The 56,407-nt window shown below is 47.2% G+C and carries 67 protein-coding genes and 2 other annotated features (1 of these 69 cut by a window edge); of the genes, 2 read left to right on the plus strand and 65 right to left on the minus strand.

Annotated features, from left to right (window positions below; all coding sequences use genetic code 11):
• The first annotated feature begins 366 nt into the window (after positions 1-366).
• Positions 367-1,224 (plus strand): HAD family hydrolase, encoded by an 858-nt coding sequence (locus Q9M42_RS14770; protein ID WP_322527228.1) that lies wholly within the window; start codon positions 367-369, stop codon positions 1,222-1,224.
• A 48-nt stretch (positions 1,225-1,272) separates the two neighbouring features.
• On the opposite strand, the gene Q9M42_RS14775 is transcribed toward Q9M42_RS14770, so the two are convergent.
• Positions 1,273-2,325 (minus strand): P-loop NTPase, encoded by a 1,053-nt coding sequence (locus tag Q9M42_RS14775; protein WP_322527229.1) that lies wholly within the window; start codon positions 2,323-2,325, stop codon positions 1,273-1,275.
• Positions 2,326-2,730: 405 nt separating this feature from the next.
• Between Q9M42_RS14775 and Q9M42_RS14780 the strand changes: the two genes are divergently transcribed.
• On the plus strand, positions 2,731-3,300 hold the full coding sequence (locus Q9M42_RS14780; RefSeq protein ID WP_322527230.1) for a YdeI/OmpD-associated family protein: 570 nt from the start codon (positions 2,731-2,733) through the stop codon (positions 3,298-3,300).
• Positions 3,301-3,481: 181 nt separating this feature from the next.
• Here the strand turns inward: Q9M42_RS14780 and rpsI are convergent, their stop codons facing one another.
• The 64 genes from rpsI to Q9M42_RS15100 all read right to left on the minus strand — a co-directional run.
• Complete coding sequence (gene rpsI / locus Q9M42_RS14785) at positions 3,482-3,874, minus strand: 30S ribosomal protein S9 (RefSeq protein WP_091616686.1); 393 nt, start codon at positions 3,872-3,874, stop codon at positions 3,482-3,484.
• A 20-nt stretch (positions 3,875-3,894) separates the two neighbouring features.
• The gene (gene rplM / locus Q9M42_RS14790; protein WP_322527231.1) at positions 3,895-4,332 is read right to left on the minus strand and encodes a 50S ribosomal protein L13; all 438 of its coding nucleotides are present in this window, start codon (positions 4,330-4,332) and stop codon (positions 3,895-3,897) included.
• 242 nt (positions 4,333-4,574) lie between these two features.
• Positions 4,575-5,312: a tRNA pseudouridine(38-40) synthase TruA gene (gene truA / locus Q9M42_RS14795; RefSeq protein ID WP_322527232.1), complete on the minus strand. Its 738-nt coding sequence runs from the start codon at positions 5,310-5,312 to the stop codon at positions 4,575-4,577.
• A gap of 19 nt (positions 5,313-5,331) precedes the next feature.
• Positions 5,332-6,129: an energy-coupling factor transporter transmembrane component T family protein gene (locus Q9M42_RS14800; protein WP_322527233.1), complete on the minus strand. Its 798-nt coding sequence runs from the start codon at positions 6,127-6,129 to the stop codon at positions 5,332-5,334.
• Positions 6,122-6,997 carry an energy-coupling factor transporter ATPase gene (locus Q9M42_RS14805; protein ID WP_322527234.1) on the minus strand — a complete coding sequence of 292 codons (876 nt, stop codon included), beginning with the start codon at positions 6,995-6,997 and terminating at the stop codon, positions 6,122-6,124. Before Q9M42_RS14805 ends, Q9M42_RS14800 begins: the two co-directional genes overlap by 8 nt.
• 4 nt (positions 6,998-7,001) lie before the next feature.
• Positions 7,002-7,805: an energy-coupling factor transporter ATPase gene (locus Q9M42_RS14810; RefSeq protein ID WP_322527235.1), complete on the minus strand. Its 804-nt coding sequence runs from the start codon at positions 7,803-7,805 to the stop codon at positions 7,002-7,004.
• 137 nt (positions 7,806-7,942) lie between these two features.
• On the minus strand, positions 7,943-8,302 hold the full coding sequence (rplQ, locus tag Q9M42_RS14815; protein WP_022794495.1) for a 50S ribosomal protein L17: 360 nt from the start codon (positions 8,300-8,302) through the stop codon (positions 7,943-7,945).
• Positions 8,303-8,338: 36 nt separating this feature from the next.
• Positions 8,339-9,283 (minus strand): DNA-directed RNA polymerase subunit alpha, encoded by a 945-nt coding sequence (locus Q9M42_RS14820; protein ID WP_298788682.1) that lies wholly within the window; start codon positions 9,281-9,283, stop codon positions 8,339-8,341.
• A gap of 130 nt (positions 9,284-9,413) precedes the next feature.
• The gene (gene rpsK, locus Q9M42_RS14825) at positions 9,414-9,809 is read right to left on the minus strand and encodes a 30S ribosomal protein S11 (protein WP_022794492.1); all 396 of its coding nucleotides are present in this window, start codon (positions 9,807-9,809) and stop codon (positions 9,414-9,416) included.
• Between the two features lie 26 nt (positions 9,810-9,835).
• Entirely contained in the window at positions 9,836-10,204 is a 369-nt protein-coding gene (gene rpsM, locus Q9M42_RS14830; protein WP_022794491.1) for a 30S ribosomal protein S13, read from the minus strand.
• A gap of 18 nt (positions 10,205-10,222) precedes the next feature.
• A complete protein-coding gene (gene rpmJ, locus Q9M42_RS14835; protein WP_084687350.1) occupies positions 10,223-10,336 on the minus strand; it encodes a 50S ribosomal protein L36 in 114 nt (37 codons plus the stop codon).
• Positions 10,337-10,406: 70 nt separating this feature from the next.
• A complete protein-coding gene (gene infA / locus Q9M42_RS14840; RefSeq protein ID WP_022794490.1) occupies positions 10,407-10,625 on the minus strand; it encodes a translation initiation factor IF-1 in 219 nt (72 codons plus the stop codon).
• A gap of 3 nt (positions 10,626-10,628) precedes the next feature.
• Entirely contained in the window at positions 10,629-10,937 is a 309-nt protein-coding gene (locus Q9M42_RS14845) for a KOW domain-containing RNA-binding protein (RefSeq protein WP_022794489.1), read from the minus strand.
• Between the two features lie 251 nt (positions 10,938-11,188).
• Entirely contained in the window at positions 11,189-11,842 is a 654-nt protein-coding gene (locus Q9M42_RS14850) for an adenylate kinase (RefSeq protein WP_322527236.1), read from the minus strand.
• Positions 11,843-11,912: 70 nt separating this feature from the next.
• Positions 11,913-13,205 carry a preprotein translocase subunit SecY gene (gene secY, locus Q9M42_RS14855; protein ID WP_322527237.1) on the minus strand — a complete coding sequence of 431 codons (1,293 nt, stop codon included), beginning with the start codon at positions 13,203-13,205 and terminating at the stop codon, positions 11,913-11,915.
• The gene (rplO, locus tag Q9M42_RS14860; RefSeq protein ID WP_322527238.1) at positions 13,205-13,645 is read right to left on the minus strand and encodes a 50S ribosomal protein L15; all 441 of its coding nucleotides are present in this window, start codon (positions 13,643-13,645) and stop codon (positions 13,205-13,207) included. Before rplO ends, secY begins: the two co-directional genes overlap by 1 nt.
• Positions 13,646-13,680: 35 nt before the next feature.
• The gene (rpmD, locus tag Q9M42_RS14865; RefSeq protein WP_022794485.1) at positions 13,681-13,866 is read right to left on the minus strand and encodes a 50S ribosomal protein L30; all 186 of its coding nucleotides are present in this window, start codon (positions 13,864-13,866) and stop codon (positions 13,681-13,683) included.
• Between the two features lie 13 nt (positions 13,867-13,879).
• Positions 13,880-14,380 (minus strand): 30S ribosomal protein S5, encoded by a 501-nt coding sequence (rpsE, locus tag Q9M42_RS14870; protein ID WP_022794484.1) that lies wholly within the window; start codon positions 14,378-14,380, stop codon positions 13,880-13,882.
• A gap of 20 nt (positions 14,381-14,400) precedes the next feature.
• Positions 14,401-14,760: a 50S ribosomal protein L18 gene (gene rplR, locus Q9M42_RS14875; protein WP_298788702.1), complete on the minus strand. Its 360-nt coding sequence runs from the start codon at positions 14,758-14,760 to the stop codon at positions 14,401-14,403.
• A 45-nt stretch (positions 14,761-14,805) separates the two neighbouring features.
• Positions 14,806-15,342, minus strand: coding sequence for a 50S ribosomal protein L6 (gene rplF / locus Q9M42_RS14880; RefSeq protein WP_322527239.1), 537 nt, complete (start codon positions 15,340-15,342; stop codon positions 14,806-14,808).
• Positions 15,343-15,374: 32 nt separating this feature from the next.
• Positions 15,375-15,773, minus strand: a complete 399-nt coding sequence (rpsH, locus tag Q9M42_RS14885) for a 30S ribosomal protein S8 (RefSeq protein WP_079475117.1) — start codon at positions 15,771-15,773, stop codon at positions 15,375-15,377.
• Between the two features lie 64 nt (positions 15,774-15,837).
• Positions 15,838-16,377, minus strand: a complete 540-nt coding sequence (rplE, locus tag Q9M42_RS14890; protein ID WP_022794480.1) for a 50S ribosomal protein L5 — start codon at positions 16,375-16,377, stop codon at positions 15,838-15,840.
• A 31-nt stretch (positions 16,378-16,408) separates the two neighbouring features.
• Complete coding sequence (gene rplX, locus Q9M42_RS14895; RefSeq protein ID WP_079475115.1) at positions 16,409-16,732, minus strand: 50S ribosomal protein L24; 324 nt, start codon at positions 16,730-16,732, stop codon at positions 16,409-16,411.
• A gap of 47 nt (positions 16,733-16,779) precedes the next feature.
• Positions 16,780-17,148 (minus strand): 50S ribosomal protein L14, encoded by a 369-nt coding sequence (gene rplN / locus Q9M42_RS14900; RefSeq protein ID WP_079475114.1) that lies wholly within the window; start codon positions 17,146-17,148, stop codon positions 16,780-16,782.
• 32 nt (positions 17,149-17,180) lie between these two features.
• Positions 17,181-17,447: a 30S ribosomal protein S17 gene (rpsQ, locus tag Q9M42_RS14905; RefSeq protein ID WP_322527240.1), complete on the minus strand. Its 267-nt coding sequence runs from the start codon at positions 17,445-17,447 to the stop codon at positions 17,181-17,183.
• A 23-nt stretch (positions 17,448-17,470) separates the two neighbouring features.
• Entirely contained in the window at positions 17,471-17,674 is a 204-nt protein-coding gene (gene rpmC / locus Q9M42_RS14910) for a 50S ribosomal protein L29 (protein ID WP_091616711.1), read from the minus strand.
• A complete protein-coding gene (rplP, locus tag Q9M42_RS14915; RefSeq protein WP_022794475.1) occupies positions 17,664-18,098 on the minus strand; it encodes a 50S ribosomal protein L16 in 435 nt (144 codons plus the stop codon). Before rplP ends, rpmC begins: the two co-directional genes overlap by 11 nt.
• 1 nt (position 18,099) lies before the next feature.
• Entirely contained in the window at positions 18,100-18,759 is a 660-nt protein-coding gene (gene rpsC, locus Q9M42_RS14920) for a 30S ribosomal protein S3 (protein ID WP_322527241.1), read from the minus strand.
• A gap of 3 nt (positions 18,760-18,762) precedes the next feature.
• A complete protein-coding gene (gene rplV, locus Q9M42_RS14925; protein ID WP_022794473.1) occupies positions 18,763-19,104 on the minus strand; it encodes a 50S ribosomal protein L22 in 342 nt (113 codons plus the stop codon).
• A gap of 23 nt (positions 19,105-19,127) precedes the next feature.
• Positions 19,128-19,406, minus strand: a complete 279-nt coding sequence (rpsS, locus tag Q9M42_RS14930; protein WP_022794472.1) for a 30S ribosomal protein S19 — start codon at positions 19,404-19,406, stop codon at positions 19,128-19,130.
• A 60-nt stretch (positions 19,407-19,466) separates the two neighbouring features.
• The gene (gene rplB / locus Q9M42_RS14935) at positions 19,467-20,306 is read right to left on the minus strand and encodes a 50S ribosomal protein L2 (protein WP_022794471.1); all 840 of its coding nucleotides are present in this window, start codon (positions 20,304-20,306) and stop codon (positions 19,467-19,469) included.
• A 32-nt stretch (positions 20,307-20,338) separates the two neighbouring features.
• Positions 20,339-20,626, minus strand: a complete 288-nt coding sequence (gene rplW / locus Q9M42_RS14940; RefSeq protein WP_022794470.1) for a 50S ribosomal protein L23 — start codon at positions 20,624-20,626, stop codon at positions 20,339-20,341.
• Entirely contained in the window at positions 20,626-21,249 is a 624-nt protein-coding gene (rplD, locus tag Q9M42_RS14945) for a 50S ribosomal protein L4 (RefSeq protein ID WP_022794469.1), read from the minus strand. The genes rplW and rplD overlap by 1 nt, the downstream gene beginning before the upstream one ends.
• A gap of 18 nt (positions 21,250-21,267) precedes the next feature.
• On the minus strand, positions 21,268-21,909 hold the full coding sequence (gene rplC / locus Q9M42_RS14950; protein WP_022794468.1) for a 50S ribosomal protein L3: 642 nt from the start codon (positions 21,907-21,909) through the stop codon (positions 21,268-21,270).
• 43 nt (positions 21,910-21,952) lie between these two features.
• The gene (gene rpsJ / locus Q9M42_RS14955) at positions 21,953-22,264 is read right to left on the minus strand and encodes a 30S ribosomal protein S10 (RefSeq protein WP_027847395.1); all 312 of its coding nucleotides are present in this window, start codon (positions 22,262-22,264) and stop codon (positions 21,953-21,955) included.
• A 321-nt stretch (positions 22,265-22,585) separates the two neighbouring features.
• Entirely contained in the window at positions 22,586-23,776 is a 1,191-nt protein-coding gene (gene tuf / locus Q9M42_RS14960) for an elongation factor Tu (RefSeq protein ID WP_022794466.1), read from the minus strand.
• Positions 23,777-23,906: 130 nt separating this feature from the next.
• Positions 23,907-25,985, minus strand: coding sequence for an elongation factor G (fusA, locus tag Q9M42_RS14965; protein WP_322527242.1), 2,079 nt, complete (start codon positions 25,983-25,985; stop codon positions 23,907-23,909).
• 51 nt (positions 25,986-26,036) lie between these two features.
• Positions 26,037-26,507 carry a 30S ribosomal protein S7 gene (gene rpsG / locus Q9M42_RS14970; RefSeq protein WP_022794464.1) on the minus strand — a complete coding sequence of 157 codons (471 nt, stop codon included), beginning with the start codon at positions 26,505-26,507 and terminating at the stop codon, positions 26,037-26,039.
• A gap of 39 nt (positions 26,508-26,546) precedes the next feature.
• The gene (rpsL, locus tag Q9M42_RS14975) at positions 26,547-26,966 is read right to left on the minus strand and encodes a 30S ribosomal protein S12 (RefSeq protein ID WP_022794463.1); all 420 of its coding nucleotides are present in this window, start codon (positions 26,964-26,966) and stop codon (positions 26,547-26,549) included.
• 117 nt (positions 26,967-27,083) lie between these two features.
• Positions 27,084-27,335, minus strand: a complete 252-nt coding sequence (locus tag Q9M42_RS14980; protein ID WP_091616724.1) for a 50S ribosomal protein L7ae-like protein — start codon at positions 27,333-27,335, stop codon at positions 27,084-27,086.
• Positions 27,336-27,412: 77 nt separating this feature from the next.
• Positions 27,413-31,030, minus strand: coding sequence for a DNA-directed RNA polymerase subunit beta' (rpoC, locus tag Q9M42_RS14985; protein ID WP_322527243.1), 3,618 nt, complete (start codon positions 31,028-31,030; stop codon positions 27,413-27,415).
• A 122-nt stretch (positions 31,031-31,152) separates the two neighbouring features.
• Positions 31,153-34,692 (minus strand): DNA-directed RNA polymerase subunit beta, encoded by a 3,540-nt coding sequence (gene rpoB, locus Q9M42_RS14990; protein ID WP_322527244.1) that lies wholly within the window; start codon positions 34,690-34,692, stop codon positions 31,153-31,155.
• Between the two features lie 573 nt (positions 34,693-35,265).
• Positions 35,266-35,862 carry a class I SAM-dependent methyltransferase gene (locus Q9M42_RS14995; protein WP_322527245.1) on the minus strand — a complete coding sequence of 199 codons (597 nt, stop codon included), beginning with the start codon at positions 35,860-35,862 and terminating at the stop codon, positions 35,266-35,268.
• 105 nt (positions 35,863-35,967) lie between these two features.
• On the minus strand, positions 35,968-36,330 hold the full coding sequence (rplL, locus tag Q9M42_RS15000; RefSeq protein WP_319630636.1) for a 50S ribosomal protein L7/L12: 363 nt from the start codon (positions 36,328-36,330) through the stop codon (positions 35,968-35,970).
• Between the two features lie 52 nt (positions 36,331-36,382).
• Positions 36,383-36,889 (minus strand): 50S ribosomal protein L10, encoded by a 507-nt coding sequence (gene rplJ, locus Q9M42_RS15005; protein ID WP_322527246.1) that lies wholly within the window; start codon positions 36,887-36,889, stop codon positions 36,383-36,385.
• Positions 36,890-36,932: 43 nt separating this feature from the next.
• Positions 36,933-37,086 (minus strand) — a sequence feature (ribosomal protein L10 leader region).
• 100 nt (positions 37,087-37,186) lie between these two features.
• Complete coding sequence (gene rplA / locus Q9M42_RS15010) at positions 37,187-37,885, minus strand: 50S ribosomal protein L1 (protein WP_322527247.1); 699 nt, start codon at positions 37,883-37,885, stop codon at positions 37,187-37,189.
• Positions 37,886-38,005: 120 nt separating this feature from the next.
• Entirely contained in the window at positions 38,006-38,431 is a 426-nt protein-coding gene (rplK, locus tag Q9M42_RS15015; RefSeq protein ID WP_022794455.1) for a 50S ribosomal protein L11, read from the minus strand.
• Positions 38,432-38,610: 179 nt separating this feature from the next.
• Positions 38,611-39,144 (minus strand): transcription termination/antitermination protein NusG, encoded by a 534-nt coding sequence (gene nusG, locus Q9M42_RS15020; RefSeq protein WP_022794454.1) that lies wholly within the window; start codon positions 39,142-39,144, stop codon positions 38,611-38,613.
• 55 nt (positions 39,145-39,199) lie between these two features.
• Complete coding sequence (gene secE, locus Q9M42_RS15025; protein ID WP_322527248.1) at positions 39,200-39,397, minus strand: preprotein translocase subunit SecE; 198 nt, start codon at positions 39,395-39,397, stop codon at positions 39,200-39,202.
• A gap of 296 nt (positions 39,398-39,693) precedes the next feature.
• Positions 39,694-41,223, minus strand: coding sequence for a glycerol kinase GlpK (gene glpK / locus Q9M42_RS15030; protein WP_322527249.1), 1,530 nt, complete (start codon positions 41,221-41,223; stop codon positions 39,694-39,696).
• 33 nt (positions 41,224-41,256) lie between these two features.
• The gene (locus Q9M42_RS15035; protein WP_322527250.1) at positions 41,257-42,084 is read right to left on the minus strand and encodes an MIP/aquaporin family protein; all 828 of its coding nucleotides are present in this window, start codon (positions 42,082-42,084) and stop codon (positions 41,257-41,259) included.
• 350 nt (positions 42,085-42,434) lie between these two features.
• On the minus strand, positions 42,435-43,103 hold the full coding sequence (gene sigH, locus Q9M42_RS15040; protein WP_319630635.1) for an RNA polymerase sporulation sigma factor SigH: 669 nt from the start codon (positions 43,101-43,103) through the stop codon (positions 42,435-42,437).
• A gap of 61 nt (positions 43,104-43,164) precedes the next feature.
• Positions 43,165-43,677, minus strand: a complete 513-nt coding sequence (locus tag Q9M42_RS15045) for an NYN domain-containing protein (protein WP_322527251.1) — start codon at positions 43,675-43,677, stop codon at positions 43,165-43,167.
• Entirely contained in the window at positions 43,674-44,426 is a 753-nt protein-coding gene (rlmB, locus tag Q9M42_RS15050) for a 23S rRNA (guanosine(2251)-2'-O)-methyltransferase RlmB (protein WP_322527252.1), read from the minus strand. The genes Q9M42_RS15045 and rlmB overlap by 4 nt, the downstream gene beginning before the upstream one ends.
• The gene (locus Q9M42_RS15055) at positions 44,423-44,839 is read right to left on the minus strand and encodes a Mini-ribonuclease 3 (RefSeq protein ID WP_322527253.1); all 417 of its coding nucleotides are present in this window, start codon (positions 44,837-44,839) and stop codon (positions 44,423-44,425) included. The genes rlmB and Q9M42_RS15055 overlap by 4 nt, the downstream gene beginning before the upstream one ends.
• 1 nt (position 44,840) lies before the next feature.
• A complete protein-coding gene (cysS, locus tag Q9M42_RS15060) occupies positions 44,841-46,235 on the minus strand; it encodes a cysteine--tRNA ligase (protein ID WP_322527254.1) in 1,395 nt (464 codons plus the stop codon).
• Entirely contained in the window at positions 46,235-46,909 is a 675-nt protein-coding gene (gene epsC / locus Q9M42_RS15065; RefSeq protein WP_322527255.1) for a serine O-acetyltransferase EpsC, read from the minus strand. Before epsC ends, cysS begins: the two co-directional genes overlap by 1 nt.
• 89 nt (positions 46,910-46,998) lie before the next feature.
• Positions 46,999-47,214 (minus strand) — a binding site (T-box leader).
• A gap of 9 nt (positions 47,215-47,223) precedes the next feature.
• Positions 47,224-48,684: a glutamate--tRNA ligase gene (gltX, locus tag Q9M42_RS15070; protein WP_322527256.1), complete on the minus strand. Its 1,461-nt coding sequence runs from the start codon at positions 48,682-48,684 to the stop codon at positions 47,224-47,226.
• A gap of 55 nt (positions 48,685-48,739) precedes the next feature.
• Positions 48,740-49,219 carry a 2-C-methyl-D-erythritol 2,4-cyclodiphosphate synthase gene (ispF, locus tag Q9M42_RS15075; RefSeq protein WP_322527257.1) on the minus strand — a complete coding sequence of 160 codons (480 nt, stop codon included), beginning with the start codon at positions 49,217-49,219 and terminating at the stop codon, positions 48,740-48,742.
• Positions 49,219-49,914 (minus strand): 2-C-methyl-D-erythritol 4-phosphate cytidylyltransferase, encoded by a 696-nt coding sequence (gene ispD / locus Q9M42_RS15080; protein WP_322527258.1) that lies wholly within the window; start codon positions 49,912-49,914, stop codon positions 49,219-49,221. The genes ispF and ispD overlap by 1 nt, the downstream gene beginning before the upstream one ends.
• Positions 49,915-50,154: 240 nt before the next feature.
• Positions 50,155-51,276, minus strand: a complete 1,122-nt coding sequence (locus Q9M42_RS15085; protein ID WP_322527259.1) for a PIN/TRAM domain-containing protein — start codon at positions 51,274-51,276, stop codon at positions 50,155-50,157.
• 183 nt (positions 51,277-51,459) lie between these two features.
• Positions 51,460-52,848, minus strand: coding sequence for a DNA repair protein RadA (gene radA, locus Q9M42_RS15090; RefSeq protein WP_322527260.1), 1,389 nt, complete (start codon positions 52,846-52,848; stop codon positions 51,460-51,462).
• Between the two features lie 132 nt (positions 52,849-52,980).
• Entirely contained in the window at positions 52,981-55,437 is a 2,457-nt protein-coding gene (gene clpC / locus Q9M42_RS15095; protein ID WP_322527261.1) for an ATP-dependent protease ATP-binding subunit ClpC, read from the minus strand.
• 30 nt (positions 55,438-55,467) lie between these two features.
• On the minus strand, positions 55,468-56,407 hold the 3' portion of the coding sequence (locus Q9M42_RS15100; RefSeq protein ID WP_322527262.1) for a protein arginine kinase. 125 nt of this gene lie beyond the right edge of the window; 940 of the gene's 1,065 nt are visible here — the last part of the coding sequence; the start codon falls outside the window, past its right edge — the gene reads right to left on this strand; it ends in the stop codon at positions 55,468-55,470.

Genomic DNA, 56,407 nt, shown 5'->3' on the forward strand with positions numbered 1-56,407 from the left:
GTTGCTTTTGATTGGGGCTCTGGCTTGTCTTTCCTTTTCAAAGAACGATCTGCCGCTCAAAGCGACAATTACTATCATACCAAGTAGGCAAATGAAAGTCAACAACTTTTTGTGAAATTTATTATTTCAGGTTGTTGTTTTTTCGTCTCTCTCTGAAGCGCATGTATAAATATATCACCGTGGCTCTAAGCGGTCAACAATTTTTTATAATTTCTTTTTAAAAAATGCAGAAATAAATTACCGCATAATTAGCCATTGCTCCCACAGGTCTCTACATAGGCCTTTCCTTTTCATTCTGATTACTAATTGCTTTAGATTTTATGCTATTCTAGGGGTAGGTAATGGAAGAAAGGAGAGAATTGACCGTTGGCCGATATCCACTGGAATGATAAAGAGTTATTGATTTTTGATTTGGATGGCACTCTATATGAGGATACTGAACACTTTGATTATTACGCTGAACGGCTGGCTGCTTTTATTGCAGAAAAAGACAGGCCTGCGTTTTTCTCCGAATACGAAGCTGTTCAAAACGGCGAGCGTGATCTGCAGATAGGTACAGCATATGATGCAGAAAACGACCGGATTCTTTATCTCGACCCGGTCACCACCCAACCAGTAAGAGTCGTCAGTTGGAGCGGGAAAGAAATGGAGCCTTCTGTGTGGGCCGAAGAGTATAAGAACCTTTCTTTTGACTTTGACAAAAAAATAGCTATCGGGGACGGGTGGTGGACTCCGCATGCTACTGCCAGACATTTCGGGGTTTCGAAAGAGGAAGCCTACGCCGCTTACGTGGAAACAAAAACATATATGTCATCTGAAGCTTTCCAGCTTTCCCAGACCCCTTCGCTTCGGTCCGGCCTTCAATGGCTTCAATCTAATGGAAAGCAGATGGTGTTAGTCACCAATAGCGACGATGAAGATGCAGAGTCCATTTTACAGCAATTAAACCTTCACGACCTGCTTCCTCCCTATACCAGGATTACTTCCGCCAACAAACCCGCAGAAACGAAGGATCATTACGAACAATTACTGGAGGAGTACCGGGTGAACCCTCAGGAAACGATGGTCATCGGGGATAACTTAATGAATGACGTGATGCCCGGCGTTCTGCTCGGGATTGAAGGCATTCATATCGGCCCTTTAACTCATTCTCCCTCTAAATATATTTATACCGTCCCGTCTCTCCAGCAGCCGATGGAAGAACTCATTCAATACAATAAATAGCAGGAAGCCGCCTGCAGATATCTGCAGGCGGCTTCCTTTTGTTGAATGCTACTCAGTCGGTACTTTATTCATAATCGTTGATGCCAATTCATCATAAAGCTCACCGATCGGGTGTTCCGGCTGATAAACAGATGGAGCGAACACGCTGTCATCTTCAAGCGGCTGACCCAACGGAATGCGGCTGAGAATGCCAACCTTTAACTCGTCAGCCAGACGGTCTGCTCCGCCCTCACCGAAGACATATTCTTTCTCACCGCTCCGGCTTTCATAATAAGCCATGTTTTCAATAATCCCCAACACACGGTGATTGGTTTTAATCGCCATTGCTCCGGCACGGGCTGCGACAAATGCCGCCGTCGGATGCGGCGTAGTGACGATAATTTCCTGACTTTCCGGCAGAGTAGTGTGAACATCGAGTGCCACGTCCCCTGTTCCCGGCGGAAGATCCAACAGCAGGTAATCAAGGTCGCCCCACTCCACTTCGTTAAAGAAGTTGTTCAGCATTTTCCCGAGCATTGGGCCTCTCCATACTACCGGCGCGTTATCCTCCACAAAAAATCCCATCGAAATGACTTTAACGCCGAAACGCTCTACCGGATAGATCCGTTCATCCTGTACCTTCGGCCGCTCTTCAATGCCCATCATGTCCGGTACACTGAAGCCGTAAATGTCTGCGTCGATAATACCCACTTTTTTTCCGGCACGGGCCAGTGCCACAGCTGTATTTACTGTAACCGTGGATTTACCAACTCCGCCTTTACCGCTTGCAATGGTAATAAACTGAGTTTTGTTATCCTCGGATAAAATTTTCGGCCCTTCTTCCCCTTTTAACCCTCCGGCTTTTTCTACTTCTTCGGGTTCAAGAGTTTCGAAGCGGAGTCCTACTGAGTCGGCCCCGGCCTCTTTAATCGTATCCACTACCTGCTGCTGCATCTGCATTTGTTCAGGAGTACCAGTCTTTGCCAATGCTATTTTTAAACGCACTTTGCTGTCATCTTTGACACTGATACTGCGGATACCGCCGGTTTCAACAATCGGCTTGCCCAGATCAGGATCTTCTATGGACTTAAGTGCTTCGCGCACCTGTTCTTCTGTAATCACATTGCACACCTTCCTTCTCTAGACTATAGCTGTAACTATTGGAACCATTCCTTATCTAGCATACCGTTTTTAAGAAGCAGATTTCAAACGTTTACAACTAAAACCTGCCGTTTTTCTCTCTACACAAGCAAATGAGGTAAATAAAAGGTCGAAAAAATATACTTTCTTGCTAGTGCTTTATAGGTAAGTGTCCCGGGAGACCGTATAATTGAAGCACTTAGCTATACTATAACTTACAGCATCAATTGATTGCCCTCGTGGAAATCAACGGTATATTTTTAAACACTCCGTTCAACTTACTGTAAAAACGGTTATTAGTTAAATACAACATCAACTTTCTTTTTGTTTTCAGCTCATATCTGTAACGTTATCTTCAGTACTAAATATAGAAAGGATATGCTCAAAATGGAAATTGAAAATCTAATTACAGCGAAGACAAGACAGGAATTAAGAGAGTGGCTCGAAGAGAACTCAAATACAGAAAAGTATTGTTGGGTTTTAATAAGCAGGACCGAAAAACCAGGTGTCGTTCAGTATCTGGATGTAGTTGAGGAAGCATTATGTTTTGGCTGGATTGATGGTATAAGTAAAAAATTATCAAATATGGAGCTGGCTCAAAGGCTTTCCCCACGAAAGAAAAAAAGTAATTGGACTGAATTAAATAAAGAAAGGGTGCGAAGATTAGAAAAGTTAGGTTTGATGAAAGAAGAGGGATTGAAAGCCCTCCCTGATATGAGGCCTGAATCTTTTACCATTGATAAAGATATTGAACTGCGTCTAAAAGAAGATTACCAATTGTATCAGAATTTCATTAACTTCCCGGATCTATATAAAAGGGTTCGAATTGATACAATACAAAGCTATAGAAATGAACCTGATATTTTTAATAAAAGATTGGAAAAATTCATTGAAAACACAAGAAAAAATAAAATGTATGGTCAATGGAACGACAAAGGTCGTTTAAGCAACTATTGAGAAAAGGAAATATTAATGGAATTTAGAACGTTCATTAAAAAAATTACTGCTTAAATTTAATATCAAAAAAAGCACCAGCCATGTGATATGCTGATGCTTTAAATTCTTCATAATATTGATTATTGATTTGATCCAACCTGCACCAAAAACCTTTGTGAAAGCTGGCATACCAATAATTTTATTAACGCTTCGAGAACTGTGGTGCACGACGTGCTGATTTGAGACCGTATTTTTTACGTTCTTTCATACGTGCATCACGAGTCAGGTAGCCTTCAGATTTCAGTGTAGGACGGAAATCCGGGTCTACTTTCAAGAGAGCGCGCGCTACTCCGTGACGAATAGCACCAGCCTGGCCGGTGAAACCGCCGCCTCTTACAGTTACTTTAATGTCATAAGAACCTTCCGTGCCTGTAGCAGCGAGTGGCTGCTTTACAACAAGCTTCAAAGTTTCAAGGTTGAAATACTCGTCGAGTTCACGGTCGTTTACAGTGATTTTTCCATCGCCTGGCTCAAGAAAAACTCTAGCCGATGAGTTTTTCCGGCGTCCAGTACCGTAATATTGTACTTGTGCCAAATGTAGTCCCTCCTTTTATTTTAACCGCGCAGCTGCAGTTCTTCTGGTTGTTGTGCGTGGTGTTTGTGCTCTGGGCCTTCGTATACGAATAACTTCTTGCCTTGTTCGCGGCCAAGAGTATTTTTCGGAAGCATGCCTTTAATAGCAATTTCGAGCATTTTTTCTGGTTTCTCACGGCGCATGTCATCTGCGCGTGTAGATCTCAGTCCGCCCGGATAACCGCTGTGACGGTGATAATACTTTTGAGAAAGTTTTTTCCCGGTCAAGTGGATTTTTTCTGCATTAACAATAATCACGTTATCCCCAACGTCGATGTGTGGGGTGTATTGTGGCTTTGTTTTACCGCGAAGGATTGCAGCGACTTCACTGGCAAGACGTCCGAGTGTCTGGCCTTGTGCGTCTACTACGTACCATTTGCGTTTTACGTCGCCTGGCTTAGCCATGTATGTCGTACGCATAGTTGTTTCCCTCCTAAATCAATTCTCTGCCGATTATATCATCGATCACTTGTCTTATTTACGCTCATCATTCCGTATCCCGGGGCAGTGGGACGTGAAATGCCAAATAACATCGTATAATAACAGGGACCAAATGTCAATGTTAAAACACCAGGAAACGTTGTTTTTTTATAATCAATTTTCTTCGAAGCCGGGTACGTTTTCAGCTGACCTTATAGGCTGTTAACGCAAGGCTTTTGCTGTCAGTAATTCACCTTCCAAAGGTACAGCCCGTGGCCGGGAGCTGTATTACCTGCAGCTGCCCGCTCTTTCGCTTCAATAATGGATTTCATTTCTTCAGGGGGACGGTTTCCCTTCCCTATTTCCAGAAGCGTTCCTACAGCAATACGAATCATATTATACAAAAAGCCTGATCCGCGGAACGTAAACCACAGCTCTTCCCCATCGAGCGCAGCATCTGCTTTGTATACTGTGCGGGTTTTTTCCTTCACGTCGGTATTGGCGGCGCAAAAGGAGGAAAAGTCGTGCTCCCCTTCGATGTGACGCACTGCCTTCTGAACAGCTTCAACGTTCGTAGGATATGGGTAATAAAAGGCATAGTTCCGGCGGAACACATCCCGTTCCTTACGCAGCAGCACACAGTACCGGTATTCTTTTTCCACCGCATCAAAACGTGCGTGAAAATTCTCATCGGCATACGCGGAGTGCCACACGTGGATATCTTTTGGCAGAAAGGATTCGAGGGCCTTTCCCCATTTGTGCTCCGGCAGCTGCAGCGGGGAATCAAAATGAAAGACCTGGCCTTTTGCATGCACACCGGAATCTGTCCTCCCCGAAGCATGAATTGGTACGTGCACCCCTTTATGCATCTTCTGAAGCGCTTCTTCGATTTCTCTCTGGACAGTCCGGCGTCCCGGCTGCACCTGCCAGCCTTCAAAAAACGTACCATCATACGCCACTGTTGCTTTCACTCTTGGCACTGGACTCTCCCCCTTTCGTTTACTGGCGTAAAAACAATAAAATGACTCCAAACGCCGCGATCAGAACACAGCATAAAGTATCTCTCCAGCCCCAAACGAGCAGACGAAGCTTTGTCCGGCCTTCTCCTCCGTTATAGCCGCGGGCCTCCATAGCATAGGCCAGATCCTCCGCCCGGCGGAAGGCACGTACAAATAACGGCACCAGTAGGGATACGAACGCCTGCATCCTGTCCCTCATAGAACCTTTGTTAAAATCAGCGCCGCGGGCCGTCTGGGCTTTAATAATTTTTTCCGTTTCCTGCAGCAGCGTTGGAATGAACCGGATCGCAATCGACATCATCATCGCCACATCGTAGGCGGGAAACTTAAAGCGCTCGAGCGGGGAAAACATTTGCTCCAATGCGTCTGTAAGGTCAATCGGACTCGTTGTCAGCGTTAAGAGCGATGTAAAGTATACGAGCAGAAGCAAACGAAGCGAAATAAAAAGCCCCTGGCGGATTCCTTCCTCATAAAACGAAAATATACCGAGCGAAAAAAGGATATCGCCTTCTCTTGTAAAAAAAGCGTGCAGAAAAAATGTTAATATCACTAAAATAAATACCGGAAACATGCCTTTACGGATATACCGAAACGGGACTCCGGAAAGAAAATAAATGGCTATCGCCGCCACTCCGAAAAGCGCGTATCCGTTCCAGCTGTTCACGAGAAAAATGACGATGATCAAAAATAATACAGCGGCAATCTTTGCCCGGGGGTCCATATGATGAAGAAAGGAGCGCCCCGGCAGGTACTGGCCGATTATGACATTTTCAAACATGCGGCACCTCCCCGTTCTGAACCGCCTGCTCCCAGTAGTCGGCAGCTTCTGCCGGAGAAAGCTTATAATGCGGGAAGCGGATGCCGCTCTCCCGTTCAATCTGCTGAAGCACCTGCACCTGCTCCGGGATGTCCAAATCCATTTCCCGCAGCTTTTCCCGCTGGGCATAAATCGCTTCCGGCTCTCCCTGCATTCTGATCTCTGCATCGTCCATCACATACATGTACTCAGCAAATGCAGCCGCCTCCTCCATTTGATGCGTAATCATAATCGTAGTTGGCTGATACACACGCTGCCAGTTCATAAACAGCTCCAATATTTCTTTTTGCCCCTGGGGGTCGAGCCCAGCGGTCGGTTCGTCCAGGATAAGAATATCCGGATTGGTGGCAAGCACCCCAGCTATTGCTACCCGCCGCATCTGCCCCCCGCTCAGCTCGAACGGCGAGCGCTCCAGCAGTGTTTCACTGAGTCCCACTTGCTGAAGCAATTCGGGAAGCTTCTTTTGTATCTCTGCTACATCCATTCCCTTGTTTTTCGGCCCAAACAATAAATCTTTTTCGACAGTTTCCTCAAACAGCTGGTGCTCGGGATACTGAAACACCATCCCTACATGACTCCGCACCGTTTTGACCATTTTTCGTTTTGTCCTGGCCTCCAGCCGGTGACCTCCTACCGTTACCACGCCGGCGGAAGGCTTCAGCAGTCCGTTGATGTGCTGTACAAGTGTCGATTTCCCGGAACCGGTACGCCCAATGACCGCTGTTACGGAAGAAGAGCGAAAGATGGCATCTATATTTTTGAGTGCCAATGTTTCAAACGGCGTTTTTTTCATATATACATGGCTTACGTTTTGAAAATTCACATCCATGCAGCTACTCTCCTTCAACCATAGTACGAAGCGTCCGTATCTCGATTCTCCGCTTCTTTGCTTCCCGGTAAAGCTGATATTTATACGGAAGGGGCATCCCTTCTGCCTCCATCCACTCCAGTTGATCGGGAATGCTGGCCGTTGTTACATCTTTTTCGATTCGTCCTGCTTTCATAAACCAGATGCGGTCGGACATGAAGGCTTCTTCGAGGTAATGGGTAATCGATACGATGGTGATACCCGATTCCCGGCACAGCCGGTTCATTGTTTCCAGAATTTCTTTTCGGCCATTTGGATCAAGCATCGAGGTGGATTCATCAAACACCATCACCTGCGGACGCAAAGCAAGAATTCCGGCTATCGCTGCCCGCTGCTTCTGACCTCCGGACAGGCGGTGCGGCTCCATATGTAAAATATGCTCGATATTTACCCAGCGGCTGACTTCATCAATACGTTCAAGCATCACTTCGCGCGGAATTCCGGCGTTTTCCATACCAAAAGCGATATCGTCACGAACCGTCGGCGCTACGAATTGATGCTCCGGGTTTTGAAAAACCATGCCCACTTCCCGCCGGATCATTTGCAGAGCCTTTTCATCTTTTGTTTGTTTACCCAGCACAAGAACGGACCCTACGGTCGGCTGGGACAGGCCGTTAAAGAGACGGGAGAGTGTCGATTTCCCGGAACCATTGGCTCCTATAATCGAAAGCCATTCCCCCTTATGGATCTTTTTATTTAATCCTTTCAGCACCTTTTCGTCGCTTTCCTCGTATTGATACTCAAGATTCCGGAGTTCAATAATCGCCATGCCCTCTCCCCTCCCTTTAATGTTCGATTTTTGCATAGAAAAAAAGCAAGACGCAGTCTTTACAGACATCGTCCTGCCTCTTTTACATATAACCTTCATTTGCAAATGAAAGAAATGTATAAACGAGGACTTCCCGTTTATACAAGTTCGATGATAGCCATTTCAGCAGCGTCCCCACGGCGCGGTCCGAGTTTCAGTACGCGCGTGTATCCGCCTTGACGGTCTTCGTAACGAGGACCGATTTCAGAGAACAGCTTCTGAACAGCATCCTGGCCTTCTTCATTAGCTGTTTCCTTGCGAACAAATGCAGCTGCCTGACGGCGGGCGTGCAAATCTCCACGTTTTCCAAGAGTAATAATTTTTTCTGCGATCGGCTGTACTTCCTTCGCTTTTGCGTGAGTTGTTTCAATCCGGCCGTTAATAATAAGGTCGGTAGTCAAATCACGAAAGAGCGCTTTTCTTGCCGAAGTGTCGCGTCCAAGCTTTGAGTATGGCATTACAATTCCCTCCTTTGATCAAACAAATATTTATGATTAGTCCTCTTCGCGCAAGCCGAGGCCGAGTTCACCGAGTTTTTCCTGAACTTCTTCCAGCGATTTGCGTCCGAGGTTGCGGACTTTCATCATATCTTCTTCTGACTTCTGCGTCAGTTCCTGCACAGTATTGATGCCTGCGCGTTTCAGGCAGTTATAAGAACGGACCGAAAGATCAAGCTCTTCAATTGTCATTTCAAGCACTTTTTCTTTTTGGTCTTCCTCTTTTTCCACCATAATCTCCGCATTCTGTGCCTGATCGGTGAGGCCGATAAAGATATTCAAGTGTTCATTCATGATTTTTGCACCAAGGGAGACTGCCTCTTCGGGACGGATGCTTCCGTCTGTCCAGACATCCAACGTTAACTTGTCGTAGTTGGTAATCTGTCCGACACGGGTATTTTCCACCTGGTAATTTACTCGCTCGACCGGCGTGTAAATAGAATCAATAGGAATGACACCGATTGGAAGGTCGTCGCTGTTGTTTCCGTCAGCCGGGACATAGCCGCGTCCGCGATGAGCGGTAAGGCGCATATGCAGGTTGGCATTTTTTGATAAAGTAGCGATGTGAAGATCCGGATTCAGAATTTCCACGTCACTGTCGTGCGTGATATCCCGTGCAGATATTGTACCTTCTCCCTGCACATCCACTTCAAGTACTTTTTCATCATCAGAATACACCTTTAACGCGAGCTTTTTCAAATTCAAAATAATGGTTGTTACGTCTTCAAGTACGCCTTCAATCGTAGAAAACTCGTGAAGAACCCCATCAATTTGAACCGTAGAAACCGCTGCTCCCGGTAACGAGGATAAAAGAATACGACGCAGGGAATTCCCCAGGGTAGTACCATAACCACGTTCCAATGGTTCAACAACAAATTTGCCAAACTTGGCATCTTCGCTCACTTCGACCGCTTCAATGTTAGGCTTTTCAATTTCGATCATTTGTTTGCGTACCCTCCTTCAAACGTCGTACATCCGGCAGCCGGTGCCGGAAAGTAAGGAAAACAGGAAAGCGAAATGCAAAAGCACTCTTCAAGCCTGCATCCTTTGCAATAGTCATGTTCGCTTTCAGTTATGCACGTGGACGTTTTGGCGGGCGGCACCCGTTATGAGGTACTGGCGTAACATCACGAATGACCGTAACTTCTACACCGGTCGCCTGAAGGGAACGAATTGCAGCTTCACGTCCAGCTCCTGGACCTTTCACTGTAACTTCTACGCTTTTCAATCCATGTTCCATTGCAGCTTTTGTTGCTGTTTCTGCAGTCATTTGAGCTGCGAAAGGAGTGGATTTACGGGAACCTTTGAAACCAAGAACTCCAGCGCTTGCCCATGCAAGTGTGTTTCCCTGGACGTCCGTAATGTTTACAATCGTGTTGTTAAACGTCGAGCGGATATGAGCCACACCCGATTCTATATTCTTGCGCTGACGGCGTTTACGTGGTGCGTTCGACTTTGCTTTTGCCATAATAGGTAACCTCCTTTATAAATAAATTATTTACGTTTGTTTGCTACGGTACGACGCGGACCTTTACGGGTACGGGAATTGTTCTTCGTGTTTTGTCCGCGAAGCGGCAGTCCACGACGATGACGGATTCCACGATAGCTTCCGATCTCCATCAAACGTTTGATGTCGAGGGAAGTTTCACGGCGAAGATCCCCTTCTACCGTATGGTTGTTATCAATAGCCGTACGGATACGGGCGAGCTCGTCTTCTGTTAAATCACGCACACGGGTGTTCTGGTCAACGTCAGCTTCGTTCAGAACCTGAACTGCAAGCGATTTGCCGATGCCGTATACGTAAGTGAGTGAAATAGCAATACGCTTATCACGCGGAATATCTACTCCTGCAACACGTGCCATGCGGGCACCTCCTTTTTATTATCCTTGTCTTTGTTTATGCTTCGGGTTCGAGCAGATTACCATTACCGAACCTTTACGGCGAATAACTTTACAATTGTCACAAATCTTTTTAACGGAAGCTCTTACTTTCATTTTCCATTTACCTCCTTCACTGCATGCATGCCATGCATTGGTAAGAGTGCTCAAGAATGAACTTGCGGGTCTATTTGTAGCGGTACGTAATACGTCCGCGGGAAAGATCGTACGGTGAAATTTCTACAGTTACTTTATCACCAGGAAGAATCCGGATAAAGTGCATACGGATCTTACCGGAAACATGCGCTAAAATTTTGTGTCCATTTTCAAGCTCAACACGAAACATAGCGTTTGGAAGAGGCTCAACCACCGTACCTTCCATTTCAATAACATCATCTTTAGCCATGAATTAATTCTCCTTTTCAAATAAGGCTTCTTGTTCAAAAAAGGTGTAAAGAGCGTGCCGGATTTTCGCGTTAGTCACTCGGCCGGTTTCTATTAAACTCGACTGTACTTCCGGCGAAATATACGAAAGCAATTCTACGTGGGACGTGTTTTTCTTCTTTCCCCGATCGAACTTTCGTCTTTCCCCGTCCGCCAGCATCAGAAACTTATCATCCAGCACATCGATTACTACCGCGTACTGACCAGCTTCGCGCCCCCGGGTCACTCGAACGATTTGTCCCAGATCGGGTCGCCTTGACTCCGAATCTTTCATGCATGCATCCTCTTTTCCTTAGGCTTCGTTAGGATTTAGCAACCTGAAACCGTAATAAACGGCCCAGGTTGCCCAACCATCGGAGAGGGTGTATACGTGTTTGCTCTAGGCAAATTCAGTGTACCCCTAAAATGATGGTATTGCATCATGTTCCCGGGTCGTATCCGATGGACTCCACATTACTTATGAAACGATTCTGCCACATCGCACTTCCCGTATTATAACGAGTTCCCGACCCGTTTTACAAACAATCATGCACGAAGGTCTTTCAAGAGTGCTTCAATGTCATGAAATACTTTATCTATATCCTGATCTCCATCGATGTTACGGAGATATCCTTTTTCTTCATAGAAATCAATCAGCGGCTGCTGCTGTTCAATGTTTACTTCCAAACGGCGCTTAACCGTTTCCGGTTTATCATCATCGCGCTGAACGAGTTCACTTCCGTCTACATCATCAATGCCTTCCTGCTCCGGCGGATTGTAAATCACGTGATACGTTCTGCCTGAGGAAGGTGAAACGCGACGGCCGGTAAGACGTTCTTCAAGTTTTTCTTTTGGAACATCGATGTTCAGTACGTAATCAAGCTGCCTGCCCATATCCGCCAGCATTTTTTCCAGTGCACCGGCCTGGGCCGGAGTTCTAGGAAAACCATCGAGCAAAAATCCGTTTCGGCAGTCTTCTTTCTGCAAACGTTCTTCAACAATACCGTTTGTGACTTCGTCTGGAACTAAATCACCAGCATCCATATAAGACTTTGCCTGTCTGCCAAGCTCGGTCTCTTCTTTAATGGCTGTGCGGAACATATCCCCAGTAGAAATGTGGGGAATATTGTATTCTTCACTAATTGTTGCAGCCTGCGTGCCTTTTCCAGCACCCGGCAGCCCCATCAATATCAGATTCATGCTATCTCCTCCAACGACTATTTTACCCGAAGGGAAGCGGCATAGGCGAGCTTCATCTTCGAGGCCAATTCTATTTAATGAAACCGCGATAGTTCCGTTTAACTAACTGGCTTTCTACTTGCTTCATCGTTTCTAAAGCAACCCCTACGACGATTAGAAGGCCTGTACCGCCAATTTGAATCGACTGTGGGAGACCCATCTGTGTGATGAAAAAGACTGGAATGATGGCAACCACGGTTAAAAACAGGGCTCCGACGAATGTAAGCCTGTAGAGCGTCCGCCGGATGTACTTTTCAGTGGCAAACCCTGGGCGTATGCCGGGAATATAGCCACCCTGCTTTTTCAGGTTCTCCGTCATTTGTTCGGGATTCACCTGCACAAAGGCATAAAAGTACGTAAACGCAATGATTAAAGCTGCATATACGACCATTCCTATAGGCTGCGTATAATCAAAGTTATTTACAATCCAGTTGGCAATCGCATTCTCTTCCCCAATAAAGCTCGCTGCTGTTGGCGGAAAAATAAATAACGCCAAAGCAAAAATTACCGGAATAACCCCTGCAGCGTTTACTTTTAAAGGAAGGTGTGTCGACTGGCCGCCAACCGGGCTCCGTCCAACAGTTCGTTTTGCGTATTGAATAGGAATTTTGCGCAGCGCCTGCTGTACAAAAATGACGCCTACAATAATAGCAAGAACTGCTACTGCCAGAAGCGCTATAGTGATAATGCCTATATATAACTCTCCGCCAGCATCCTCGATCTGCGTCGCATAAATTTGGTTGATTCCATTAGGAATACCCGCCGCAATACCGGCAAAGATCAGGATAGAGATACCGTTCCCCACACCTTTTGCAGTGATTTGCTCACCAAGCCACATTAAAAAAGCCGTGCCGGCTGTCATTATCAACGCAATAAATATATACTTTGCAGCATTTGGGTCCGGAATAAGCCCTGGAAAATAGTTGTTAAATCCAACAGACATTCCAAGTCCCTGAACAAACGCAAGAACAATAGTAAAATAACGGGTGAACTGATTCAGTTTCCGTCTTCCTGTTTCCCCCTGCTTTGCCCATTCCGAAAATTTAGGCACAACATCCATACGAAGCAATTGTACCACAATTGAAGCGGTAATGTATGGCATGACGCCCATCGCAAATATGGAATACTGCGACAGCGCCCCGCCTCCAAACGTGTTTAAAAAGCCAAATGCACTTGCTTCATCAGAGAAATTTAGCACCTGGCGGTTTGTTCCAGGCACCGGAATAAAACTTCCGATCCGAAATATAATCAACATGGCTAAGGTGAACAACACCTTGTTCCGAATATCACTCACACGAAACATGTTGATAATCGTGCGGAACATTAGACCACCTCGGTTTTTCCGCCTGCTGCCTCAATTGCTTGCACTGCTGAAGCAGAGAACTTGTTCGCGTGCACCTGAAGCTCTTTCTCCAACTTGCCGTTGCCTAAAATTTTCACGCCATCTTTATACTTGCTGATTACGCCTTTTTCAAGCAACGCTTCTGGAGTTACTGTTGTACCATTATCGAAGCTGTTGAGCGTTTCCACATTAACAATAGCGTACTCTTTACGATTAATATTCGTAAAGCCGCGTTTTGGCAAACGCTTGAAGATAGGGTTCTGCCCACCTTCAAAACCTGGACGTACACCACCGCCGGAACGGGCGTTCTGCCCTTTTTGTCCGCGACCGGAAGTTTTGCCGTTGCCGGAAGCCGGTCCGCGGCCTACACGATTACGCTGTTTGTTTTGGCCTTTTGTAGGCTGAAGTTCGTGGAGTTTCATGTTGCCACCTCCCTGTCATTTAGGAATGAAATTTATTAGTTCAGTTCTTTTACCGTCAGCAGGTGAGCTACTTTGTTCACCATACCGCGGATTGCAGGATTGTCTTCTTTTACTACCGTACGATTGATTTTATGCAAACCAAGTGTACGAACAGTAACACGTTGTTCCTCCGGGCGTCCGATCATGCTGCGGGTAAGGGTGATTTCCAATTGTTTGGCCATTTGCTTTCCCCCCTTATCCTAACAATTCTTCGACGCTCTTACCACGCAATTTAGCTACTTCTTCAGCTGTTTTCAAAGAAGTTAATCCGTTGATAGTAGCGCGAACCATGTTAATAGGATTGTTGGAACCGAGAGATTTCGACAGAATGTCCTGTACGCCGCCAAGCTCTAAGATGGCACGTACCGGTCCTCCAGCGATTACCCCAGTACCTTCAGATGCAGGCTTCAATAGAACGTTGCCTGCGCCGAAGTGACCAGTGATTTCGTGTGGAATAGTTGTTCCTACGATCGGAATCTGTACAAGGTCCTTTTTAGCGTTTTCTACCGCTTTACGGATTGCTTCTGGTACCTCAATAGCTTTTCCCTGGCCAAAGCCGACGTGGCCGTTACGGTCTCCAACTACTACGAGTGCTGCAAAGCGGAAGTTACGTCCACCTTTTACAACTTTTGCGACACGGTTGATGGTTACAACACGTTCTTCAAGCTCCAGTTTATTCGGATCAATACTTTGCATTCTTGTCCCTCCCTTACTTTTTAGAATTTTAGTCCGTTCTCGCGGGCTGCTTCAGCGAGTTCTTGAACACGGCCGTGATAAACAAATCCACCCCGGTCAAAAACGACTGTGTCATAGCCTTTTTCGGTAGCACGCTTGGCGAGAGTTTCCCCGATTTTGCGGGCAGCCTCTTTATTGCCGCCATTTTCGATTCCGGAATTTTTCTCCATTGTCGATGCTGCTGCCAGAGTCACTCCTGCTTCGTCGTCAATCAGCTGCGCATAGATATGCTTTGCAGAACGGAAAACGTTCAGACGAGGACGTTCTGGTGTGCCGCTGATTTTACGGCGGATACTCATATGGCGTTTCTTACGTTTTTCATAACTTGTTGCTTGAGCCATCGTACAGTTCCTCCTTTCGTGCTTGTTGCGATGTTAATTAACCGATTATTTACCCGTTTTACCTTCTTTACGGCGAACTTCTTCCCCTTCGTAGCGGATTCCTTTGCCTTTGTAAGGTTCAGGAAGACGCACAGAGCGAATGTTGGAAGCTACTGCCCCCACGCGTTCTTTATCAATACCGCGCACGGTCACTTTCGTATTAGAAGGTACTTCAATATCGATTCCTTCCTCGGAAACAAATTCTACCGGGTGGGAGTAACCAACGTTTAACACTAACTTCTCGCCAGTCTTCTGCGCACGATAACCTACGCCGACGAGCTCGAGGTTCTTTTCGAACCCTTTTGTTACACCTTCTACCATGTTGTTTACAAGGCTTCGGGTCGTACCATGAAGCGAGCGGTACGTTTTATTGTCAGAAGGGCGTTCAAAAGTCACTTCCGACTCTCCAATGTTCACAGTAATAACCGGGTGAAGATCACGGCTCAATTCACCTTTTGGTCCTTTAACTGTAACTGTATTTCCGTCTTTAGCGATTGTTACGCCTTCTGGAATTTCGATTGGTTTCAGGCCAATACGAGACATATTGCACACCTCCGTTCTTTATAACGATTTTATTACCAAACGTACGCGAGTACTTCGCCGCCAACGTTTTGTTTTCTTGCTTCTTTATCAGACATAACACCTTTAGATGTAGAAATTACTGCGATACCAAGTCCGCCCAGCACTTTAGGAACCTCGTTGGATCCTGCATAAACACGGAGACCTGGTTTACTGATACGTTTGATACCGGAAATAACTTTCTTATTTTCCGTACCTGTTTTTAAGAATAAGCGGATCATTCCCTGTTTTTTATCATCGACATATTCAACATCGCGGATGAAACCTTCCAGCTTGAGGATTTCAGCGATTTCTTTTTTGAGGTTCGATGCAGGAAATTCTACTTTCTCGTGGTTCACCATGTTTGCGTTGCGGATACGAGTAAGCATATCAGCAATCGGATCTGTCATGACCATTTGAATACCTCCCTCCCAGTTACGGGGTCGTGCGCCGGCGCCTGCCGGCGTTTACGTGAATAATTTATTTTTGAAATGGCATGCCCATTTGATCGAGCAGCTCGTAAGATTCTTCATCAGTGGAAGCAGTAGTAACGATAACGATATCCATTCCGCGTACTTTTTCTACCTGATCGTAGGAAATTTCCGGGAAGATCAATTGTTCGCGTACACCAAGCGTGTAGTTGCCACGGCCGTCAAATGCTTTGTTTGACACACCGCGGAAGTCACGGACACGTGGAAGCGTGACGTGGATTAATTTCTCCAGGAAGTCATACATACGTGCTCCGCGCAAAGTTACCTTTGCACCGATTGGCATACCTTCACGAAGTTTAAATCCTGCAATAGAACGTTTTGCTTTTGTAATCAAAGGCTTCTGCCCGCTGATTGCTTCCAGCTCTTCTACTGCTTTATCCAATGAGCGAGGATTTTGTACTGCTTCCCCGACACCCATGTTAATAACAATTTTATCAACCTTCGGTACTCCCATTACGGAAGAGTAGTCGAATTTCTCATGTAGACTCGGTACGATTGATGTTTGATACTTTTCTTTTAAAGCGTTCATTCGTGTGACCTCCTCTCGTCCTTTGTCTTACTTAGTTCAGGGCTTCACCTGATTTTTTGGCGACACGTACTTTTTTGCCGTTTTCCACTTTGTGACCAACACGTGTTGGTTCGCCGGATTTCGGATCAAGCGGCATAACGTTTGATACGTGAATGGCAGCTTCTTGGTTTAAGATACCGCCTTGTGGATTTTCCTGGGAAGGCTTCGCATGTTTTTTCACGATGTTAACACCTTCGACGATTACACGTTCCTGTGCAGGCATTGCTTTAAGGATAACGCCTTCTTTGCCTTTATCCTTGCCGCTGATTACTTTTACTTTTTCACCCTGTTTAACATGAAGCTTATTTTGGGCCATTTTCGCACCTCCTTAACGGGACATCACGACTTCGCATGATATTTGTATTACAGAACTTCCGGTGCAAGGGAGATAATTTTCATATACTGCTCATCACGAAGCTCTCTTGCTACTGGGCCAAAGATACGTGTTCCACGTGGTCCTTTGTCCGTACGTACGATTACAGCTGCGTTTTCGTCAAAGCGAATGTAAGAACCGTCTGGACGGCGGACGCCGCTGCGGGAACGTACAATAACTGCCTGGACAATCTCGCCTTTTTTGACAACGCCCCCTGGTGTTGCTTGTTTGACAGAGCATGTAATCATATCACCGATATTAGCAGTTTTACGGCCGGAACCGCCCAAAACTTTTATGCACTGTACTTCGCGGGCACCAGAGTTATCCGCTACTCTTAAGCGTGATTCTTGTTGGATCATAGGTCACGGTACCTCCTTTCTTTAAAAACGATTTAAAGAATAACTGATTCTTCTATTACTTTCACGAGACGAAAACGCTTGTCCTTCGACAACGGGCGGGTTTCCATGATCTGGACGATGTCGCCAACTTTTGCAGTGTTTTCTTCATCGTGGGCTTTAAACTTTTTGGAGTCTCTGACACGTTTGCCGTACAACGGGTCTTTTTTATAAGTTTCAACAACAACAGCAATCGTTTTATCCATTTTATCGGATGTCACGCGGCCGTTATAAACCTTACGTTTGTTACGTTCTTCAGCCATATTGGTTTAACCTCCTTTTCCTTTTAGCCTTTGTTCATCCCGAGTTCACGTTCACGCAACACGGTTTTGGCACGTGCAATATCTTTTCTTACAGTACGGATGCGGGCGGGATTTTCCAACTGACCAGTCGCTAATTGAAAACGAAGGTTAAAAAGTTCTTCTTTCAGGCTTTTTGTTTGGTCTTCGATTTCTACTGTGGTTAGATCTCTCAATTCATTAGCTCTCATTTGCCTCACCACCCACTTCTTCGCGTTTCACAAATTTCGTTTTGATCGGTAACTTGTGAGCTGCAAGTCTCAAAGCCTCACGGGCAATTTCTTCGTTAACCCCGGCAATTTCAAACATGATCTTTCCTGGTTTTACAACAGCTACCCAGCCTTCAGGAGAACCTTTACCGGAACCCATGCGGACTTCAAGGGGCTTCGCTGTGTATGGCTTGTCCGGGAAGATTTTGATCCAGACTTTACCGCCACGTTTCATATAACGAGTCATAGCGATACGTGCAGATTCGATCTGGCGGTTCGTGATCCAGGAAGCTTCCACTGCCTGCAGCCCATACTCGCCAAAAGTGATTTCTTTGCCGCCTTTTGCACGGCCTCTCATTTTGCCACGGTGTTCGCGACGATACTTTACGCGTTTTGGCAATAACATATTATTTGCCTCCTTCCTCTTTGTTCGTTCCTTTCGTTGGAAGGACTTCTCCGCGATAAATCCAGATTTTTACACCCAGTTTACCGTACGTTGTATCTGCTTCTGCAGTGCCGTAATCAATATCTGCACGCAACGTATGGAGAGGTACTGTTCCTTCACTGTATCTTTCAGAGCGGGCGATGTCTGCGCCGCCTAAGCGTCCGTTCACTTCTGTCCGGATCCCTTTTGCTCCTGCGCGCATCGTACGCTGAATAGACTGTTTCATTGCACGACGGAAAGAAATACGATTTTCAAGCTGGCGGGCAATGTTTGCCGCTACGAGACGGGCATCCATGTCTGCCTGCTTTATTTCTGCAATGTTAATGTGCACCCGCTTGTTCGTCAGGTTGTTCAAGTCTTTACGAAGTGCTTCCACTTCCGAACCACCGCGACCGATAACCATTCCTGGTTTCGCAGTATGGATCGTAATATTCACACGGTTTGCCGCACGTTCGATTTCCACAGTAGAAATAGAAGCGTCAACGAGCTTCGTTTCGATGTGACGGCGCACTCTGTAGTCTTCATGAAGCAAAGTCGCGTATTCTTTTTCCGAATACCATTTCGATTCCCAATCACGGATGACTCCAACACGAAGTCCGATAGGATTAACTTTTTGTCCCACGCGTTATCCCTCCTTTTTTTCTTCGACGATTACAGTAATGTGACTCGTACGTTTGTTAATGCGGCTTGCGCGCCCCATTGCCCGTGGGCGGAAACGTTTGAGTGTTACTCCCTCGTCTACGAATGCTTGGCTGATGTAAAGATTTTCTGGTTCCATCTCATAGTTGTGCTCTGCGTTGGCGATAGCAGAGTTGATAACTTTCTCAACAATCGGAGACGCCGATTTTGGCGTGTTCTTAAGGATGGCAATAGCTTCTCCGACGGATCTTCCCCGGACTAGGTCTATCACAAGACGAGCCTTGCGGGGGGCGATACGGATCTGCTTTGCTACTGCTTTTGCTTCCATGTTTCTTTACCTCCCCTCAGGTCTTATCTTTTCGTTTTTCTATCGTCATTTTTATGGCCTTTAAACGTTCTAGTTGGTGCGAATTCACCAAGCTTATGGCCTACCATATCTTCAGATACATAAACAGGTACGTGCTTGCGTCCGTCGTACACTGCAATCGTGTGGCCGACAAATTCCGGGAATACTGTGGAACGGCGTGACCAGGTACGAATAACTTCTTTATTGTTCGAATCGTTTAGTCTCTCGATTTTATTCATCAAGTGCAAGTCGACGAAAGGTCCTTTTTTTAAACTACGACCCATGAGAGAACCTCCTTTCGCGATTAACCTGCGATTCCGGAGAACCGCAGCTTCATATTTTTATTATTTTTTCTTACGGCGACGGCCCCGCACGATATATTTATTGGAATCTTTATTGCGTTTTCTCGTTTTATAGCCAACTGCAGGCTGACCCCAAGGGGATACAGGTGCAACGCGTCCGATTGGCGCACGGCCTTCACCACCACCGTGTGGGTGATCGCTAGGGTTCATTGCGGAACCACGAACGTGTGGACGTTTGTTTAACCAACGGGAACGTCCGGCTTTACCGATGTTCACCAGTTCATGCTCTACGTTTCCAACCTGACCGACAGTTGCACGGCAGGAAGCGAGGATCAGACGGGTTTCACCGGAACGAAGACGCACGAGTACGTACTTGCCTTCTTTACCGAGAACCTGGGCTTCTGCGCCAGCGGAACGAACGAGCTGTCCGCCGCGGCCCGGCTTCAATTCGATATTATGAATAACAGTACCTACCGGAATATCACGAAGATCCAATGCGTTACCAAGTTTGATATCTGCACTCGAACCAGCCATGATTTCCTGACCAATTTTCAACCCTTTTGGAGCAAGGATGTACCGTTTTTCTCCATCAACGTAGTTGATAAGCGCGATATTTGCTGAACGGTTTGGGTCATACTCGATCTCAGCAACTTTACCTGGTACGTCGTTTTTATTACGTTTAAAGTCAATAACACGGTATTGACGTTTATGCCCGCCGCCCTGATGACGACTGGTCATGCGACCCTGGTTATTACGACCGCCTTTTTTGTGAAGCGGTTCAAGCAGCGAACGTTCTGGTGTTTCTGAAGTGACTTCGCTGTGCTTGTTTACCGACATGTGACGGCGGCCGTTTGTGGTCGGTTTATACTTTTGGATAGCCATGCTCATTACCCTCCTTCGTATCTATTTGTTAATTAAGCACCTTCGAAGAATTCAATATCTTCGCTATCTGCTGTAAGCGTCACGATCGCTTTTTTACGGTTGGGTTTGTACCCTTCATGACGGCCAAAACGACGGAATTTACCTTTTTTGTTCATTGTATTTACTTTCTCTACCTGAACATCAAAGATTTCTTCAACCGCGTTTTTGATTTGGAATTTATTAGCTTTCACGTCTACTTCAAACGTGTATTTCTTTTCGTCCATCAAGTCAGCGGAGCGTTCTGTAATAACGGGTTTTTTAATTAGGTCACGTGCTTCCATTATGCGAACACCTCCTCTACTTTCTTCACGGCGTCCTGTGTCATAACCAATTTGTCATGTTTCACAACGTCGAGGACGTTTACACTGCTTGCCGTGAGGAATGTTACGTTAGGAAGATTGCGTGCAGACAGACCGACGGTTTCATCGTCGTTGCCGGTAACAATCAATACCTTCGTATCAATGGAAAGAGAAGAAAGTACTTTAACCATCTCTTTCGTTTTTGGAGCATCAAACTTCAGCTCATCAAGCACGACAAGATCATTTTCCTGTGCTTTGCTTGCAAGTGCTGATTTGATAGCCAGACGGCGAACTTTTTTCGGAAGCTTGTAGCCGTAAGACCTTGGAGTCGGACCGAACACGATACCACCTTTCACCCATTGCGGGGAACGGATGGAACCTTGACGGGCTCGGCCTGTGCCTTTTTGGCGCCATGGCTTGCGTCCGCCACCGCGGCGTTCGGAACGGTTTTTCACTTTGTGCGTTCCTTGTCGTAACGATGCTTGCTGCATGATTACTGCGTCATACAGAACGTGCTCATTTGGTTCAATACCGAAGACAGTGTCTGCTAATTCGATATCTCCTACGCGGGAACCGGTTTGGTTTAGTAAATCTACTGTTGGCATCTTGCGCCCTCCTTTCTATTATGCTTTTTCAGTGTTTGCTTTCACAGCGTTCTGTACTGTTACATAGCTGCGTTTCGCACCAGGAACATTGCCTTTAACTAAAAGCACGTTGCGCTCGGTATCTACTTTAACAATCTCCAGGTTTTGTACTGTAACCGTGTTGTTACCCATACGTCCAGGGAGCTTTTTGCCTTTCAATACGTGGTTAGGGTCGATAACGCCCATCGCACCAGGGGCACGGTGAAAACGGGAGCCGTGCGTCATTGGTCCGCGGGATTGGTTATGGCGCTTGATGGCACCCTGGAACCCTTTCCCTTTGGATTTTCCAGTAACGTCTACGATATCTCCTTCTGCAAATGTTGCTACACTGACCTCTTGACCAACCTCGTAATCCTCAGGGTTTGTCCCGCGGATTTCTCTAACGAAGCGCTTGGGGGTCGTGTTTGCTTTCTCAGCATGTCCTTTTTCCGGTTTGATTACGCGTGCTTCTTTTTTGTCGTGGAAACCTAGCTGAATAGCTTCGTATCCATCAGACTCAGTAGTTTTCTTTTGAAGCACAACGTTTGGTTCTGCTTCAATGACCGTAACTGGAAGCAGTTCGCCGTTTTCTTTAAACAGTTGCGTCATGCCGAGTTTTTTACCCAAGATTCCTTTGGCCATGAGTCACACCTCCTAATAAATTTTGATTTTCATATATTTGTTATTATAATTTGATTTCGATGTCTACACCCGATGGTAGATCTAAGCGCATAAGCGAATCTACCGTTTGCGGCGTTGGCGTTAAAATGTCGATTAAACGTTTATGTGTACGCATTTCAAATTGCTCACGAGCATCTTTAAATTTATGCGTAGCACGAAGAATTGTATAAACAGATTTCTCTGTTGGCAATGGAATTGGTCCAGAAACACCTGCACCAGAACGTTTTGCCGTGTCTACAATCTTTTCAGCGGATTGATCCAACACTCTGTGATCATACGCTTTTAAACGAATACGAATTTTTTCATTAGCTGCCATTAAAAGCCCTCCTTCTCGTCCGATTTTACAGACATACTCCGCGAAAATTTCCTCACACCTGGTCATGGCAATGGACCCGGGTGTGTCAGCAACCTTCCGCATCATCGCCTGACCGTGGGTGGATATAGAAGTATTTCTATGTCTCCCATGGTCACACTTCATCTATTATAGTGATCGTTCGCCTTTTACGCAAGGGTTTTTTCAAAAAAATCTCGATATGCCTCCCCCTTTTTCTTTTTTATCTTTAAGAGCCCTAATTAATATGGAAGGAATAAAAAAACCTCTAATGCTTTTCAGCATTAGAGGAGAATAATCGGGTGATTATTTTTGGATAGTGGAAACAACGCCGGCGCCAACTGTACGGCCGCCTTCACGAATAGAGAACTTAGTTCCTTCTTCGATAGCGATTGGGTTGATGAGCTCAACTGTCATTTCTACGTTGTCGCCAGGCATTACCATTTCAACGCCTTCAGGCAGCTGGATGATACCAGTTACGTCCGTAGTACGGAAGTAGAACTGTGGGCGGTAGTTAGAGAAGAATGGAGTATGACGTCCACCTTCGTCTTTGGAAAGTACATAAACTTCTGCTTTAAAGTTAGTGTGTGGAGTAATCGAACCTGGCTTTGCAAGAACTTGGCCACGTTTGATGTCATCACGGGACACACCACGGAGAAGCGCGCCAATGTTGTCGCCAGCTTCTGCATAGTCAAGAAGCTTACGGAACATTTCCACACCAGTAACCGTGGATTTGCGGGAGTCTTCATCGATACCGATGATTTCAATTTCGTCCCCAACGTTAAGAACGCCACGTTCAACACGGCCAGTCGCAACTGTACCACGGCCTGTGATAGAGAATACGTCCTCTACAGGCATCATGAACGGCTTGTCTTTGTCACGGTCTGGAGTTGGAATGTAGTTGTCTACAGCTTCCATCAGTTCAAGGATTTTGTTTTCATACTCTTCGTCGCCTTCGAGGGCTTTCAGAGCAGAACCGCTGATGATTGGTACATCGTCACCAGGGAAGTCGTATTCGGACAAGAGGTCACGAACTTCCATTTCTACGAGTTCGAGAAGCTCTTCGTCGTCTACCATGTCAACTTTGTTCAAGAAAACAACGATGGATGGTACACCAACCTGACGGGAAAGCAGGATGTGCTCACGAGTCTGAGGCATTGGGCCGTCAGCTGCGGACACAACGAGAATCGCTCCGTCCATTTGAGCTGCACCAGTGATCATGTTTTTAACATAGTCAGCGTGACCTGGGCAGTCAACGTGTGCATAGTGACGGGAATCAGTTTCGTACTCTACGTGTGCAGTAGAGATTGTGATTCCACGCTCACGCTCTTCAGGTGCACCGTCGATTGCGTCATAAGCCATAGCCGTTCCGCGGGAATATTTTTTGTGAAGTACCGTTGTGATCGCAGCAGTCAAAGTTGTTTTACCATGGTCAACGTGACCGATAGTACCAATGTTCGCATGCGTTTTCGAACGGTCGAATTTTTCTTTTGCCATTATAATTGTCCTCCCTTTATTTCAGGTAATTAATGTTATATAGCAGCCAGGCGGGCGCTGCTATCAGTAAACGCCCTACCTTAGCTTACAATAAATCGGTCATGCATACAATCATCAAGCTGCCGGATTTTTACTGTCCTGTTGCCTGCTTGATAACATCTTCAGAAACACTTTTTGGCACTTCTTCGTAATGATCGAAGAACATGGAATACGTTCCGCGGCCCTGCGTATTGGAACGAAGAGTCGTGGCGTAACCAAACATCTCAGCAAGCGGTACAAATGACCGGATAACCTGAGAGTTGCCACGTGCTTCCATGCCGTCTACACGGCCACGGCGGGATGTTACATCACCCATGACGTCGCCCATGTATTCTTCTGGAACCACGATATCTACTTTCATTAACGGCTCAAGCAGTACCGGCTTACATTTTTGCTTTGCTTCACGCAGAGCCATGGAAGCCGCAACTTTAAATGCCATCTCGTTAGAGTCGACATCGTGATAGGAACCGTCAAAAAGAGTAGCTTTTACATCGATGACCGGATAACCGGCGAGCATACCGCTTTGAAGGGACTCTTCAATACCGGACTGCACGGAAGGTACATACTCACGAGGTACCACACCGCCGACGATTTTGTTTACAAATTCAAAGCCGGCGCCTTCTTCGTTTGGCTCAAACTTCACCCAAACGTGTCCATACTGGCCGCGTCCACCGGACTGACGTACGAATTTACCTTCGCAGTTAGCTTCCTGGCGGATTGTTTCACGATAGGATACCTGAGGGGCACCTACAGTCGCTTCTACTTTGAATTCCCGTTTCAAACGGTCAACGATAATATCAAGGTGAAGCTCGCCCATACCTTTGATGATCGTTTGTCCGGTTTCTTCGTCTGTTTCTGTCTGGAAGGTTGGATCCTCTTCTGCAAGCTTTCCGAGAGCGATACTCATTTTGTCATGGTCCGCTTTCGACTTCGGCTCTACAGAAAGGGAAATAACCGGTTCAGGGAAGTCCATCGATTCAAGCACGATGTTGTCTTTTTCTGCCACAAGTGTGTCACCGGTGCTCGTATCTTTCAAACCGACACCCGCTGCAATATCCCCGGCATATACCGTTGAAATTTCTTCACGGGAGTTTGCGTGCATTTGAAGAATACGGCCGACGCGCTCACGTTTGTCTTTCGTGGAGTTTTTGACGTACGACCCAGAACTGAGTGTACCAGAATACACACGGAAGAAGGTCAACTTACCGACATAAGGGTCTGTGGCCACTTTAAAGGCCAGTGCAGAGAACTTCCCGTTGTCGTCTGCCGGGCGCTCTTCCTCTTCTTCCGAATCCGGATATTTACCTTTAATAGCAGGAACATCCAATGGAGATGGAAGATAGTCGAGAACAGCGTCGATCATAAGCTGAACGCCTTTGTTTTTAAAGGCAGAGCCACAAAGTACTGGATAAAACTCAACGTTCAGCGTTCCTTTACGGATCGCCAGTTTGAGTTCTTCATTTGTGATTTCTTCTTCTTCAAGGTATTTCATCATAAGATCTTCATCAAGTTCCGATACAGCTTCTACCAGCTTCTGGCGGTATTCCTGCGCCTGTGCCTGATACTCTTCCGGAATTTCACGTGCTTCCGCACGGGTTCCGAGATCATCAAGGTAGTAGTAAGCCTGCATTTCGATAAGATCAATAATTCCTTCAAAATCATCCTCAGCACCAATCGGAAGCTGAATTGCCTGAGCATTCGCGCCAAGACGCTCTGTCAGTGTGCTTAAGGAATAAACAAAATCCGCGCCTACCTTGTCCATTTTGTTAACAAAAACAATACGTGGAACATGATAGGTAGTTGCCTGGCGCCATACAGTTTCTGTCTGCGGCTCCACGCCGGACTGCGCATCCAATACAGCAACAGCTCCGTCAAGCACACGCAGGGAACGCTCTACCTCTACGGTAAAGTCTACGTGGCCAGGAGTGTCAATGATATTGATACGGTGGTTTTTCCATTGGGCTGTCGTCGCAGCGGAGGTGATAGTAATACCACGCTCTTGTTCCTGCGACATCCAGTCCATTTGAGAAGCACCTTCATGGGTTTCACCAATTTTATGGATACGACCCGTGTAATAAAGGATACGCTCTGTTGCTGTCGTTTTACCAGCATCAATATGAGCCATGATTCCAATATTACGGGTTTTTTCCAAGGAGAATTCACGTGCCATGGACTTTCTTTCTCCTTCCATTCATCAAAGTAGTATTTTCCGCGGTAGTGCTTACCAGCGGTAGTGAGCAAACGCTTTGTTTGCTTCAGCCATACGATGAGTATCTTCACGACGCTTAACAGCAGATCCTGTGTTGTTGGAAGCATCAAGAATTTCATTTGCAAGACGCTCTTCCATGGTTTTTTCTCCACGAAGACGAGCGTAGCTTACGATCCAACGAAGCGCCAGAGTCGTACGACGGTCTGGTTTAACTTCGATTGGCACCTGATAGTTAGCTCCCCCTACACGGCGGGCTTTTACTTCCAATACAGGCATAACGTTTTTCATAGCCTGATCAAAAACTTCCATCGGCTCCTGACCGGAACGCTCCTGCACGAGGTTAAATGCTCTGTATAGGATATTTTGCGCCTTTCCTTTTTTACCATCATTCATTACACGGTTGATCATACGTGTAACAAGCTTGGAGTTATAAATAGGATCAGGCAGAACATCACGGCGTGGTGCTGGTCCTTTACGAGACATAAATCCTCCTCCTTTCTCTATATTATGAACAAACCGTTATTATTTCTTTTTCTTTCCACGTTTGGTTCCGTATTTGGAACGGCTTTGCATACGGTTTTGTACACCGGCAGTATCAAGGGCGCCACGAACAACGTGATAACGCACACCAGGAAGGTCCTTCACACGGCCTCCACGGATCAATACTACGCTGTGCTCCTGGAGATTGTGACCAATACCAGGGATGTATGCTGTAACCTCGATTTGGTTAGTTAGGCGCACACGTGCGTACTTACGAAGAGCCGAGTTTGGTTTCTTCGGAGTAAGGGTGCCTACACGAGTACATACACCACGTTTTTGCGGAGCATTTTGATCTGTTGGGACTTTACGCAAGCTATTGTAACCTCGGTTCAATGCCGGAGAGTCAGTCTTTTTAGTCTTCATCTGACGGCCTTTACGAACCAGCTGATTAATAGTTGGCATAGTTGTTTTCCTCCTTTCCGACTAAGTTATTTCAAGACCACCGTTCCAGGTGGTTCATTGATAAGCAAAATGAAAGTTTTTGCCGATGAGATCCGAAATCCCACCAGCAAAAACTCGTTATTGCTTTTTTAAAGCGATCGTAGCCGCTCCTACATCAATTCCGCAAGCTTTCCCAAGTTTTTTCATCGAATCGACAAACTGGATGGAAACACTGCTTTCATTTGCTGCGTTAAGAATACGCTGCTGAATTTCTGCAGCGGCATCCTCTGCCACAATGATTTCGGAAGCTGTGCCATGTTCAATCGCTTTAAGCGTTTGTTTAGTTCCAATTAAAACTTCGTCAGCCTGTGTTACTTTTTCATAAGACATCATTCATCCTCCAAAGCACAGGAGCTTAACGCACCTTAGATAGCATATCACCGCGTTTTTGCGATGTCAACACTATTTCATTCCGACGAATATACTTCTTCGCCCGTTTCCTGCATTTCCTGAACGGCTTCTTCCGGGAGAACCTGTTCGAGGCTGCGGTAACGCTGCATGCCTGTACCAGCCGGAACCAGTTTCCCGATAATAACGTTCTCTTTCAGACCTAACAGCTCGTCGCGCTTGCCGCGAATGGCTGCGTCCGTAAGAATTCTTGTCGTTTCCTGGAACGAAGCGGCCGAAAGGAAGGAATCCGTTTCAAGCGATGCTTTCGTAATACCAAGAATGACCGGCTGGCCGACGGCTGGCTGATGGTGTTTTTGAAGTGCTTCACGGTTTGCTTTTTCAAACGCATGCACTTCCACCAGACTGCCAGGGAGAGCATCTGTATTACCGGAATCAGTAATCCGGATTTTACGGAACATCTGGCGGACCATTACTTCAATGTGCTTGTCGCCAATTTCAACGCCCTGCATGCTGTATACCTTTTGAACTTCTTTCAGAAGATACTGCTGTACCTGGTCGAGTCCAGTTACTTTCAACAGTTCTTTCGGATCGATCGAACCTTCAGTAAGAGCCTGGCCGACTTCTACCCGATCTCCCACTCCTACCCGGAGACGGGCACCATAAGGAGTTGTATAGGAGCGGCTTTCAAGCGCGCCCTGCACCGTAACTTCTTTTTTATCCGTCAGATCTTTCACATCGACAATTTCGCCGGAGAGTTCAGAAATAACAGCCTGGCCTTTCGGATTACGGGCTTCCACAAGCTCCTGGATACGAGGGAGACCCTGGGTAATGTCATCCCCGGCTACGCCGCCTGTGTGGAACGTACGCATTGTAAGCTGCGTACCCGGTTCACCGATAGATTGGGCAGCGATGATTCCTACTGCTTCACCCACTTCAACGTCGGCTCCTGTAGCAAGGTTACGGCCGTAGCATTTTTTGCAGACGCCGTGATGCGTATCGCACGTAAAGACAGAGCGGATAACGACTTTTTCGACGCCGGCTTCTTCAATAATACGGGCCGAATCTTCATTCAGTAGCTCGCCTTTTTGAGCCAGTACTTCGTCCGTTTCAGGATGACGCACCGTTTCAAAGGCTACACGGCCGATGAGGCGGTCCTGAAGCTTTTCAATGATTTCGTTACCTTCACGAAGCGTTGCTACCGAAAGTCCGCGGTCGGTGCCGCAGTCATCCTCACGGATGATAACGTCCTGGGCCACGTCCACAAGACGACGGGTCAGATAACCCGAGTCAGCAGTTTTAAGCGCTGTGTCGGCAAGACCTTTACGCGCACCGTGCGTGGAAATAAAGTATTCAAGTACTGTAAGTCCTTCACGGAAACTTGATTTAATCGGAAGCTCGATGATACGTCCGGATGGATTAGCCATCAGTCCGCGCATCCCTGCAAGCTGCGTAAAGTTCGAGGCGTTACCACGGGCACCGGAGTCACTCATCATAAAGATAGGGTTGCGTATATCAAGCGTACCCATGAGCTTTTCCTGAATGACGTCTTTGGCGCTGCCCCAGATACTGATAATTTTATCGTAGCGCTCTTCTTCGGTAATCAAACCGCGCCGGAACTGTTTCATTACCCGCGAAACCTGTTCCTCGGAATCCGTCAGCACGTCCTGCTTATCCGGAAGTACAACAATATCCGAGATACCAACAGTAATGCCTGCTTTTGTAGAGTAATGGAAGCCAAGGTCCTTCATACGGTCAAGCATTTTCGACGTTTCGATGATCTGGAAGTTTTTAAATACCGCTGCGATGATATCCCCCAGGAAGCCTTTTTTAAACGGCTGTATGAGTTCGCGGTTTTTAAATTCTTCTTTTACATCTGTCGTGCTCGGCACTACATATTTTTCCGGGAGCTCCTGCTCAAGGTTTAATGCTGTCGGCTCGTTCACGTAAGGGAACGATGTCGGCAGAATTTCGTTGAAAATGAGCTTTCCTGGCGTAGTTAATACGAGTTTGCTCATCTCTTCTTCACTGAAGTTCGTTTTATTTAACGCACGCACAGGCAGGGCAATCCGGGTATGCAGGTGAACATAGCCGTTTTGATAGGCAGTGAGCACTTCTTTTATATCGTTAAAGATAGAACCTTCACCCATCGCGTTTTCACGCTCAAGTGTCAGGTAATAGTTTCCAAGTACCATATCCTGGGACGGAGTAACAACTGGCTTTCCGTCCTTAGGGTTCAGGATGTTCTGCGCTGCAAGCATGAGCACGCGGGCTTCTGCCTGCGCTTCTGCCGAAAGCGGCACGTGTACAGCCATCTGGTCCCCGTCAAAGTCAGCGTTATACGCTGTACATACGAGCGGGTGAAGTTTAATGGCGCGTCCTTCGACCAGCGTCGGTTCGAACGCCTGAATACCAAGGCGGTGAAGCGTTGGTGCACGGTTTAAAAGAACCGGATGTTCGCGGATCACGTCTTCAAGCACGTCCCAAACTTCCGGATGCACGCGTTCTACTTTCCGCTTTGCACTCTTAATGTTGTGTGCCAGGCTCCGGTTCACGAGTTCTTTCATTACAAACGGCTTGAACAGCTCAAGAGCCATTTCTTTAGGAAGTCCGCACTGATACATTTTCAGGCTTGGCCCGACCACGATAACAGAACGACCAGAATAGTCGACACGTTTACCGAGAAGGTTCTGACGGAAACGTCCCTGCTTCCCTTTAAGCATGTGAGAAAGAGATTTTAGCGGACGATTCCCGGGACCAGTAACTGGACGGCCGCGGCGTCCGTTGTCGATCAGGGCGTCGACAGCTTCCTGAAGCATCCGTTTTTCGTTTTGTACGATGATGCTCGGTGCTCCCAGGTCAAGAAGACGCTTCAAACGATTGTTCCGGTTAATCACACGACGGTACAGATCGTTCAGATCAGAGGTGGCAAACCGGCCGCCATCAAGCTGAACCATTGGACGGATTTCCGGAGGAACAACCGGGAGCACGTCGAGAATCATCCATGCTGGATGGTTGCCGGAGTGACGGAACGCTTCAAGCACTTCCAGACGCTTGATCGCACGAGTGCGGCGCTGTCCCTGTGCTGTTTCGAGTTCACCTTTCAGGCCGTGCACTTCTTTTTCAAGATCAATATCCTGAAGAAGCTTGCGGATGGCTTCTGCGCCCATTTGTGCAGAGAAGGTTTTGCCGTACTTATCGTAATACGCACGGTACTCTCTTTCGGAAAGAAGCTGCTTGTATTCAAGCGGAGTCTCCCCAGGCTCCGTTACTGTATAGGAGGCAAAATAAATAACTTCTTCGAGCGAACGCGGGGACATATCAAGGACTAGTCCCATACGGCTCGGAATACCTTTAAAGTACCAAATGTGAGATACCGGAGCTGCAAGTTCAATGTGGCCCATACGTTCCCGGCGCACTTTCGAACGGGTAACCTCTACCCCGCATCTGTCACAGACTACGCCTTTATAGCGAATACGCTTGTATTTACCGCAATGGCATTCCCAGTCCTTGGTTGGACCGAAAATACGCTCGCAGAACAGCCCGTCTTTTTCCGGTTTTAACGTCCGGTAGTTGATCGTTTCTGGCTTTTTCACTTCGCCGTGTGTCCAGGAACGAATTTTTTCCGGAGAGGCAAGTCCAATTTTCATATATTCAAAGTTATTGACGTCTATCAAGAGGTCGACCTCCCTTTCAATCTTTAAAGGTGGCATGGCTGAAAGAGGGACAAGAGGTGCCTACAAAAAGCTGAAAAGCTTTTAATTAGACACCCCGTGTTCTCCGTTTTACCGATGAGACCTTATGCGTTTTCCGTGGACTCGATTCTAAGATTCAAGTTATCTCCGGGTTGTTCATCTTCATCATCGAGCTCTTTCATCTCGATTTCCTCTTCATTGCTCGAAAGCATTTTCACGTCCATGCCAAGGCTTTGAAGCTCTTTAATCAGAACTTTAAACGACTCGGGGACACCAGGCTCCGGGACGTTTTCCCCTTTAACAATCGCTTCGTACGTCTTCACACGACCGACAACGTCGTCGGATTTCACCGTGAGAATTTCCTGCAGCGTATAAGCTGCACCGTACGCTTCAAGTGCCCATACTTCCATTTCCCCGAAACGCTGGCCGCCGAATTGCGCTTTACCACCAAGCGGCTGCTGGGTAACGAGGGAGTAAGGTCCGGTGGAACGGGCGTGAAGCTTGTCGTCAACCATGTGGGCAAGCTTGATCATATACATGACCCCGACCGAAATACGGTTGTCAAAGGTTTCACCTGTACGTCCATCGTACAATACGGTCTTTCCGTCCCGGGCAAGACCGGCTTCCTGAATAGTTTCCCAGACATCTTCTTCACGGGCACCGTCAAATACCGGTGTCGCCATGTGAAGGTTCAGGGAACGAGCCGCCATGCCAAGGTGCATTTCAAGCACCTGTCCGATGTTCATACGAGAAGGTACCCCGAGAGGGTTCAGCATGAGATCAATCGGTGTTCCGTCCGGCAGGTAAGGCATATCTTCCTCTGGAAGAATACGCGAAATAACACCTTTGTTTCCGTGACGGCCGGCCATTTTATCCCCTTCGTGAATCTTACGCTTCTGCACGAGGTATACCCGGACAAGCTGATTCACTCCCGGTGGAAGTTCATCTCCGTCTTCACGGTTAAAGATTTTTACGTCGAGTACAATACCGTCTGCGCCGTGAGGAACACGAAGCGAAGTATCCCGTACTTCACGGGCTTTTTCCCCAAAGATCGCGTGAAGCAGACGTTCCTCTGCGGAAAGCTCTGTCATACCTTTTGGCGTTACTTTCCCAACAAGAATGTCGCCATCCTTCACTTCCGCACCGACACGGATAATACCGCGGTCATCCAGATCCTTCAGCGCTTCTTCGCCGACGTTTGGAATGTCACGGGTGATTTCTTCCGGTCCGAGCTTAGTATCGCGGGCTTCAGACTCATATTCATCGACGTGAATGGAAGTATAAACGTCGTCTTTTACTACCCGTTCACTCAGGATAACGGCGTCTTCATAGTTATAGCCATCCCAGGTCATAAAGGCGGTTAATACGTTACGTCCCAACGCCATTTCCCCGTTGTCCATCGACGGGCCGTCTGCAAGTACTTCGCCTTTTTCAATACGGTCCCCATCCTTAACGATCGGACGCTGGTTGTAGCTTGTTCCCTGGTTGGAACGGACGTATTTCATCATACGGTATTTGTCGATATCTGTTTCTACTTCTTTTCCATCCACATCTTCAATGCGGCGGATCCAGATTTCACGTGCGGATGCCCGCTCAACTACACCTTTGTGACGTGCTATAATGGCAGCGCCTGAATCCTTTGCTGAAACGTATTCCATGCCGGTACCTACAAGAGGCGCTTCCGGTTCGAGAAGCGGCACTGCCTGACGCTGCATGTTCGCACCCATCAATGCCCGGTTGGAGTCATCGTTTTCAAGGAACGGAATGCAAGCTGTAGCAGCAGAAACTGCCTGCTTTGGCGATACGTCCATATAGTCAATTTTTTCTTTTGGAACGATCGTGTTATCCCCGCGGAAACGGGCAATAACTTCATCGTCGGCAAACGTGCCGTCTTCAGCAAGTGAAGCGTTCGCCTGGGCGACTACGTAGTTGTCTTCTTCATCGGCAGTAAGGTAGTCACACTGCTCGGTGACCACTCCCGTATCCGGATCTACACGACGGTAGGCAGTTTCGATGAAGCCGAATTTGTTCACCTTGGCGTAGCTTGATAAGGAGTTAATTAAACCGATGTTCGGACCTTCCGGCGTTTCGATCGGACACATACGCCCGTAGTGGGAATAGTGCACATCACGGACTTCAAAGCCGGCACGTTCACGAGTAAGACCGCCCGGCCCAAGCGCTGACAGACGGCGTTTGTGTGTCAGCTCAGCCAGAGGATTTGTCTGGTCCATGAACTGGGAAAGCTGCGAGCTTCCGAAAAACTCTTTAATAGAAGCAATTACCGGGCGGATATTGATAAGCGCCTGCGGCGTAATGGAGCTTGGATCCTGAATGGACATACGCTCACGTACGACACGTTCCATACGGGAAAGCCCAATACGGAATTGATTTTGAAGCAGCTCCCCGACAGAACGGAGACGACGGTTGCCCAGATGGTCGATATCATCTGTACGGCCGACGCCGTGAAGAAGATTGAAGAAATAGTTAACCGAAGCAATCATGTCTTCAGGAGTAATATTCTTCGTATCATTATCAATATTTCCGTTACTGATTACGTTAATTTCACGGTCTTCGCCTTGACCGTCATCTGCATAAATCTTAATAGACTGTACGTCCAAATCTGCATCTTCCACCACTCCACCGGAAACGGTGTACCGTTTAAATCCAAGATTGTTTTCCAGGTACGGCATCAGACGGTCCAATGTCCGGCGGTCGAGCATTGTACCCGCTTCGACAATGACCTCTCCCGTTTCTGGGTCAGCAAGCGTTTCTGCTAAACGCTGGTTGAATAAACGATTCTGGATGTGAAGTTTTTTATTCATTTTATAACGCCCGACGTTTGCGAGATCGTACCGCTTCGGATCAAAGAAGCGCGTGTTTAATAAGCTCTTAGCGCTATCCACCGTTGGCGGTTCTCCAGGGCGGAGACGTTCATAAATTTCGAGAAGGGCTTTTTCGCTGCCTTCTGTGTTATCCTTTTCGAGCGTATTCCGCAGGTACTGGTCTTCGCCCAGAAGATCGATAATCTCCTGATCCGAACCAAACCCAAGCGCACGAAGGAGCACGGTAACCGGGATTTTCCGGGTGCGGTCAATACGAACGTGAACGACGTCTTTTGCGTCTGTTTCAAGCTCGAGCCATGCGCCGCGGTTCGGAATAACGGTTGCAGTGTGGCCACGCTTGCCGTTTTTGTCCACTTTATTATTAAAATATACGCTTGGTGAACGTACGAGCTGGGATACGATAACACGCTCAGCACCGTTTATCACAAAAGTACCTGTGTCGGTCATAAGCGGGAAATCACCCATAAATACTTCCTGCTCTTTTACTTCGCCGGTCTCTTTGTTCATCAGGCGAACCTTGACCCGGAGCGGTGCAGAATATGTGGCATCGCGTTCTTTTGATTCATCAATCGGATATTTAGGCTCCCCTAAATTGTAATCGATGAATTCAAGCACCAAGTTTCCGGTAAAATCTTCAATCGGCGAAATGTCCTGAAACATTTCGCGAATACCTTCATCTAGAAACCATTGATAAGAAGCCGTCTGAATCTCAATGAGGTTTGGAAGATCCAACACTTCATTGATTCGGGCATAGCTTCTCCGCTGGCGGTGACGTCCAAATTGAATAAGTTGACTTGACAACAGATTCACCCCTCAAATCTCGCATGATATCCGCCCGTTTTAAAAACAAGCGTTTTTCCAAGGCAATTATCGGTAATATAGCTAAATAGTGATAAATGCAGAGACGCGTCGTCATGTAGACGGACGGCTCTTTCTGTTCTGATAAAAACGCCTGCATATCAGAACACAGAGAACAGCCCGCGCACACTTCGTCGTTAAAAAAGCTTCACAAACCGAATAGCCAGCTTGAGAACGCTGATCGATTCTCCCTGACTTATGTTGATTATCTTAAATGGAATTGTTTTTCCTAATACTTATTACGATCGATTCTCCCATTTCTCATTCGAGTGTGTTAGAATAAGAAGGAATCAAAAGCACAAACGTTCTCGTTATAGTGGATAAGCTTGCTGCAATCGTAATTCAGCCCAGCCGTGAAGTGGCAAATAGAAAAGAAATGGATGATACTTCTTACGGTATCACCTGATTTAATAAGTAGAATATTACATGTAGTTTGGCGCGCACGGATACTTATACGCATTAAATTATAATACCATATCAAAACAGCACCGTCAACTTCTGATGGTGCTGTTTTATTTATTTACGTGCCCGAAAAATATAATAGCCTTTATTCTTTTTCACATTTTTTACGACCGGAAAAAGCTCATTAAGCTTTTCCTTCGCTGAAGGGGCGCCCTGCTTTTTTTGAATGACAATCCAGCATTCGCCCCCCGGCTTTAGCGCTTCATAAGCTTCTTCGAACAGCCGGTGCACTACTTTCTTTCCGGCCCTGATGGGTGGGTTTGTCAAAACTGCTGCCGCTCCGCCTTTATAGGCACTAAACAAATCACTTTCTTCCGCTTCCGCGTTATCTAGCTGGTACCGCTCGAGATTTTTCTTTGCCAGCTCCACGGCGCGCTGATTGATATCAAAAAGCAGAACGCTTCGGTTAGTTTCTTTGGCGAGAGTAACTCCTACCACGCCGTAACCACAGCCCACATCTACGATGTCCCCGTCTACCTCCGGCCATTCAAATGTTTCAAGCAGTGTCTCCGTACCAAAATCCACTGTTTGTTTCGAGAAAACTCCGCTGTCTGTAATAAATGACCAGTCTTTTCCCCGTAGCTCTGCATGAATGACTTTCTCGTTGCTTGCCGCGCTTGGATTTGTATGAAAATATTGTTCACCGCTCATAGCATCGCTCCGTTCTAATTATTGGAATATTATCATAGCAAGGCCAGGCAGTTTATTGCAACAAAAAACTCACCCGCACAAGTGCGGATGAGTTTTATACGAAACTTACTTCAATTCGATAGAAGCGCCTGCTTCTTCGAGTTGACCTTTCATTTCTTCAGCGTCTTCTTTGGATACGCCTTCTTTCAACGTGTCAGGAGCTCCGTCTACCAATGCTTTAGCTTCTTTCAAGCCAAGGCCGGTGATTTCGCGGACAACTTTGATGACGTTGATTTTAGAGGAACCAGCGCTTTCGAGTACTACGTCGAATTCTGTTTGCTCTTCCTCAACGACTTCACCGCCGCCACCGCCAGCTGCTACTGGTGCAGCTGCTGTTACGCCGAATTCTTCTTCAATTGCTTTTACTAATTCGTTCAATTCCAGAACGGACATTTCCTTAATCGCATCAATCATTTCTTGATTACTCATGGATAATCCTCCTCTTAATATTAATATTTAAGCCGATTGAAACGCCGGTTGGTTAGGCGCTCTCTTCTTCTTCTTTTTGCTCTGCCACTGCTTTTGTAGCCAGTGCGAAGTTACGGATTGGCGCCTGCATAACGCTAAGCAGCATAGCCACAAGTCCATCGTGGGATGGAAGGCTTGCCAATTCCTTGATCTGCTCCTGGGAAACAACGCTGCCTTCAATGACACCTGTTTTGATTTCCAGTGCTTCGTGATCTTTAGCGAAGTTGTACAATACTTTCGCAGGTGCTACTGCGTCTTCTTTGCTTGTCGCAATGGCCGTAGGACCTACCAGGTAATCGTTCAACTCGTCTTTAAGATTCACATCTTCTGCTGCACGACGCGCCATTGTATTTTTATATACTTTGAAATCAACGTCTGCTTCACGAAGCTGCGCACGCAATTCTGTGATTTCCGATACGTCCAGACCGCGATAATCCACCAGTACGGTCGATACGCTGTCTTTCAGCTTAGCCGCGATTTCATCAACAACCGCCTGCTTTTGTTCAATTACTTTGCTCATCCGTTCCACCTCCTGCCATTCTTTATTGTTTGCCGCCTGCAACCGCAGACACAAAAAATCTTCCTGTCCAATTAGCAGACACGAAGACACTACTCCCGTAAAACGCGTTAAAGCGTTCAATGTATAGGAATGGTACCTCGGCAGGACGTTTAAGTGCTTTGCACTCCTGCTGTCTGCGGCAACAATATAAAATTGTTGGCTGATCCGTCATTTAGTATAAATGGAAGCAGCACCCGGGTCAAGAGCTTTTTCAAGATTACCCGGGAGCTGCCGGCAAACAAAGTATTACGTTTTAATTTATGCGAATTTCAACGACGAAGTGTTTACTTTTACGCCAGGACCCATGGAAGTCGTTACAGCAACGCCTCTCATGTACGTTCCTTTAGCAGCTGCCGGCTTTGCTTTTTGAAGCGCTTCGGCAACCGTGTTGAAGTTTTCCACCAGGCTTGCAGTATCAAAGGATACTTTGCCGATTGGCGCATGGATGTTACCAGACTTATCGACACGGTATTCCACTTTACCTGCTTTAATTTCTTCAACAGCTTTTGTAACGTCCATTGTAACCGTACCAGTTTTCGGGTTAGGCATAAGGCCTTTCGGTCCGAGGGTACGGCCCAATTTCCCTACCTGGGCCATCATGTCAGGAGTGGCTACTACTGCATCAAAGTCAAACCAGCCTTGCTGCACGCGGTTCACCAGATCTTCTTCTCCTACATAATCAGCGCCGGCTGCTTCTGCTTCCTGAGCTTTTTCGCCTTTAGCAAAAACAAGCACGCGCTGGCTTTTTCCTGTTCCGTTTGGAAGTACAATCGCGCCACGGATCTGCTGATCGTTTTTACGCGGATCAATTCCAAGACGAAACGCCACTTCTACCGTTGCATCAAAGTTTACGATCGATGTTTTCTTCGCAAGCTCAATCGCCTCTTCAGCATTGTACTGCTGCTCCTGGTCGATGAGCTGCGCCGCCTCGCGGTATTTTTTACCTCTTTTAGGCATTGTTTTTCCTCCTTGTTGTGGTTTAACGGTAAGACCTCCCACTAGTAAAGGTTGCGAGCCGTCCCTTCGGCAAGAGCGTCAGAGGCGTCCACACAACCTTCAGCAAGGCAAATCTTTCAATTAGTCTTCAACGTTTAAGCCCATGCTGCGGGCTGTTCCTTCAACCATACGCATTGCTGAATCAACGTCAGATGCGTTCAAATCCTGCATTTTCGTTTCAGCAATTTCACGAACCTGATCCCGGGTTACTGAACCGACTTTGTTACGGTTAGGCTCACCGGAACCGCCTTTGACTCCAGCTGCTTCTTTAAGAAGTACAGGAGCTGGCGGAGTTTTCGTAATAAAAGTGAACGAACGGTCTTCATAGACACTGATTTCTACAGGAATGATTGTCCCTGTCTGCTCTTGTGTACGAGCGTTGAATTCTTTACAGAATCCCATGATATTCACACCGGCTTGACCAAGCGCTGGGCCTACCGGTGGTGCCGGGTTCGCTTTACCAGCCGGAATTTGAAGTTTAACAACCTTCTCGACTCTTTTAGCCACGCGACACACCTCCTTCGTCCGTGATGTGGTAGCCGGATACAACGTATCCTCCCACTCATTCTAAAACACCATGTGCTTTAGGCTATGATATCTTTCAATACCAAACAGAATGATTTTATCACCTGCAGCCAAAATAAGCAATAGCTAATTCAAGAGTGGGCGGAAACAATAAGCCGGCTCTAGATTTTTTCTACTTGAGTAAACTCCAGTTCGACCGGGGTTTCGCGGCCAAACATGTTTACATAAACTTTGACCTTCTGCTTCTCTGCATTAATTTCTTCGACCGTGCCAGTGAAATCAGCAAACGGCCCTTCGGTAACCTTCACTGCTTCTTTAAGTTCAAAATCAACTTCTGCCTTTGGTTCCTTCTCGCCCATCTGGCCGAGAATAGTATCCACTTCGTCCGGCAGCAGCGGCGTCGGCTTCGACCCAGCTCCTGTCGAACCGATAAACCCGGTTACACCGGGCGTATTGCGGACTACATACCAGGAGTCATCTGTCATTACCATTTCAACAATGACATATCCGGGGAAAACCTTTTTGGAGACTGTTTTGCTCTTTCCATTTTTGGTTTCCGTTTCTTCTTCCACGGGTACGAGTACACGGAAAATCTTATCCGTCATCCCCATGGATTCCACCCGTTTTTCCAGGTTTGTTTTTACTTTGTTTTCATAGCCCGAATAAGTATGGACTACATACCAGCTTTTTTCCATATCTAGAGTGGGAGCTAAGTCCCTTCCCTCCTTTATTCCAAACGTTCAACCATTACTACTCCAAAAATACACGAACAAGCTCAGAAAGCCCCAAATCGATAACGGAAAAATAGAGCACAAAAAAGATGATAGTCAGTACTGTGACAATCGTATATTTCGTGAGCTCTTTGCGTGTCGGCCATGTAACACGCTTCATTTCCTGCCCTACTTCTTTGAGAAAGCGGATAGGGCTTTTTTTCGTACCCCCAGCCATGCAGCCACCTCCATCAACCGGTGTTTACGGTTATAGAATTATTAATATAAGGTCTCGTACGAACAAAGTATCTGCATCTTTTTCTACATCGAATGTACCATCAGGCTTCTTTGCCCTGCTTGTTTTCAACCATTAAAAAAACAGCCGCTCCTAAGGGCTCTGCGGTCTGTTTGCTTTAGGTGCACATATATTTCTACCAATATCAATCATAAACAACTTCCCCACTATAATCAAGAAGAAATTGAAATGTATATAAAAACCGGCGCTCGTGGCAAGCGCCGGTTCCTTCATAATTATTAGTTAGTTGACTGCGTTGGTGCTTTCTTTTTTCCCGGCTTGAACGCTCTCGTAGCGTCCACTGCTTCTTTCCAGCCTTCGTACAGTTCTGTTCTCGTGTCTTCATTAATTTGCGGGTCAAACTGTTTCTCTTTTTTCCACTGCTTTTTCACTTCTTCTTTGCTGCTCCAAAAGCCAGTAGCAATTCCCGCTAAATACGCTGCTCCCATCGCAGTTGTTTCAATAACAGCCGGGCGCTCTACGGGCACACCGACAATATCACTTTGGAACTGCATCAGGAAATCATTTGAAACGGCTCCACCATCAACACGGAGAGATTTTACTTCAATACCAGAGTCTGTTTCCATTGCGCCGAGAACGTCTTTTGTCTGATACGCAAGCGACTCAAGGGTTGCTCTTACGAAATGCTCTTTTTCCGTTCCACGGCTGAGTCCAAAAATAGCTCCGCGCGCTTCACTGTCCCAATAAGGAGCACCTAGCCCTACAAATGCCGGTACAAAGTATACACCATTCGTATCATCGACGCGCTCGGCGTATTTTTGGCTGTCCGGGGAGTTAGTAAACATCCGAAGACCATCCCGCAGCCACTGAATAGCCGACCCGGCTACGAAAATACTTCCTTCAAGAGCGTATTCAACTTTACCATCAATTCCCCAGGCAATAGTAGTCAGCAATCCATTATTTGACGGCACTGGCTTATCTCCGGTATGCATCAGCATAAAGCAGCCGGTGCCATACGTGTTCTTTGCCATACCTTTTTCAAAGCATGCCTGGCCGAATAGCGCAGCGTGCTGGTCTCCTGCTACACCGGCAATAGGAACTTCCTGGCCGAAGAAGTGGTAATCTACCGTATTGGCATACACCTCGGAAGAAGAACGCACTTCCGGCAGCATGCTCTTCGGCACTCCCAGGACATCAAGCAGTTCATCGTCCCACTGCAGATCATAAATATTGTACATAAGCGTCCGGCCGGCATTGGTATAGTCCGTTACATGCGCTTTTCCTCCGGAAAGCTTCCAGATGAGCCACGTATCAATGGTACCAAACAGAAGATCTCCGTTATCCGCTTTTTCCCGGGCACCGTCCACATTATCGAGAATCCATTTTACTTTCGTTCCTGAGAAATAAGCATCAATCAGGAGACCGGTTTTATTTCGGAACATTTCCCCGTATCCCTGCTCGTTCAGCTCGTTGCAAATGTCCATCGTCTGCCGGGACTGCCATACGATGGCGTTATAGACAGGGCGGCCGGTGTGCTTGTCCCATACAACAGCTGTTTCACGCTGATTCGTGATCCCAATCGCGTTAATCTCTTCAGCCTGGATATCATTTTCACCAAGCACCTCTGCAAGGACTGCAAGGACAGACGTCCAGATTTCCTGGGCGTTATGTTCCACCCAGCCGGATTTTGGGAAGTACTGCTTGAATTCCCTTTGCGCAGTGCCTACGATTTCTCCTTCTTTGTTAAAAATAATGGCACGTGAGCTTGTCGTTCCCTGGTCGATTGCTAAAATGTATTTCTTCTCCATTCGCCTCATCTCCTCTTTCGTATATAAATTGTATTAGTTTTTAACTTCAGGGTTGGACATGATTGTTTTTTCGGAGCGTTTGCCCATGTAGTACAGGCTTCCCAGGAAAACAGCTACGACAACCGAGTAAATCATTAATGCCATCGCGCCCTCTCCTAAGAAGAACGAACGGTAGACCATTGCACCGAACACACCGCCGGCAGCCGGAGCTACAACTGGAATCCAGGCGTAGGACCAGTTGGAATCTCTTTTACCCGGAATCGGCAGCAAGGCGTGCGCAATACGTGGGCCAAGGTCACGGGCCGGGTTGATAGCATATCCTGTCGTACCGCCGAGTGAAAGACCAATCGCTACGATTAGAAAGCCGACAATTAACGGGTTCAATCCTTCAGTAAACTGGTTGGCACCAATTCCTAAAATACCGCCGACGAGGACGGCTGTGCCGATGAATTCGCTTAAGAAGTTATTAAACTTATTTGGAAGAGCCGGGTCAGTCGAAAATACCCCAAGCTTTGTATTCGGGTCATCCGTTTCTTTCCAGTGACCGAGAAAGTGAAGATAAACTACTACCCCGCCTAGTGCAGCACCAATTAATTGAGCAATAATGTAGCCTGGAACCTGGGCCCATGCAAATTCCCCAACAGAAGCAAGACCGAGCGTTACCGCCGGGTTAATATGCGCTCCGGAGAACTGGCCTACTGCGTAAACTGCCATTGCCACCGCAAACCCCCACCCAAGTGCTACAACAATCCAGCCTCCGCCCTGAGCTTTTGATTTGTTCAGGCTGATATTGGCAACTACGCCGCCGCCAAAGATAATAAGAATCATCGTACCGATAAGCTCTGCTAAATAAACAGACATTTCTTTTTCCTCCTTTTTTATTAAAGCTTACTTATCGTCATAACGTTAGGCGGTTCGTCTTATTATTTGTTACGGCGCCGTAAGACCCAGACCTTTGATCCCGGTTATTTTCCAGAAAAACGCTTTCATAATAATGAATAAAAATTAGCATGAACAACTGGAGATAACCAGGTGAGCCTGAAAAAAGCCGCACACGTATCCCGATGGAATGACTGGTGTGCGGCTTTCATATACTCAACCTAACGTATTAACTTAAATAAAGCTTACCACTATGAGAAAACGCTGTCAATAACTTGTCACATAATTATTTTTGATTTTTCTGAAATCAAGAAGCCTACAAAGCCCGTCTTTCAAGAGATTAACGCATTCCACTCTTCACAATTTTCAAGCTTCCGCTTGATTCTCTGAAGCGCATTGTCGATTGATTTATTTCTTCTGCCGAGCAGTCCGGACATTTCCTGATAGGAACGTCCATCGATGTAAAGCTGCAGCACCTGCTGTTCGAGTTCACTCAGTACACTGCCAATTTTGGTTTCCATATCCTCCTGCTTCTCCCTGATAATCAGCAGATCCTCCGGACTTTTGGCGTGGGTCTCTACTAAAATATCGAGCAGCGGCCGTTCCGAGTCTTCCTCATACACTGGCTTATCCAATGAAATATATGAGTTCAGCGGCGAATGCTTCTGCCTCGTCGCCGTCTTTATAGCTGTAATGATCTGCCTCGTAATACACAACTCAGCAAAGGCACGGAATGAGGATAGTTTGTCTCCCCGGAAATCTCGTACAGCTTTGTACAGTCCTATCATTCCTTCTTGTATAATGTCTTCATAATCTCCCCCGATGAGAAAATACGATCGCGATTTCGCCCGCACTAGATGCCGGTATTTCTCAATCAGTCGCTCTAACGCCTGGTTATCGCCTGCACGTGCAAATTCAATCAGTATTTCATCTTCGGTTCGGGTAGTTTGACGTTGTTCCGGTTTCTTGAGGTCTGTACTCAATACAATCCCTCCGCCCATGCGCGTAGTAGTGTAAATATAGCAATTATTATATCGGAGTGTTCATCAGAGCGTCAACTGCCTACAGATCCCTTTTACGCCATTTGTCGAAAATTTCTGCCATTTCTTCCGTTATAGGAAGAGTAGTCTTATGAATTGCTTTTTTTTGATTTGCAAGCTGTTCTTCAATGCCTTTTTCAACGAGCTTTGCTTCATGCCGGAGCTCCCGGGCTGATTTTCTTAACGCGCCGCTCCCAAACGTCATTGACTGTTCGGCATAGTCAGAAGTGGCGACGTACACTCTTGTTTCCACATTTTTTAACTCTCCAACTAATTTTTCGATGCGCTCATCAGCTGTCTCGTGTTCTCTCGTATATACGACTTCTACACGTTTCAGCTGATAGTTTTTTCCGATACCGGGGACCATGTGGGCATCGAAAACAACAATAACTCTCCATCCTTTATACGCCTGGTATTCCGCCATCACGTCAATAAGCCGGTCCCGTGCTTCTTCAAGATGACCGGCCCGGAGCGGCTTCAGCTCCGGCCAGTCCCCAATTACATTATATCCATCTACGAGAAGAATGTCCTTCATGGTGTCTGCCTTCCCTTCTCCTGTCGTTTGCGCAGTACTTCGTACATTAGAACACCACCAGCAACAGAAGCGTTCAATGAAGTAACCGGTCCGTGCATCGGAATCTCTATCAGAAAGTCACAGGCTTCCTTTACAAGCCGGCTCAGTCCCTTACCCTCGTTTCCGATTACGAGAGCAAGCGGCATATCTGCCTGCATCTGTCTGTAATCAGAAGCTTTTTCTGTGCCTGTCCCGGCTATCCAAAGACCTTTGTCCTTTAATTCATCGAGCGTTTTATTAATGTTAGTTACACGGACTACCGGCACGTACTCGACGGCTCCCGCTGAGGTTTTTACCACAGTATGTGTCACACCCGCCGCCCGTCTTTTCGGAATAATGACGCCGTGCACGCCGGAGGCATTCGCAGTCCGTATCATGGACCCCAGATTATGAGGGTCCTCCACCCCGTCCAGCACGAGGAAAAAAGGATCCTCATTCTGTTTTTCTGCTTTACGAAATAAATCGTCCAGCCCTGCGTACTGATACGCTGGAACAGCAGCCGCTACCCCCTGGTGCACGCCTGCATCGAGCTCATCGAGTTTTTTCTTTGAAACCTCCTGTACCACTATTCCTTTTTTTCCTGCGAGAGCGCGTATTTCCTGTGCTGCTCCTTTTTTGGAAGTGTCTGCGATCATAATTCTTTCAATTTTCCGATCGGCTTTTAACGCTTCTATAACGGGATTTTTCCCCGCGATCCATTCCTGGCTCATAATGACTTGCCTCTTTCTTGTGTTTTGTCTATCGCAAATGCAATAATTTCGTTCACACGTTCCTGTCTGCCGGCAAAATATAGATACCCAAGCATTGCTTCAAACGCTGTACTCATGCGGTAGGTGGCCAGGTCCGCATTTTTGGGAATGCTTCCGGATTTCGCGTTACGTCCCCGCCTGGCCACGGCAGTCTCCTCTTCAGTTAAATACCCCTCGTCCCACATGGACCGAAGCACTTCCGCCTGGGCCTGAGCTGATACGTAGGAGGTAGCCTGCTTATGCAGCTCCTGCGGCCGAACTTTCCCTTCCGAAATTAAATAATGACGGATGTGGGTTTCGAGCACTGCATCTCCCATATAGGCAAGCGCCAACGCATTTAACTGCTTTTCATCTACTTTACTATAGTTTATCATGTTACTTCCTCTTCCACCGGGTTCCCTGCGGCGTATCTTCCAATAAAATTCCGTCGTTCTCGAGCTGGTCCCGGATTTCATCGGCACGGGCAAAGTTTTTGTTTTTTCTTGCTTCCACCCGTTCTTCGAGAAGCTGTTCAATATCTTCGTCGAGCATTTCTTCTTCTTTTTCCAAAGAAACCCCCAGGACGCTTCCGATTTCTGTCATCGTATCAATAATTGCGTCCAGCGAATCAATACTTGTCTGCGGCTGCTGCATATATTTATTTGCTTCCCGGGCCAGATCAAACAGCACACTGATGGCGTTTGCCGTATTGAAGTCATCGTCCATCTCCTCCAGAAAGCGCGCTTTGGCCCGTTCTGCTGCTTCCCGGCCTTCCCTGCTGCCGCCGTCCGCGCTTTCGCCCCGGCGGTGCTTGACGTTTTCAATCGTCGAACGCAGTCGCTCCAGCCCGGCCCTAGCTGATTCAAGCAGGTCGTTGTCAAAGTTAATAGGATTGCGGTAGTGCGCCTGCATCATGAAAAAGCGGATCACTTCCGGGTCGTGCTGCTGAATCATGTCATGCACCAACACGAAATTACCGAGCGACTTCGACATTTTTTCATTATTAATATTAATATAGCCGTTATGCATCCAGTAGTGGGCCATCGGTTTTCCGGTCAATGCTTCCGTCTGGGCAATCTCGTTTTCGTGGTGAGGAAATTTTAAATCCTGGCCGCCGGCATGGATGTCGATAGTATCTCCCATATATTTTTTCACCATCGCCGAGCATTCAATATGCCAGCCCGGGCGCCCTTCGCCCCAAGGGCTTTCCCAGGCAATTTCGTTTTCCTTCGCTTTTTTCCAGAGCGTGAAGTCCATCGGGTCCTCTTTCTGCTCGCCTACTTCAATCCGCGCGCCCATCTGCAGATCTCCGACAGACTGCGAGGAAAGCTTACCGTAGTTTTTGAATTTCTTCGTGCGGTAATACACATCACCGTTTGATTCATAGGCAAATCCTTTTGCGATCAGCTGCTCGATAAACTCAATCATTTCTGCCACTGTTTCGGTCGCCCGTGGATGAAGATCCGCTTTTTCAACTCCGAGCGATTCGATATCTTCAAGGTAAGTGTCAATAAAACGATTGGCGAGCACCGGCACTTCTTCATTCATTTCCTGGGCAGCTTTAATAATTTTGTCATCCACATCGGTAAAATTCGACACGTAATACACATTGTATCCCCTGTACATCAGATAGCGGCGGACAGCGTCAAAAACGATAGCGGGACGGGCGTTGCCGATATGAATGTAGTTGTACACAGTCGGCCCGCACACATACATCGTAATCCGGTCCGGGTCTATCGGTTGAAACAGCTCTTTTTGATTAGTTAACGAATTGTATATATGAATCGCCATTACTGCTCTCTTCCTTTCACCGATTGTTCGTGGTTTGCACTTTTATGCTCCGGGAGACGTTCTTTCAGCAACTCGATTTCCTCTTCGAGTGAACGAATCTTATCAGCCACCGGATCCGGGAGATTCTGATGGTCGAGCGAGTTTCTGTTGATTTTCACGCCGTCCTGTACAACCACCTTTCCCGGAATGCCGACAACCGTCGAGTTGGGCGGCACTTCATTCAATACGACCGAGCCCGCACCGATACGGGAATGCTTACCAATCGTCATGGAACCGAGTACTTTGGCGCCGCTTGCGATCAATACGTGGTCTTCAATCGTCGGATGCCGCTTGCCTTTTTCCTTGCCCGTGCCGCCCAGAGTAACGCCCTGGAAAATCGTAACATTATCGCCGATTTCACACGTTTCTCCGATAACGACCCCCATGCCGTGATCAATAAACAACCGTTCGCCGACTACCGCTCCCGGATGAATTTCAATTCCGGTAACAAAGCGGCTGAGCTGAGAGATCACGCGGGAAAGAAAAAACATCTTTTTCTTCCACAGCCAATGCGCGAAACGATGAGACCATACTGCGTGTACCCCCGCATACGTGAAGACCACTTCCAGACGGTTTCTCGCTGCCGGGTCCTGGTCAAATACGACGTCCAAATCATTTTTCAGCGTTTTCCACATGGTGCTTCCCCACTTTCTATTCCTTCTCTCATGCTTTCATATTTATATGCTTAGTATATCAATAAAAAAAGCGTCTCTGTGCGAATTCGCACAGAGACGCTTTAAAGCGCGGTTCCACTCTGTTTAAGCACCGGGACAGGCACTTCTCTTTTTGCCGTAACGGGGCACTCCGCCGCTGCCTACTATATTCAGCAGAGGACTCCAGGACGCATTTCAAAAACCGGCTCAGTGCCCTCTCTCAGCCACCGGAGAGCATCTCTGTATAAAGCCTGTTGTTTTTTACTTCTTCCTATCATAGTTTTACCGATATTTATTTAGGAGGAGAGAACCTGCTGCAGTCTTGCCTGCACGACGTTTCTTCCGAGGAGCGAAATAGCCACTGGAAGTTCGGGTCCGTGCGTCTGCCCGGTCGTTGCCACCCGGACTGGCATAAACAACTGTTTTCCTTTATAGCCTGTCGCTTTCTGGGTAGCTTTTACCGCTTTTTTCACCGTTTCCGGTTCAAAATCAGGAGCTTCGTCAAGCTCTTTCGAGAAGTGCTGCAGTACGGTGCTTACATGTTCTTGCTCGAGTACTTCCCGGGCTTCCTGGGTATAGTCGATTTCTGTTTTGAAGAACAGATCTGTTAGATCGACAATTTCTGCTGCATAGTGCATTTGTTCCTGATAGATCCCGACAAGCTGCTTCAGCCACTCGTACTGGTCTTCCGAAAGTTCTGCCGGCAGCTTTCCTGCTTCCTGCAGATGCGGAAGTGCAAGCAGCGTGAGACGTTCTGTGTCCACTTCTTTTACGTACTGATTGTTCATCCAGGCAAGTTTGTCCGTATCAAAGACCGCCGGGGCCTTCGAAACCCGCTCAAGTGAAAACTGTTCTTTTAATTCTTCAATCGTAAAGAGCTCCTCTTCTCCTTTTGGAGACCACCCGAGCAGTGCCAGGAAGTTCACGATAGCTTCCGGCAGATATCCAAGATCACGGTACTGTTCTACAAATTGAATGACGGAGCCGTCGCGCTTGCTCATTTTTTGGCGGTTCGGATTCAAAATCAGTGAAGCATGGGCAAAACGCGGCTTTTCCCAGTCAAAGGCATCGTAGACCAAAGCCTGCCGCGGCGTGTTGGAAAGATGCTCTTCTGCACGGATGACGTGGGAAATTTCCATCAAATGATCATCAATCACTACCGCAAAGTTGTATGTTGGTATGCCGTCTTTACGGGCAATGACAAAATCACCGATATCATTGGATTCGAAAATAACATTTCCTCTTACAACATCATCAATGATGACGCTCTGTCCTTCCGGAACACGGAAACGAACGACCGGCTTAATTCCCTGGTCTTCATATGCTTTCCGCTGCTCTGGTGTAAGATCCCGATCGCGTCCGCTGTATTTCGGTGCTTCCCCGCGGGCCATCTGTTCTTCTCTTTCCTCGGCAAGCTCCTCTTCTGTCATATAATCATAGTAGGCCTTGCCTTCATCGAGAAGACGCTGGACATATTCTTTATACAGATCGATTCGCTCCATCGACTGATAAGGCGCATGGGGGCCGCCGACATCCACACTTTCATCCCATTCAATGCCGAGCCAGCGCAGGCTTTCCATTAAACGGGCCGTGGCGTCTTCCACATTACGCTCCTGGTCTGTATCTTCAATCCGCAGAATAAAATCTCCGCCCTGGTTTCTCGCGAATAAATAATTAAATAATGCCGAGCGCGCTCCGCCGATATGAAGATGGCCGGTTGGACTCGGAGCAAACCGTACACGTACTTTTTCACTCATTTCCTTCACCCTCCGTAGACTTTCTGTTTTTTATATTCTCTATTTTTACGTATATTTAATCGGCTGGCTGCAGAAGTACAACAGCATGAGCAGCAATACCTTCTTTTCGGCCGACGAATCCGAGCTTCTCTGTGGTCGTCGCTTTTACATTCACCTGGTCCTCCGCTTCTGCTTCAAGCAGTTCGCCGATCCGCTTTTTCATTTCCGGAATATGCTGAGCCATTTTTGGCTGCTGGGCCAGTATCGTCGCATCAACATTTCCAAGCTTCCATCCCTTTGCTTTCACAAGACTGCAGGCATGAGAAAGCAAATTCGCAGAATCAGCATCTTTAAATTCCGGATCCGTATCCGGGAAATGCCTTCCGATATCGCCGAGCCCGACTGCCCCCAGTATCGCATCTGTTACTGCGTGAAGTAAAACGTCTGCATCCGAATGTCCGAGCAGTCCTTTATCGTGAGGAATGTTTATCCCTCCCAGGATTAAAGGGCGTCCTTCCTGCAGCTGGTGTACATCATATCCATGTCCAATTCTCATTACTTTCTTCCCTCTCTTCGCTTCTGCAAAATCGCCCGGGCCACCACCATGTCTTCGGGAGTGGTCAATTTAATATTATCGTAGCTTCCTTCCACAATCTTTACCGGCCGGCCCATATATTCCACGAGGCTGGTGTCGTCTGTGCCGATAATCTGGTGGGCGGCTGCATAATCGTAGGCCTCTGTCACCACCGCTGCCTGAAACGCCTGCGGGGTCTGTACCGCCCATAAGCTGGAACGGTCGATTGTTTCAAGCACCGTCTCCCCATCTGTACGTTTGACGGTGTCTTTCATTTTTGTGCCAAGCACTGCTGCCCCTGTTCGCTCTGCCTGTTCCACGAGGCGGTGAATATCTTCCTGTTCCACGAACGGGCGGGCTCCGTCGTGCACCAGAACGACCCGGTGCTCGGGAAGAAGGCGTTTCAACCCTTCGTGCACACTGTTCTGTCGCTCATTTCCACCTACAACCACCTGCTTCACCTTCCGAATGCCCCACTCTTCGAAAAGCTCCTCCATGTCATAAATTTCTGAAGCGTTGGCAACAACAATAATTTCTTTACACCACGGATCCTGCTCGAAAACAGATGCAGTATGAATTATTAATGGCCGTTCTTCTAAAACAAGAAACTGTTTATTATGGCCTGCCAGCATTCGTTTCCCCTGGCCGGCTGCAGGAATGACTACCGCATAGTTCATAGTACCTCTCCAATTTCAAGACATTGTGTTCCCGGTGTATGTATTCGCGTTTTCTTTGCTCTTAAAGCAAAGTCCACCTGTTAATAATATGCTGATACCCGAAAAATGCTGTATTTATTCTATCGCACCGCTTATCAAACATTAATTCTACCAAAACTTCCCCTATAGGAAAAGCTGCCAGCTATTTATATTTGATGGAAATCCGCATAAAAAAACCCTGTGCAGGCACAGGGCATCTCATTATAAAGCTTTTTCGCGTTTTGATACCTTTGGTTTTGCAAATATCATCCGTCCCGCACTTGTCTGCAGAACACTCGTGACGACCACTTCTATTTCCTGGCCGATATAGCCTTTGCCGCTTTCGACTACAATCATCGTGCCATCGTCTAAGTATCCAATCCCCTGGCTTTGCTCTTTCCCGTCTTTGATCACCTGGACCATCATTTCCTCACCAGGAAGAACCACCGGTTTGACTGCATTAGCCAAATCATTGATGTTTAATACGCTGACGCCTTGAAGGTCGCACACTTTGTTTAAATTAAAATCGTTGGTGACGACAATACCATTTCGCACTTTCGCAAGCTTTACCAGCTTGCTGTCCACTTCATGGATGTCTTCAAAATCAGTGTCCGTAATCTCTACTTCGATAGGAAGTTCCTTTTGAATACGATTTAAAATATCGAGTCCGCGACGGCCCCGGTTACGCTTTAATACGTCTGAGGAATCTGCGATATGCTGAAGCTCTTCAAGTACGAACTCCGGGATCACCAGCTTCCCTTCAATAAATCCTGACTGGCAGATATCTGCAATGCGTCCGTCAATAATCACGCTTGTATCGAGCAGCTTCTCCCAAGCCTGGTTTTCTTCTGAAGCTGCTGCAGCCAGCGCTGCTTCTTCCTTTGCTGCAGCGTTTTTTGAGCTTGAAAAAAGGCCCAACAGTTCATCACGCTTTTTAAATCCAATCTGAAAGCCAAAATAGCCGCAGAAAAAGGATAAAAATAGGGGTAGAACGGAATCAATTACTGGAATACGGATAGAATTGAGTGGAAGAGAAATCAGAAAGGCAACCACCAGGCCGAAAATCAGTCCGAGCGTTCCAAACAGCACGTCTGTGACAGGAGCTTTCACGACCTTTTCTTCCAGGAAACGCATACCGTTGACGATTGGCGTCGCGATCCAAAGGCTCACGGCCCAAAACACAAACCCAACGATTACCGCTCCAACAATAGCACCGATATAGGCATTGTAGACCCAGTCAGGAAAAGTATAAAAAGGAAATAAAGAAATAAGTTCAGGAATATAAAGGAATCCTAACGTAATACCGGCAAGAACAAAAAATAATTGTACAATCTTTTCCAACACTTTCCAAGCACCTCCTTAAGTGTATTATAAACATTTTTCCTCTGGTACAAACCACTAACGTCATATTTATCATAACTTTGGACAATTTGATACAATATGTTCATAAGATTGTTGAATTTTCTTAATTATTAGGAAAAAGGATAGAGAAGGTCCCCCTATGCGATCAGGACCTTCATCTTTAATTTATCTAAGCGGCGCTGGTTCGAGTGCAGCATCGAGTGCTTCTTCAAGCGTTTTGACGCCTACCACCTGAATGCCTTCCGGAAATGTCCAGCCTCCGATATTCTTCGATGGAATAATCGCCCGCGAAAACCCAAGCTTCGCTGCTTCTTTCACGCGCTCCTCCACCCTGGAAATACGCCGGATTTCTCCGGTAAGGCCGACTTCTCCCATAACAATATCCCCCGGGTTTGTGGATTGATTTCGAAAGCTCGAGGCAACGCAGATAGCAATACCAAGGTCGACTGCCGGCTCGTCGAGTTTCACGCCTCCGGCGACATTAATATAGGCATCCTGGTTTTGAAGAAGCATGCCAAGACGCTTTTCAAGCACTGCCATCAGCAGCGCAATCCGGTTCTGGTCGATTCCTGTAGCCGTCCGGCGCGGGTAAGCATAGCTGGTAGGGGCGATCAGCGCCTGCAGTTCTACAAGCACCGGCCGGGTCCCCTCCAGAGAAGCTACAACAGCCGACCCCGAAGTACCCTCCGTTCGCTCTTCAAGAAAGATTTCTGAAGGATTTGTTACTTCCTTCAGTCCAGCCTCCTTCATTTCAAATATTCCAATTTCGTTCGTCGAACCAAATCTGTTTTTAACGGCCCTTAAAATCCGGTACGTATTATGCTGTTCGCCTTCAAAATAAAGCACGGAATCCACCATATGCTCGAGCATTTTCGGTCCGGCAATGGACCCCTGCTTGGTCATGTGTCCTACAACAAATACAGCAATGCCCTGATTTTTTGCAATATGCATAAACGTCGACGTCGATTCACGCACCTGCGCTACGCTTCCGGGCGCCGACTGGATTTCATCCGAATGGACGGTCTGAATCGAATCGATAATCACAAGATCCGGCTTCACTTCCTCCATCGCAGCTTCGATGCGCTCCATATTCGTTTCTGTAAAGACAAACAGCGTGTCTGCTTCCACCCCGAGCCGTTCCGCTCTCATTTTCGTCTGCTTGACCGACTCCTCTCCGGAAACATAAAGGACACGGTACTTCTGAGAAGCAAGCAGAGCAGAAACCTGCAGAAGCAGCGTTGACTTCCCGATTCCCGGGTCTCCCCCAACCAGTACGAGTGACCCGGGCACGATGCCCCCGCCTAATACTCTGTTTAGTTCGCCTACAGACGTTGAAATGCGGTTTTCCTTTTCCCCGGTTACCTGGGTAATCGGTGTCGGTTTGTCAGCTTCACTGAATACATTTGCCGCCGGGCGGCGGCCTGCTTTCGATGCCGGTGCTTCTTTTTCCTCTACCATCGTATTCCAGTTGCTGCAGGCAGGACAGCGCCCCATCCATTTTTGGGTTTCATACCCGCACTCCTGGCAGACAAATTTTGTTTTAGCTTTTGCCATACGATCCTCCTCTTTTACTACGGGCTGTATCCATTTTTTGTTTCGATTCCAGTCGATTTTATCGTTCATAAAAAGAAAAACAGCTGCCCCCTGACATTAATATGCCACAAGGCAGCTGTTTTGAGTATAGCTTTATTGCGCTTTTGCTGTGCCTGATTTCGTTTCAACAATAAATTCATCGTCTTTCACGTCAATTACAGCAGTGTTGCCTTCTTCAAGCGTGCCTTTAAGCAGTTCATCGGACAAACGGTCTTCCACGTGACGCTGCAGAGCACGTCTGAGCGGCCGGGCCCCGTATTCAGGATCAAAACCTTCATCAGCAATTTTATCAAGTGCTGCATCGGTAATTTCTATGCTGATACCGTGCTCTTCCACACGCTTTTTAAGCTGCTCTGTCATTAAGCGCACGATTTTTTTGATGTGCTCTTTTTCCAGGCTGTGGAAGACAATGATTTCATCCAGACGGTTGATAAATTCAGGACGGAACGTATTTTTCAGCTCGCCCATGATTTTATCCCGCATATCATCGAATTTCTGCTCGGTGGACTGGGCAGCAAAGCCGACACTTTTATTTTGGCGCAGAGTACTTGCCCCGACGTTCGATGTCAGAATCAGCGCTGTATTTCTAAAGTCGACCCGGCGTCCTTTAGAGTCGGTAAGAAACCCGTCTTCAAGTACTTGAAGCAGAATGTTAAATACTTCCGGGTGTGCTTTTTCGATTTCATCCAGCAAAATCACCGAGTACGGGTTACGGCGTACTTTTTCTGTCAGCTGTCCGCCTTCTTCATAGCCGACATAGCCTGGAGGAGAACCGACCAGGCGGCTCGTCGCGTGACGTTCCATATACTCGGACATATCGATTCGGATAATCGATTCTTCATCGCCAAACAATGTTTCTGCAACAGCGCGTGCCAGTTCCGTTTTACCTACACCGGTAGGCCCGAGGAAGATAAAGGAGCCGATCGGCCGTTTTGGATCTTTCAATCCGGCACGGGCACGGCGTACTGCTTTGGAAATAGCGTTGACCGCTTCGTCCTGGCCGACAACCCGGTTATGCAGGATGTCTTCCATGTGAAGCAGGCGGTCCGTTTCTTCTTCTGCAAGCTTGGATACTGGGACCCCTGTCCAGCTTGAAACCACCTGAGCAATGTCTTCTGTAGTAATCGCAGAGTTTTCCTGCCCCTGTTTTTCTTTCCACTCGTTTTTCATCTCTTCGACTTCCGCTCGAAGCCGCTGTTCGGAATCACGGAGTGAAGCCGCTTTTTCAAATTCCTGACTCTGCACGGCCGCATCCTTTTCCTTACGCGTTTCTTCGAGATTTTGCTCGAGTTCTTTCAGGTTCGGCGGCGCTGTGTAAGAACGCAGACGCACCCGTGAACCTGCTTCATCGATTAAGTCGATTGCTTTATCCGGAAGAAAGCGGTCCGAGATATAACGGTCGGATAATTTTACTGCCTGTTCAATCGCCTCGTCCCCGATAGTTACCCGGTGATGGGCTTCGTAACGGTCTCTCAGTCCGGCAAGAATTTGAATGGATTCTTCAAGTGTCGGTTCGTCCACCTGAATTGGCTGGAAACGCCGTTCAAGCGCGGCATCCTTTTCAATATACTTGCGGTATTCATCCAGGGTGGTGGCACCGATGCACTGAAGCTCTCCGCGTGCGAGTGACGGCTTCAGGATGTTCGAGGCATCGATTGCACCTTCTGCGCCACCGGCACCGATTAATGTATGCAGTTCATCAATGAACAGCAGCACATTTCCGGACTGACGGATCTCTTCCATTACTTTCTTCAAACGGTCTTCAAATTCACCGCGGTATTTTGTGCCGGCAACAACAGTACCCATATCAAGAGTCATAACCCGCTTATTGCGGAGCGTTTCCGGCACTTCATTGGAAACGATCGACAGAGCGAGGCCTTCAGCGATAGCTGTTTTACCTACGCCAGGCTCCCCGATAAGAACCGGGTTGTTTTTCGTCCGGCGGCTTAATACCTGAATAACACGTTCAATTTCCTGGCTTCTTCCGATCACCGGATCAAGGCCTTCTTCTTTGGCTACTGCCGTCAAATCCCTTGCTAAACTGTCAAGAGTCGGCGTGTTGGCGCTTCCGCCTGCTCCTGGAGCCTGCTGGCTTCCGGAGCTCGAAGCACCTTCATTGCTTCCGAGAAGCTGAAGCACCTGCTGGCGGGCTTTGTTCAGACTAACTCCAAGATTATTCAGCACCCGGGCTGCAACGCCTTCTCCTTCCCGAATTAATCCGAGCAGAATATGCTCTGTGCCGACATAGGAATGGCCGAGCTTTCGTGCCTCATCCATGGAAAGCTCAATAACCTTTTTCGCCCGAGGGGTATAATGAATTGTTTTCGACCCCTGCTGGCCTGTGCCGATAAGGGTTTCCACCTCCTGCTGAATCTGGTCTGTATCCAAATTCAGTGCCTGGAGAGCTTTTGCAGCAATGCCCTCACCTTCACGCACTAAACCGAGCAGAATATGCTCTGTTCCTATATTATTATGGCCAAGGCGGATAGCTTCTTCCTGAGCTAGCGCCAATACTTTTTGCGCTCGTTCTGTAAAACGGCCGAACATCATGTTGCACGCACCTCCTACGCATTAGTAAATCTATAGTTCAAGTTTTATTCTCTCACGGATCACATTTGCCCGTCTTATATCTGCTTCTTCCTGACTCAGTGATTTTCCTGCATACTGCTCAAGAAAACCAGGCTGAGTCAGTAACATAAGTTCATTCAAAATATTACCCGGAATCCCTTTAATTAAATCCAGATCGATACCAAGCCTTACATCTGATAAACGGTTGGCAGCTTCTTTCGTCGTCATCGTCCGGCTGTGTGCAAGGATGCCGTAGGATCTGAACACCCGGTCTTCAAGCTTTACCCTTGAAGAGCTGAGCAGAGACTCGCGTGCATGGCGTTCTCTTTGAATCACCTGCATTACTACACCTCGCAGATCTTCAATGATATCTTTTTCAGATTTTCCCAATGTCATCTGGTTGGAAATTTGGAAAAGATTGCCGAGTGCTTCACTGCCCTCTCCATAAATGCCTCTTACGACCAGGCCAAGCTGGTGAATAGCCGGGAGAATACGGCTGAGTTGATTGGTCCAGACTAAAGCAGGCAGGTGTACCATTACTGAAGCTCTCATACCTGTCCCTACATTCGTCGGGCAGCTTGTTAAGTAACCGAGCCGTTCGTCAAACGCATAGGTAAGATTGGCTTCTGCCCAATCGTCCAGACGGTCAGCTTCATTGTAACATTCTTCAAGCTGCATGCCGTTACTCAGACATTGAAGACGCAAATGATCTTCCTCATTAACCATAATACTGATTGATTCATCGTTATTCAAAAGAACAGCACTATGTTCCATATTTTTTATTAAATAAGGGCTGACAAGATGCTTTTCAACCAGTACCTGCCGTTCATTCGGACGAAGCTCATTCATATTCAACGCTTCAAGAGAGCCTACTTCTTCTGATTGATTCAAAAGAGTGGAGGAGGCGTAGCGCAGAAGTGTGGCACTTGCTTCTTCTGAAGCAAAAACAGGA

The organism is Marinococcus luteus (genome assembly GCF_034497705.1).
In the GTDB taxonomy this organism is placed as follows: Bacteria; Bacillota; Bacilli; order Bacillales; family Marinococcaceae; genus Marinococcus; species Marinococcus luteus_A.

Bases quoted from the DNA above. Each gene is read 5' to 3' on its own strand.
- rplL (WP_319630636.1), bottom strand. From the start codon at position 36,330: ATGAGTAATCAAGAAATGATTGATGCGATTAAGGAAATGTCCGTTCTG.
- rplO (WP_322527238.1), bottom strand. From the start codon at position 13,645: ATGAAACTCCACGAACTTCAGCCTACAAAAGGCCAAAACAAACAGCGT.
- nusG (WP_022794454.1), bottom strand. From the start codon at position 39,144: ATGGAAAAAAGCTGGTATGTAGTCCATACTTATTCGGGCTATGAAAAC.
- rplR (WP_298788702.1), bottom strand. From the start codon at position 14,760: ATGGCTCAAGCAACAAGTTATGAAAAACGTAAGAAACGCCATATGAGT.
- Q9M42_RS14800 (WP_322527233.1), bottom strand. From the start codon at position 6,129: ATGTTTGAAAATGTCATAATCGGCCAGTACCTGCCGGGGCGCTCCTTT.
- rplM (WP_322527231.1), bottom strand. From the start codon at position 4,332: ATGCGTACGACATACATGGCTAAGCCAGGCGACGTAAAACGCAAATGG.
- rplC (WP_022794468.1), bottom strand. From the start codon at position 21,909: ATGGCCAAAGGAATCTTGGGTAAAAAACTCGGCATGACGCAACTGTTT.
- rplD (WP_022794469.1), bottom strand. From the start codon at position 21,249: ATGCCAACAGTAGATTTACTAAACCAAACCGGTTCCCGCGTAGGAGAT.
- epsC (WP_322527255.1), bottom strand. From the start codon at position 46,909: ATGTGGAAAACGCTGAAAAATGATTTGGACGTCGTATTTGACCAGGAC.
- ispF (WP_322527257.1), bottom strand. From the start codon at position 49,219: ATGAGAATTGGACATGGATATGATGTACACCAGCTGCAGGAAGGACGC.
- secE (WP_322527248.1), bottom strand. From the start codon at position 39,397: ATGGCTGGGGGTACGAAAAAAAGCCCTATCCGCTTTCTCAAAGAAGTA.
- rplX (WP_079475115.1), bottom strand. From the start codon at position 16,732: ATGGCCCAAAATAAGCTTCATGTTAAACAGGGTGAAAAAGTAAAAGTA.
- rpsH (WP_079475117.1), bottom strand. From the start codon at position 15,773: ATGGTCATGACAGATCCGATTGCTGATATGCTTACTCGTATCCGCAAC.
- rplB (WP_022794471.1), bottom strand. From the start codon at position 20,306: ATGGCTATCCAAAAGTATAAACCGACCACAAACGGCCGCCGTCACATG.
- rpsL (WP_022794463.1), bottom strand. From the start codon at position 26,966: ATGCCAACTATTAATCAGCTGGTTCGTAAAGGCCGTCAGATGAAGACT.
- sigH (WP_319630635.1), bottom strand. From the start codon at position 43,103: ATGGGCGGAGGGATTGTATTGAGTACAGACCTCAAGAAACCGGAACAA.
- cysS (WP_322527254.1), bottom strand. From the start codon at position 46,235: ATGGCGATTCATATATACAATTCGTTAACTAATCAAAAAGAGCTGTTT.
- rplA (WP_322527247.1), bottom strand. From the start codon at position 37,885: ATGCCTAAAAGAGGTAAAAAATACCGCGAGGCGGCGCAGCTCATCGAC.
- rplW (WP_022794470.1), bottom strand. From the start codon at position 20,626: ATGGAAGCACGTGACCTAATTAAAAAACCCGTTATTACAGAACGCTCC.
- clpC (WP_322527261.1), bottom strand. From the start codon at position 55,437: ATGATGTTCGGCCGTTTTACAGAACGAGCGCAAAAAGTATTGGCGCTA.
- Q9M42_RS14810 (WP_322527235.1), bottom strand. From the start codon at position 7,805: ATGGCGATTATTGAACTCCGGAATCTTGAGTATCAATACGAGGAAAGC.
- rplP (WP_022794475.1), bottom strand. From the start codon at position 18,098: ATGTTATTGCCAAAACGCGTAAAGTATCGTCGCGAACACCGTGGCAAA.
- rpsJ (WP_027847395.1), bottom strand. From the start codon at position 22,264: ATGGCAGCTAATGAAAAAATTCGTATTCGTTTAAAAGCGTATGATCAC.
- tuf (WP_022794466.1), bottom strand. From the start codon at position 23,776: ATGGCAAAAGAAAAATTCGACCGTTCGAAAACGCATGCGAACATTGGT.
- Q9M42_RS14820 (WP_298788682.1), bottom strand. From the start codon at position 9,283: ATGATCGAAATTGAAAAGCCTAACATTGAAGCGGTCGAAGTGAGCGAA.
- rpsM (WP_022794491.1), bottom strand. From the start codon at position 10,204: ATGGCACGTGTTGCAGGAGTAGATATTCCGCGTGATAAGCGTATTGCT.
- gltX (WP_322527256.1), bottom strand. From the start codon at position 48,684: ATGAGTGAAAAAGTACGTGTACGGTTTGCTCCGAGTCCAACCGGCCAT.
- rplN (WP_079475114.1), bottom strand. From the start codon at position 17,148: ATGATCCAACAAGAATCACGCTTAAGAGTAGCGGATAACTCTGGTGCC.
- Q9M42_RS14845 (WP_022794489.1), bottom strand. From the start codon at position 10,937: ATGAAAGATTCGGAGTCAAGGCGACCCGATCTGGGACAAATCGTTCGA.
- Q9M42_RS15035 (WP_322527250.1), bottom strand. From the start codon at position 42,084: ATGTCTGTTTATTTAGCAGAGCTTATCGGTACGATGATTCTTATTATC.
- secY (WP_322527237.1), bottom strand. From the start codon at position 13,205: ATGTTCCGCACGATTATCAACATGTTTCGTGTGAGTGATATTCGGAAC.
- Q9M42_RS14980 (WP_091616724.1), bottom strand. From the start codon at position 27,335: ATGTCTTATGAAAAAGTAACACAGGCTGACGAAGTTTTAATTGGAACT.
- Q9M42_RS15055 (WP_322527253.1), bottom strand. From the start codon at position 44,839: ATGATAAACTATAGTAAAGTAGATGAAAAGCAGTTAAATGCGTTGGCG.
- radA (WP_322527260.1), bottom strand. From the start codon at position 52,848: ATGGCAAAAGCTAAAACAAAATTTGTCTGCCAGGAGTGCGGGTATGAA.
- rlmB (WP_322527252.1), bottom strand. From the start codon at position 44,426: ATGAGCCAGGAATGGATCGCGGGGAAAAATCCCGTTATAGAAGCGTTA.
- rplE (WP_022794480.1), bottom strand. From the start codon at position 16,377: ATGAACGCTTTAAAAGAAAAGTATCAAACATCAATCGTACCGAGTCTA.
- rplF (WP_322527239.1), bottom strand. From the start codon at position 15,342: ATGTCTCGTATTGGCCTGAAACCAATCGAAATTCCAGAAGGCGTAACA.
- rplV (WP_022794473.1), bottom strand. From the start codon at position 19,104: ATGGAAGCAAAAGCAGTAGCAAAGCAGATCCGTATCGCCCCCCGCAAG.
- Q9M42_RS15045 (WP_322527251.1), bottom strand. From the start codon at position 43,677: ATGAAGGACATTCTTCTCGTAGATGGATATAATGTAATTGGGGACTGG.
- rpsK (WP_022794492.1), bottom strand. From the start codon at position 9,809: ATGGCAAAAGCAAAGTCGAACGCACCACGTAAACGCCGTCAGCGCAAG.
- rpmD (WP_022794485.1), bottom strand. From the start codon at position 13,866: ATGGCCAAACAATTGGAAATCACCCTTACCCGCAGCATGATCGGACGC.
- infA (WP_022794490.1), bottom strand. From the start codon at position 10,625: ATGGCTAAAGATGATGTTATTGAAATGGAAGGTACGGTGGTTGAGCCT.
- Q9M42_RS14780 (WP_322527230.1), top strand. From the start codon at position 2,731: ATGGAAATTGAAAATCTAATTACAGCGAAGACAAGACAGGAATTAAGA.
- rpsS (WP_022794472.1), bottom strand. From the start codon at position 19,406: ATGGGTCGTAGTTTAAAAAAAGGACCTTTCGTCGACTTGCACTTGATG.
- Q9M42_RS14805 (WP_322527234.1), bottom strand. From the start codon at position 6,997: ATGGATGTGAATTTTCAAAACGTAAGCCATGTATATATGAAAAAAACG.
- glpK (WP_322527249.1), bottom strand. From the start codon at position 41,223: ATGGAGAAGAAATACATTTTAGCAATCGACCAGGGAACGACAAGCTCA.
- Q9M42_RS14850 (WP_322527236.1), bottom strand. From the start codon at position 11,842: ATGAATCTGATATTGATGGGGCTGCCGGGTGCTGGAAAAGGCACGCAG.
- fusA (WP_322527242.1), bottom strand. From the start codon at position 25,985: ATGGCACGTGAATTCTCCTTGGAAAAAACCCGTAATATTGGAATCATG.
- rpsQ (WP_322527240.1), bottom strand. From the start codon at position 17,447: ATGGCTGAAGAACGTAACAAACGTAAGGTTTATAACGGCCGCGTGACA.
- rplJ (WP_322527246.1), bottom strand. From the start codon at position 36,889: ATGAGCAAAGTAATTGAACAAAAGCAGGCGGTTGTTGATGAAATCGCG.
- rpsE (WP_022794484.1), bottom strand. From the start codon at position 14,380: ATGCAAAGTATTGATCCGAATAAACTGGAGCTTGAAGAACGTGTTGTA.
- rpmC (WP_091616711.1), bottom strand. From the start codon at position 17,674: ATGAGAGCTAATGAATTGAGAGATCTAACCACAGTAGAAATCGAAGAC.
- ispD (WP_322527258.1), bottom strand. From the start codon at position 49,914: ATGAACTATGCGGTAGTCATTCCTGCAGCCGGCCAGGGGAAACGAATG.
- rplQ (WP_022794495.1), bottom strand. From the start codon at position 8,302: ATGCCATACTCAAAGCTTGGACGCGACACTTCGGCAAGAAAAGCGCTC.
- rpsG (WP_022794464.1), bottom strand. From the start codon at position 26,507: ATGTCTCGTAAAGGACCAGCACCACGCCGTGATGTTCTGCCTGATCCT.
- Q9M42_RS14995 (WP_322527245.1), bottom strand. From the start codon at position 35,862: ATGAGCGGTGAACAATATTTTCATACAAATCCAAGCGCGGCAAGCAAC.
- rpmJ (WP_084687350.1), bottom strand. From the start codon at position 10,336: ATGAAAGTAAGAGCTTCCGTTAAAAAGATTTGTGACAATTGTAAAGTT.